The following is a 56,599-nucleotide window of genomic DNA, read 5'->3' on the forward strand; positions in this document are numbered from 1 at the left end:
TCATGGTTGGAACATCCGCCCCACCGGTTTTCAGCGCCGTACCGCCCATGATTAGCGGTGCCACGAAGTTAAAGCTGGTGCCCTGAATCGACAATAATCCCGACCCTACCGGACCCCAGGCTTTAATTTGAATAATAGAGGCGACGCCGGAGGCAAAAAGAGACATGCTGATAATGTGCTGCGTGTCCTGCGCCGGTAAACCGAGCGCCTGGCAAATCAGCAGCGCCGGGGTGATCACCGCAACAAACATCGCCAGAAGATGCTGGCAGGCGGCGAAAAGCGTCTGCGGCAGCGGCGGGCGGTCTTCAAGGCGGTAAATCAGTTCGCTATTTTGCTTCTGCGCAATCGGTTGCGCATCAGGCGACTCTATTGTGTTAACGGACATCGGCGGCAATCCCACGGTGGAAAAGCGGGCATTTTATCTGACCACCTGGTAAAAGCAAACGATTGCCAGCAAAAAAAGGGAAGAAATTCTGCCGCTGCGCGCAGGTTTTCTACTCCCCATCGGGAAAAAAAATTACACTTTTTGCGCCGGGAGCTCATGACGAGCGCAAACCGGCCCAGGATAACGCCGCGTGTGTATGGAACACGCGCAAAACAGGAGCCTTCTATGATTCATCTCGATACGTTGTCGACCCTTGTTGCCGCAACGCTGGTCTTACTGCTTGGCCGTAAGCTGGTACATAGCGTTTCCCTTCTGAAGAAATACACCATTCCTGAACCTGTCGCCGGTGGCCTGCTGGTGGCGCTGGCCCTGCTGATACTGAAAAAAAGCATGGGCTGGGAAATCGATTTTGATATGTCCCTGAAAGACCCGCTGATGCTGGCCTTCTTTGCCACCATCGGTCTGAACGCCAATCTGGCGAGCCTGCGCTCGGGCGGTAAAGTGCTCGGCGTATTCCTGATTGTGGTGGTGGGGCTGTTGCTGATGCAAAACGCCATTGGCATCGGCATGGCAACGCTGCTGGGGCTGGATCCGCTGATGGGGCTGCTGGCAGGGTCGATTACGCTGTCAGGCGGTCACGGTACCGGGGCGGCGTGGAGTAAATTGTTCGTCGAGCGCTACGGTTTTGAAAACGCGACGGAAGTGGCGATGGCCTGTGCGACCTTTGGTCTGGTGCTGGGTGGCCTGATTGGCGGTCCGGTGGCGCGATATCTGGTTAAGCACTCCACCACGCCGAACGGCAGACCTGACGATGAGTTGGTCCCGACCGCGTTCGAAAAACCGGACGTCGGGCGCAGCATTACCTCGCTGGTGCTGATTGAAACCATCGCGATGATCGCCATCTGCCTGACCGTGGGCAAAGTGGTTGCGCAATGGCTGGCGGGTTCCGCATTTGAACTGCCGACGTTTGTTTGCGTGCTGTTTATCGGGGTGATCCTGAGCAACGGTCTGGCGCTGATGGGCTTCTACCGCGTGTTTGAACGGGCGGTATCGGTGCTCGGCAACGTCTGCCTGTCGCTGTTCCTGGCGATGGCGCTGATGAGCCTCAAACTGTGGGAGCTGGCCTCGCTGGCGCTGCCGATGGTGGCGATACTGGCGGTGCAGGCGCTGTTTATGGCGCTGTACGCCATGTTCGTGACCTGGCGCATGATGGGTAAAAACTACGATGCGGCGGTGCTGGCGGCGGGTCACTGCGGGTTTGGTCTGGGGGCTACCCCAACGGCTATCGCCAACATGCAGGCGATCACTGAACGGTTCGGGCCATCGCACATGGCGTTTCTGGTAGTCCCGATGGTCGGGGCGTTCTTCATTGATATCGTCAACGCGCTGGTGATTAAGCTGTACCTGATGCTGCCGATGTTTGCCTGAAATCAGGCGTTGGAGTAGCGCTCGGTTTCCGGCATCCAGCGCTCAATTAACGCTGCCGCCTGTTCGGGGTAGCGTTCATGAATATGGCGAGCCAGGCGCTGAACTTCGGGGATCATCGCCTGATCGCGCAGCAAATCCGCCACTTTGAATTCGGCGTTCCCGGTCTGGCGCGTTCCCAGTAGTTCGCCCGGGCCGCGGATCTCCAGGTCTTTTTGCGCAATCACAAAACCGTCGTTGCTGTCGCGCAGCACCTGCAACCGCATCTGGGCGGTTTTCGAGAGCGGGGCTTTGTAGAGCAGTACGCAGTGGGACGCTACCGCGCCACGGCCAACGCGCCCGCGCAGCTGGTGGAGCTGGGCAAGGCCGAGACGTTCCGGGTTTTCGATGATCATCAGGCTGGAATTGGGGACGTCCACGCCGACTTCGATCACCGTGGTGGCGATCAGCAGATGTAAATCACCCTGTTTGAACGACTGCATCACCGCCTGTTTTTCGGCGGGCTTCATGCGTCCGTGAACCAGACCCACGTTCAGCTCCGGCAGCGCCAGCTTAAGCTCTTCCCACGTTGCTTCGGCAGCTTGCGCTTCCAGCAGTTCAGACTCTTCAATAAGCGTACAGACCCAGTAGGCCTGACGGCCTTCGTGGGTGCAGGCGTTGCGCACGCGGTCGATGATATCGCTGCGGCGCGTGTCAGGAATGGCGACCGTTGTGACCGGGGTACGGCCCGGCGGCAGTTCGTCGATGGTGGAGGTATCCAGATCGGCATAGGCGGTCATCGCCAGGGTGCGCGGAATCGGTGTAGCGGTCATGATCAGCTGATGCGGGTGGAAGCCCTGCTGCAGACCTTTTTCCCATAATGCCAGACGCTGATGCACGCCGAAGCGGTGCTGCTCGTCGATAATCACCAGCGCAAGACCGTTAAACTGCACCTGCTCCTGGAAGATAGCGTGCGTGCCGACAATCATCTGCACCTGCCCGCTGGCAATGGCTTCCTGTTGCGCAAGGCGCGCTTTGCCTTTTTGCTTCCCGGCAAGCCAGCCCACTTCAATGCCCAGCGGCGCGAACCAGGCGCGGAAATTGTTGGCGTGCTGTTCAGCCAGCAGTTCGGTCGGCGCCATCAGCGCCACCTGCTTGCCGTGGGCAATCGCGCGCAGGGCCGCCAGGGCGGCAACCAGCGTTTTGCCGGAACCCACGTCGCCCTGCACCAGGCGCATCATCGGCACGTCGAGTGCCATATCGCGTTCAATCTCGGCGGTGACGCGCGCCTGCGCGCCGGTGGGTTTAAACGGCAGCGAGGCCAGCAGCTTATCTTTGAGCTCATCACGCGGGCTTAATGGCTGGGCGTGGAAACGCTGTGCGCCAGCGCGAAGCGCCAGCATGCTCAGGTTATGCGCCAGTAATTCCTCAAGGATAAGACGCCGTTGGGCGGGGTGTTTGCCGCTGTCTAAATCGCTGAGCTGCAGCGTTGGCGGCGGGCGGTGCAGGGTGCGCAGCGCCTCGGGCAGGCTCATCATGCCCTGCGCCAGCTCGGGTGGCAGCAGCTCGGTGATAGCGCAGGTATCCAGCAGCTCCAGCGCCTGATCGGTGAGTTTACGCAGCGTCGCCTGCTTGATGCCTTCCGTCGTCGGGTAAACCGGGGTGAGCGTCTCCTGCAGCTCCGGCGTACTGAGATCGCCCTGTACGCGGTACTCCGGGTGGATCATCTCTGCGCCGTACTTCCCGCGTTTGGCCTCGCCATAGGCCAGCACCCTGCGGCCCGTCGCCAGGCTGTTTTTCATCGCCGCGTTGAAGTTGAAAAAACGCATGGTGAGAATACCGGTGCCGTCGCTTATCTGGCAGGTCATCATCCGGCGTCCGCCGAAGGTGATGTTGCAGTTCAGGACTTCGCCTTCAACGGTGGCGTAAATGGCGGGAAGGAGATCGCCAATCTTGTAGAGCTGGGTGCGGTCTTCGTAACGCAGGGGGAGGTGAAGCAGGAGATCCTGCACGGTGTGCAGGCCAATTTTTGCCAGCTTATTGCTTTGCGCCGCGCCCACGCCCGTCAGGCTGTTTAGCGGGATGGCATCCAGCAGGCGGCCTTTCATCGCTTACCCGGCGTACTGCATGGTGGCCCACCACTCGGCATCGGCTTCAATTTCGCCCTGCGCGTTGACGTGGGGGTAAGGCAATTTTTTCTGCTTCGCAACGCGAGCCAGAACCGGATAACCGCCTTCAAAAAGCAGGCGCTGCTGTTCCTCTTCCGGCAGCATGCTGTTGCTGCGCTCGTACATCCCGGCGTTCTGACGCTGGCGCTGCGCTTCATACAAAATGAGCGCAGACGCCACGGAGACGTTCAAAGACTGCACCATGCCGATCATCGGAATGATGATGTCCCGATCCGCCAGATCCAGCGCTTCCTGAGAGATCCCGGTTTTCTCCTGACCCATCAAAATGCAGGTCGGGCGGGTGTAGTCGATCTCGCGGAAATCTACGGCTTTAGCGGACAGGTTAGTGGCAAGGATCTGCATCCCGCGCCCTTTCAGGTGCGATACGGCTTCGCCAATGGTGTGATGATTTTTGACAGACACCCAGCTGTTGCTGCCTGCCGCCGCCGAGACCGTATTGCGCATGCGGCCGTCCGGCCAGACGGCGTGCACTTCATGCACGCCGACGGCATCTGCGGTACGAACGATAGCAGAGACGTTATGAGGTTTATGCACCTGCTCCATGCAGACCGTCAGGTCAGGCTGACGCCTGGCGAGCATTTCGCAGATACGTGCATAACGTTGTGAATTCATAAACCTAGTTTCGGTTTCGGGTGACTTTAATCACGTCCGGCATGACGCGGATCTTGCGCATAATATTCGCCAGATGCACCCGGTCGCGGGCGGTCAGACGAATAAAGGCGCTGTACACGCGGCCATCTTTTTCTTCCGTATTCAGACTCTGAATATTGGAAGAGGCCGTGTTGATCGCTGCCGTCAGGTTTGCCAGGGCACCCTGGTGGTTGAACATATCCACCTTAATTTCGGTGATAAATTCCTGCGCGGTCTCTTTATCCCACTCGACCGCCATAAACTTCTCGGCTTCTTTCTGGTAGCCGCGAATGTTACGACAGGACTCGTGGTGGATAACCAGCCCTTTACCCGGGCTGACGTGCGCAATAATCGGGTCGCCAGGAATTGGGCGGCAACATTTTGCGAAGGTGATCAGCACCCCGTCCGCGCCTTTAATCGGCAGGTGTCCGTGGCTTTGCGTCGTTGCAGGCACCGCTGTTGTGTCGCCTTGCTGCAGGTTCTTCGCCACCACCACGCTCATGGCGTTGCCGAGGCCAATCTCTGCCAGCAGATCGTCAAGCGAGGCGAGCTTCATGCGCTCCAGTTCACGCTGGACGTTCTCCTGTGGAATTTCAGCCAGCTTACGGCTGCCGCCCAACGCGTGGTTGAGCAGACGACGCCCCAGGCTGACGGAATCATCACGCTTGAGGTTTTTCAGCAGCTGGCGAATTTTGGCGCGTGCTTTAGAGCTCACAACAAAGTTCAGCCAGGCCGCGTTCGGACGTGCGCCCGGCGCGGTAATAATTTCTACCGTCTGACCGCTGGAGAGCGGCTGAGACAGCGGATAAGGTTGTCTGTCGACACGCGCGCCGACGCAGGCATGCCCGATGTCGGTATGCACGGCGTAAGCGAAGTCGACCGGCGTTGCGCCCGCAGGCAGTTCGACAATGCGACCTTCTGGGGTGAAAACGTAAATCTCATCCGGGAAGAGATCGGATTTAACGCTCTCAATAAATTCAAACGAGCTACCCGCACTCTGCTGAAGCTCCAGCAGGCTCTGCATCCAGCGCTGGGCGCGGATTTGTGCGGTCGTGCTGCTTTCGCCACCGTGCTCTTTATACGCCCAGTGTGCGGCAACACCCATCTCTGCCATCTGGTCCATGTCTTCGGTGCGAATTTGCACCTCAACAGGCACGCCGTGTGGCCCGATCATCGAGGTGTGCAAAGATTGATAGCCGTTCGCTTTTGGAATGGCGATGTAATCTTTCATGCGACCCGGACGCGGTTTGTAGAGGCTGTGCATCTGCCCCAGCACGCGATAGCAGGTGTCGGAGTCGTGGACGATCACGCGAAAGGCGTAGATATCCATGATCGAGTGAAAACGCTGCTCTTTGAGCACCATTTTGCAGTAGATGGAGTACAAATGTTTCTCGCGACCGCTGACGCGGCACGGGATCCCCGCTTCCTGCAAGCGCCCTTCGATTTCCGAGAGGATTTTTTGAATCATCTCTTTACGGTTACCGCGTGCGGCTTTCACCACCTCTTTAATCACGCGATAGCGGTTCGGGTACAACGCTTCAAAACCCAGCTCTTCCAGCTCGGTTTTAATGTGATGAATACCTAAACGGTGCGCCAGCGGGCTGTAGATTTCGAGGGTTTCACGGGCAATGCGGCGACGTTTATCCGGGCGAAGTGAGCCCAGCGTGCGCATATTGTGGGTACGGTCAGCGAGTTTGATGAGAATGACGCGGATATCCTGCACCATTGCCATAATCATCTTGCGGAAGTTTTCGGCTTGCGCCTCTTTCTTGTCGCGGAAATTCAGCTTATCAAGCTTAGAGACCCCTTCCACCAGTTCGGCAACGCTTTTGCCAAACAGCTGTTCCATGTCCTGATAAGTGGCAGGGGTATCTTCGATCACGTCGTGCAGCAGAGCGGCCATCAGCGTTTCGTAGTCGAGTTTCATCTCGGCCAGAATACAGGCCACCGCTACCGGGTGCGTGATATAGGGTTCACCGCTTGAACGTGTCTGGCCCTCGTGAGCGTCACGTGCAACGAGATACGCCTGCTGAAGACGCTTAATTTGGTCTTCAGGCAGGTAGGTTTGAATCAGTTGATTCAGGCTTTCAAACAGATACAAGGGCGACCCGCAGGTTTAATTAACGACGACCTTCAGCAATAGCGGTTACGGCCTGCAGTTCTGCGGCTTCCTGCTCTTGCTGCTCCTGGCGCTCACGCACGTCGAGGATCTGGTTGTTGATCAGACCTTCTTCGATTTCGCGAAGTGCAATAACGGTGGTTTTATCGTTTTCTTCCGGTACCAGCGGATCTTTACCGCCTACCTGCATCTGACGAGCGCGACGCGCGGCGACCAGCACCAGGTCAAAACGGTTACCAATTTTCTCTACAGCGTCCTGAACAGTTACGCGTGCCATACTTAAAATGCTCCACAGGTGAAGAAATGACTGGGCATGATACTGAAAGTGGGTTCAGTCTGCCAACAGTTTGGTGATTAATGCGTCATGTCGCTGCTTCTGGCGGCTCATACGCAGGCGTTCTGCACGAAGAATGGTTTTGAGATCGCTCAGCGCGGCATCAAAATCATCATTCACAATAAGGTAATCATATTCCGCGTAATGGCTCATTTCTGCAACAGCCTGTTCCATACGCTTTGCGATGACTTCTTCGCTGTCCTGACCGCGGCCACGCAGGCGGCGATCAAGTTCATCTTTCGATGGTGGTAAAATAAAGATACTGCGCGAGTCAGGCATTTTCTTGCGAATTTGCTGCGCGCCCTGCCAGTCGATATCCAGGAACACGTTTACACCGGTTGCCAGAACCTGCTCAATGGTTTCACGCGAGGTGCCGTAGTAGTTACCGAACACTTCAGCATGTTCAAGAAACGCGTCTCTGCCGATCATCGCTCTGAATTCGTCGTGATCTACAAAGAAATAGTGTTCACCGTGCACTTCACCCGGACGCGGCTGGCGCGTGGTGTGAGAAACAGAAACCTGTGTGTCGTACAACGGTTGGGTTTTTAACAGTGCCTGAATAAGGCTGGATTTACCCGCGCCACTTGGGGCAGAAACAATATAAAGCGTGCCTTGAGCCATGAGAGTCTTTTGTATGTGTTAACGAAGAAGTCCTACATACGGGCTTATTATACACGTCGGCGCACCGTGACGTAGCCTTTGTCACACTTTTTCCCCTGGATTATTGATTTTTGCGTGTCGTTTTCCGGTTTTACCTGCGGTTTGCAGAAATAAAAAGAAACCCTGGATAGCGCCTCGCAAAGCGAAAGGTTGCCGTTAGCGTTGTTTCGATCGTCAGGTTATACCTCCTGCAACGCAAAGGAGGAGTAGCAATGTGGCGATGGATAAGCGGATTACTGGTGTTGTGGTGTGGCTATGGCGCGGCGGTGTGTCCGGTATGGTCGCAGACAAAAGCAGAGAAAGAGATTGCGTCGTTAAGCGCGCAGATCAAACGCTGGGATGATGCCTACTGGAAGCAGGGGGTAAGCGATGTTAATGACGACGTGTACGACCAGCTTAACGCACGGTTAGCCCAGTGGCAGCGGTGTTTTGGCAGCGAGCCTTCAGAAGAGAGACTCCCCGCGCTGACGGGGAGCGTAAAACATCCTGTTGCCCATACGGGCGTGCATAAAGTGACCAGCAAAGAGGAACTGAGACAGTGGATGCGTGCCCGACAGCATCTGTGGCTGCAACCCAAAGTTGACGGTGTGGCGGTGACGCTGGTCTATCGTGACGGAAAGTTAATCCAGGCTATCAGTCGCGGTGATGGCCTGAAAGGGGAAGACTGGACCGGGAAGGTGCGTTTAATCCCGTCTCTGCCGCAAAAGCTCACCGGCACGCTGGCGAATAGCGTCTTACAGGGCGAACTTTTCTGGTTACACGACAACCACATTCAGAGCCAGATGGGCGGAATGAACGCTCGCGCAAAGGTGGCGGGTGCGATGATGCGGCAAAAGGATAACGCGCTCCTGAGCAAGATCGGCGTATTCATCTGGGCCTGGCCGGATGGGCCGAAAGATATGAAGACTTCGTTGGTTGAGCTGTCTAAAGCCGGTTTTTCGCTCTCAGCGCGGTATACGCTTCCCGCTGAATCTGTTGATGCCGTCGAAAAACAGCGCGCGGCCTGGCACGAGACCGGATTACCCTTTGCCACGGATGGCATTGTGGTGCGTTCGGAGGATGAACCTGCGGGCGAAAGCTGGTTGCCTGGTGAAGGAAACTGGGTTGTCGCGTGGAAATATTCTCCTGTTTCGCAGCTTGCTGAGGTAAAGAATATCCAGTTTTCTGTAGGACGAACGGGCAAGGTGTCCGTCGTTGCAGGGCTTGAGCCTGTGCGACTGGATGATAAACAGGTGCGACGAGTCAGTTTGGGGTCGGTTGGGCGTTGGCAGAGACTGGATATCGCCCAAGGCGATCAGGTGCTGATCAGTCTCGCCGGACAGGGTATTCCGCGCCTGGATAAGGTGGTCTGGCGAGGGGCGGACAGACAAAAACCGCAGCCTCCTGACTCGCAATACCATTCATTAAGCTGTTTTTATGCCTCGCCGGACTGCATGGAGCAGTTTTTTGCCCGGCTAACATGGCTCAGTTCTAAACAGGGGCTGGATATTGAAGGTTTAGGGGAGTCCGGCTGGCGTACGCTCTGGCAGGCTCATCATTTCGAACATATCTTTTCATGGCTGTTATTAACACAGGCGCAGCTTCAGGCCACGCCGGGGTTTTCTGCGGCGCGCGGGCTTGCGCTCTGGCATCGTTTTAATCAGATGCGGGAACAACCTTTTATCCGTTGGATTAGCGCGATGGGCGCTCCGCTATCCAAATCGACACTGAACGCTATCGATGGGCGATCGTGGCAGGCAATGAGCCAGAAAAGCTCTGCCGACTGGCAAACCTTGCCGGGAACTGGAGAGGAGAAAGCGCGGCAAATCATGAACTGGATGCACGTGCCTCAGGTTGACGTGCTGGCGAAGTGGCTCGCTGAGCAGCACATCAACGGATTTTGACATCAGTGCGCGCTGTGCTTGTAGTGAAAAACGGGCAGCCCGAGCTTCAGACGCAGCGCCAGCATGCGGGCCGTAAAGCCAAACAGCAGCGTCGAGATGACCACTACATCATGGTTCGAAACGTAATGCTGCAAGGCGATATAGAGTACCGCTGCGGCAAAGGAGATCCCGGCATAGAGCTCTTTTTGAAAGACCAGGGGAATACGTTTGCAGAACATGTCACGCAATACTCCGCCAAATACGCCCGTGACCACGGCGGCAATGGTGGCGATAACCGGCCCTTCACCCATATCAAGCGCGATTTGCGCACCGATGATTGAAAAGACGATCAGCCCCAGCGCATCAAGCACCAGGAACAGACGGCGCAGGTGGGGCATAACGGGTGCCACAATGGTGGTGAGCACGGCGGCCGTCGCCACGATAATCACGTACTCAGGGTGTTTAACCCAGCCGAGCGGGTAATGACCAAGCAGGATATCGCGCACGGAACCGCCGCCCAGCGCGGTCGCTGTGGCAATAATAATCACGCCGAAGGTGTCCATACGGCGACGTCCGGCTGCAAGCGCGCCGGTCATGGCTTCTGCGGTGATGCCAATGAGATAAAGAACGTGAAGCAGCATATACCCTCCGGTGTGAACGCGGGGGAGGTTAGCGATTTGTGCGTAAGATCACGATTGAGATTTTCTAAGGCGAGTCAGTTTGCCCTATAAATTTTTATCACATTTGTCTGAACAGGCTTGATGAAGGGCGGAGGGTGGGAAAATTGAGCGTCAGGATGGATTAGAAATAGTAATGGGTGGTGCGGCCGACACCACCCGAAAGGCATTACTCGATATTCTGGATCTGCTCGCGCATCTGCTCAATCAGCACCTTCAGCTCAATTGCTGAATTCGTCACGTCTGCATTGATCGACTTAGACGCCAGGGTGTTCGACTCGCGGTTGAACTCCTGCATCATAAAGTCCAGACGGCGACCTACAGCTTCTTTCTTCTTCAGAATGTTGTAGGTTTCTTTAACGTGCGCTTCCAGACGGTCCAGCTCTTCAGCGACGTCAACACGCTGCGCCATCAGCACCAGCTCTTGTTCCAGACGGGTGTTTTCCAGCTGAACTTCCGCTTCTTCCAGTTTGGAGACCAGGCGCTCGCGCTGCCACTGCAGCACTTCCGGCATATGGGTGCGGACTTTGGCTACTTCGGTGCTCACGCCTTCAAGGCGCTGCTCAATCATCGCTTTCAGCGCCTGACCTTCGGTTTCACGGGCCACGATAAAGTCGTCCAGCGTGCCGTCGAGGGCTGCCAGGATTTCAGCGGCGATGGCATCCAGATCCTGCTCACCGGCAGCCATGACGCCAGGCCAGCGCAGAATATCAACCGGGTTGATTTCGCCTTCATCGCTCTGCATTTTGACCCAGTTCGCCGCATTCACGAGCTGTTTCGCCAGCTTTTCGTTAAGAATCAACTCGCCTTGCGCGCTGGCATCAGGCTCAAAGCGCAGGTTGCATTCCACTTTGCCGCGCGTCAGACGCGTACGGATACGCTCGCGTACGACAGGCTCAAGGCTGCGGAACTGCTCCGGCATACGGAAATACGTTTCCAGGTAACGCTGGTTTACCGAGCGCATTTCCCATGTGGCGCTGCCCCAGCTACCCTTGATTTCACGCCGGGCGTAGGCGGTCATACTGCGGATCATAGACATTCCCGTTTTTAAAGGAGAGATGGGGGGATTATAGCTTTCAGGGCTTTGTCAGGATAGGAATAAGCGCGTTTAATCCGTATAATGCGCAGCCACATTCGTTTCAAGCCGGAGAATCCATCATGCGTCCATCAGGTCGTAGCGCCAACCAGGTGCGTCCCGTCACCCTGACCCGTAACTATACAAAACACGCTGAAGGCTCCGTGCTGGTTGAGTTTGGTGACACTAAAGTTTTGTGCACGGCCTCTATCGAAGAAGGCGTTCCGCGCTTCCTGAAAGGTCAGGGCCAGGGCTGGATCACCGCTGAGTACGGCATGCTGCCGCGTGCGACCCATACCCGTAATGCCCGCGAAGCGGCAAAGGGTAAGCAGGGCGGTCGTACCATGGAGATTCAGCGTCTGATCGCGCGTGCGCTGCGCGCCGCCGTTGACCTGAAAATCCTCGGTGAATTTACCATCACGCTGGACTGCGATGTCATTCAGGCAGACGGCGGTACGCGTACGGCGTCCATTACCGGTGCCTGCGTGGCGCTGGCGGATGCCCTGAACAAGCTGGTTGCGGCCGGTAAGCTGAAAACCAATCCAATGAAAGGCATGGTCGCGGCGGTTTCCGTGGGTATCGTTAACGGTGAAGCGCTTTGCGATCTGGAATACGTTGAGGATTCCGCTGCCGAAACCGACATGAACGTGGTGATGACTGAAGACGGTCGAATCATTGAAGTACAGGGCACGGCAGAAGGCGAGCCGTTCACCCACGAAGAGCTTCTCTCTCTGCTGGCGTTGGCCCGAGGGGGAATCGAATCCATTGTAACGACGCAGAAAGCGGCGTTAGAAAATTGATTTTAAAGGCGACCAATGAGTCGCCTTTTTTTTGCCTGTAAGACAGAAAAACCAAAGGAGCGAATCCATGAAATCGTATCAGCGCCAGTTTATTGAGTTTGCGCTTAACAAGCAGGTACTTAAGTTTGGCGAGTTTACGCTGAAATCCGGGCGTAAGAGCCCCTATTTCTTCAACGCCGGGCTGTTTAATACCGGGCGCGATCTGGCGCTGTTAGGCCGTTTCTATGCCGAAGCGCTGGTGGATTCCGGAATTGATTTCGACCTGCTGTTTGGTCCGGCCTACAAAGGTATTCCGATTGCGACCACCACCGCGGTGGCGCTGGCTGAACACCATGACCGCGATGTGCCGTACTGCTTTAACCGTAAAGAGGCCAAAACCCATGGTGAAGGCGGGAATCTGGTCGGCAGCGCGCTGCAGGGCCGCGTTATGCTGGTGGACGATGTGATCACCGCGGGCACGGCGATCCGCGAATCGATGGAGATTATCCAGGCCAACGGTGCGACGCTGGCTGGCGTGCTGATTTCTCTGGATCGTCAGGAGCGTGGTCGCGGTGAAATTTCCGCTATTCAGGAAGTTGAGCGCGATTACAGCTGCAAAGTGACGTCGATTATCACCCTGAAAGACCTGATTGCCTATCTGGAAGAGAAGCCGGAGATGGCGGATCATCTGGCGGCGGTACGTGCGTACCGGGAAGAGTTCGGCGTGTAATTGAATTGCCCGGTGGCGCGACGCTTACCGGGCCTGCGTATTTCGTAGGCCGGATAAGGCGAAGCCGCCATCCGGCAACGGTGTTACTGCAACTGAGCAGCCACTAACGGCCAGCGGGCGTCAAAATCGTCCGTTGGTCGGTATTTGAATTCGCTGCGCACAAAACGGGAGAGCATCCCTTCGCAAAACGCCAGGATCTGGCTCGCCAGCAGCGTCTCATCAATGGTGTACCCTTCGCCTTCACGCATTTTCTTTTCGCGCAGTACCTGGCGCAGCTGCGCTTCAATACGTTCGAAAAGCTGGTTAATGCGCCCCTGCAGCCTGTCCTGCTCGAACATCAGCGCGTGGCCGGTGAGGATACGGGTTAAGCCCGGATTGCGTTCACCAAAGCCCAGGATTAACAGCACAATCAGACGCAGACGCGCGGTGGTGTCTTTTTCGTCTTTCAGAATCAGGTTGATGCGCGTGATCAGGCTGTCTTCAATAAACTCGATCAGGCTGTCGAACATCCGGGTCTTGCTCGGAAAATGACGGTACAGCGCCGCCTCAGACACGCCTACAGAGGCGGCCAGTTTAGCGGTAGTGATGCGTTGACTGCCATCGCTGGATTCAAGCATCAGAGCCAGAGACTGAAGTATTTCTTCGCGACGATTCCTTTTCGCGGTTTGTTTTTCTACCATGTTACAAAATACCCCTGAAAATAAGCACTTGCCAGGCTGGCATCCACACAGCGACCGCAAACTGACGTTTGCGGTTTGTTATTGCATTATGGCGCTGTGAGATGCGTATCTATCGGACGGTTATTTACGCCCGGAATGGCCGAAGCCGCCTTCGCCACGGTCGGTGGCGTCGAAGTCTGCCACCAGGTTAAATTCTGCCTGCACAACCGGTACGAAGACCATCTGCGCAATACGCTCGCCCGGTTCAATAGTGAAGCTGTCCTGACCACGGTTCCAGACGGACACCATCAGCTGACCCTGATAGTCAGAGTCGATCAGGCCGACCAGGTTACCCAGTACGACGCCATGCTTATGGCCCAGACCAGAACGCGGCAGGATTACCGCCGCCAGAGACGGGTCAGCAATGTGAATTGCCAGGCCTGTCGGGATCAGGGTGGTTGCACCTGGAGCCAGTTCTACGGCGTCATCGAGACAGGCGCGCAGGTCAAGACCGGCAGAGCCGGAGGTGGCATAGGTCGGCAGCGGAAATTGCTCGCCAACACGCGGGTCCAGAATCTTAACGTCGATTTTTTTCATCATAACGGGTAACGATCTCGTCCAGTAATTGTTGGCCCAGGAGTTCCTTGCGCTCAAGCGGTAAGACTTTATCTCCATCCTGCCAGAAAAGGTGCAGTGCATTGCTGTCGCTGTTAAATCCTTGCGTGGCCAGCGATACGTCGTTCGCGCAAATCAAATCAAGGTTTTTGCGAGTACGTTTTTGCCGGGCATATTCTTCCACATTATTTGTTTCTGCGGCAAACCCAACAACGTAAGGACGATGGCTTTTCAGTGCGGCGACACCCGCAACGATATCCGGGTTTTTCACCATTTTTATCGTTAATTCATCACCTTGCTTTTTGATTTTGGCGTCTGCAATGGTCTCTGCACGGTAATCCGCTACGGCCGCACAGCCGATAAAAATCTGCTGGTTTTGCGCATGGGCCTGCACGGCGGCTTCCATTTCCAACGCGGTGGTGACGTCAATGCGCTGAACGAACGGCGGTGTCGGCAGTGAGACCGGGCCGCTCACCAGCGTGACGTTCGCGCCGCGTTTTGCAGCAGCAGCAGCAATGGCAAAGCCCATCTTGCCGGAGCTGTGGTTAGTGATGTAACGCACCGGGTCCAGCGGTTCGCGCGTGGGGCCCGCGGTAATCATGATGTTGAGATGTTGCAGATCGTTGACAGGCGAAAAATGGGCTGCAGCCATATCAACAATCGTCAGCGGGTCCAGCATACGACCCGGGCCAACATCGCCACACGCCTGGCTGCCGCTGTCCGGGCCCCAGATAAGCAGGCCGCGTGATGCCAGCGTCTCCAGATTGTGCTGGGTGGCTGCGTTACGGTACATCTGCTGGTTCATAGCGGGCACGACGGCGACTGGCGCAGGTGTCGCGAGGCAAATGGTCGAGACCAGATCGTTCGCCATGCCCGCCGCCACGCGGGCAATCAAATCGGCCGTGGCGGGGGCAAGAATCACCAGATCTGCCCATTTCCCAAGCTCAATGTGGCCCATCGCCGCTTCTGCAGCAGGGTCAAGCAGGCTGTCGGATACCGGGTACCCCGAGACAGCCTGCAGGCTCAGAGGCGTGATAAAGGCTTTGCCACCTTCGGTTATCGCGACCCGCACATTCGCTCCGCGCTCGCGCAGACGACGCACCAGGTCCGGCGCTTTATAGGCTGCAATACCGCCGCTCACGCCAAGAACGATTTTTTTACCGGCCAGGCTCATCATGATTCTTTCCTGTTGGGTTTCACCAGAGAGCGGGCATTTTATCACAATCACAAAAACGGGGTGATTTTGTCCTTCGTTCACTTTGCGAGGCGTTACGCAAGAACGAAAAGTCAGCGTCGAGCCCCGGATTGGCCTGTGGCAGCATGATGACAAACAGAAGGAGGCTGGGCATGGAAGAGACGGAACTGCTGTTACCGCGCGAAAAACTGCTGCGATATGGCGTCACCTTGTTAAAAGACGATGAGCTGCTGGCGCTCTTTTTGCGTACGGGTACGCAGGGGAAAACGGTATTTACGCTGGCAAAAGAGCTGATAGAACATTTCGGTTCACTGCATGGTTTGCTGACCGCCGATCTGGCAGCGTTTGCGCAGGTTGAGGGGATTGGCGTGGCGAAATATGCCCAGCTGAGGGGGATTGCTGAACTTGCCCGCCGTTTTTACAATGTCCGTATGGAGGAGGAAGATCCGATCCTTACCCCGGCGATGACCCGCGAATTCCTGCAAAGCCAGCTGTCAGATATGGAGCGGGAGATCTTCATGGTGATCTTTCTCGACAATAAGAACCGGGTGCTGAAACACACTCAACTTTTCTCTGGAACCTTGACCCACGTAGAGGTTTATCCGCGAGAAATTGTGCGGGAAGCGATAAAAGTGAATGCAGCCGGCGTGATCCTCGCGCATAATCACCCCTCTGGCTGTGCAGAACCGAGCAGAGCGGACAAAGAAATCACCGAACGCATTATCAAATGCTGTCAATTCATGGACATTCGTGTGCTGGACCATCTGATAATTGGCCGCGGAGAGTACATTTCTTTTGCGGAACGTGGTTGGATTTAGACCCTTTCTCGCGATCCATCGGGATCTTTGTCTGTTCGGGACTTGAGCACACCGCCGAGTCAGCGTATACTACGCCACCTTTGAGAATCTCGGGTTTGGCATTTGGGCCTGGCAATCGAGAGTTCACTTAGAACTATGCGATGACCGGGCTGTAAAGCCTGACGAGGCGCCGATACCCCATACGAAGCTCGAGCTAATTTGATTTTTGGAGAATAGACATGTCCCGAGTCTGCCAAGTTACTGGCAAGCGTCCGGTGACCGGTAACAACCGTTCCCACGCACTGAACGCGACTAAACGCCGTTTCCTGCCGAACCTGCACTCTCACCGTTTCTGGGTTGAGAGCGAGAAGCGTTTTGTCACCCTGCGTGTATCTGCTAAAGGTATGCGTGTTATTGATAAGAAAGGCATCGATACAGTTCTGTCCGAACTGCGTGCCCGTGGCGAAAAGTACTAAGTACTTAAAGAGGAAATAAATCATGGCTAAAGGTATTCGCGAGAAAATCAAGCTGGTTTCTTCTGCTGGTACAGGTCACTTCTACACCACCACGAAGAACAAACGTACTAAGCCGGAAAAACTGGAACTGAAAAAATTCGATCCAGTTGTACGCCAGCACGTACTGTACAAAGAAGCTAAAATCAAATAATTTTAGTCTCCTTGTATTGAAAAACCCCGCATCTGCGGGGTTTTTTGCATTCTGCATCTCAACGGAGGAACCATGCCTGAATTACCTGAGGTAGAGACCAGCCGTCGCGGCATTGAGCCCCATCTGGTCGGCGCAACCATTCTTCACGCAGTTGTCCGTAATGGGCGTCTGCGCTGGCCGGTGTCCGATGAGATCCACGCGTTAAGTGACAAACCCGTCCTTAGCGTGCAGCGTCGCGCCAAGTACCTGCTGCTGGAGCTGCCTGACGGCTGGATTATTATCCATCTGGGAATGTCCGGGAGCCTGCGCATCCTTACTGAAGAGCTGCCTGCGGAAAAGCACGATCACGTTGACCTGGTGATGAGCAACGGCAAAGTGCTGCGTTACACCGACCCGCGGCGTTTTGGCGCATGGCTGTGGACGAAGGAGCTGGAAGGGCACAACGTGCTGGCGCATCTCGGGCCTGAACCGCTGTCAGATGCGTTTAATGCGGAATACCTGAAAGAGAAGTGCGCAAAGAAAAAGACCCCGATTAAGCCCTGGCTGATGGATAACAAGCTGGTGGTCGGCGTGGGGAATATTTACGCTAGCGAATCGCTGTTTGCGGCCGGGATCCATCCCGATCGGCTGGCCTCTTCGCTGTCGTCGCAAGAGTGCGAACTGCTGGTCAGAGTGATTAAAGCGGTGCTGCTGCGCTCTATTGAGCAGGGCGGGACGACGCTGAAGGACTTCCTGCAAAGCGACGGGAAGCCGGGCTATTTTGCCCAGGAGCTGCAGGTATATGGCCGTAAGGGTGAACCGTGCAGAGCCTGCGGGACGCCAATTATTGCCACGAAGCACGCCCAGCGCGCCACGTTCTATTGCCGTCAGTGCCAGAAATAGCGTTACTTTAACTTTTCCATCAAGGCCTGGTGGACGTTAACCGGCAGGAAGTGGGTGACGTCGCCGTGATGACGCGCCACCTCTTTTACCAGCGTGGAAGAGATAAACGACCACTCTTTGGAGGGCATCAGGAACACGCTCTCCAGCTCTGGCATCAGATGGCGGTTCATGTGCGCCAGCTGCATTTCATACTCAAAGTCTGCTACCGCGCGTAAACCCCGGATCAGAATGTTTGCCTGCTGAGCGCGGGCGAAGTTAGCCATCAGGTCGCTAAACCCAACCACCTCAACGTTCGGCAGATGCGAAATGGCATCGGTGGCGAGCGTAACGCGCTCGTTCAGGTCAAACATCGGCTTCTTGCTGGGGCTGGCGGCAATCGCCAGGATCACCTTGTCGAACATGCATGCCGCACGGGTGATGATATCAACATGACCGTTGGTGATCGGATCGAAGGTACCCGGATAAATCGCTTTTGTGCTCATGGCTCACGTTTTCTCAGAGTAGCCGCGGCAGAGCGCCCACAGCTCGGTGTATTTGTTGAAAGTATACTGGGCATTGACCACTGCGAGTAACCAGCCCTGTTTACCGTCCAGCACGCCGCCGCGCAGCAGCAGCGTTTTCAGAAACGCGCCCAGTGTGTGGGTGAAGATACCCGTCAGCGAGGCCTTCTTGCCGCGCTGGTGACGCTCCTGCGCCCATGCGGTGGCATAGTTGAGCTGTTTACGCTGGAAGCTCGCGAAATCACGGCAGGTCAGGTGCAGCAAATCGCCCGTCAGGGGGATGACCTGCGCGCTATTGCAGCTCAGGGATTCATGGACCAGATTGTCGTTGTACTGATACCGCTCGCGCTCGTAGAGGCGCATCACGCGGTCAGGATACCACCCGCTGTGGCGCATAAAGCGACCAAGAAAGTAGTTGCGGCGGGCAATGCTGTATACCGCACCTGGCTGAGGCGAGGAAAGTACCGTTTGAATAGCCTGCTGCAGTTCTGGTGTGATGCGTTCGTCAGTGTCGAGCATTAACACATAATCGCCGGTGGCATATTCCTGCGCGCGCTGGCGCTGAATGCCATAACCTTGCCAGTCAGTATTGGTATAGATTTTTGCGCCCGCCGCGCGGGCGACATCTACCGTGTTGTCCGTGCTGCCGGAGTCCAGGATGACGATTTCATCAGCCCAGGCGACGGAGGCCAGGCAGTCCGGAAGTAGGTCGGCGGCGTTTTTGGCGATCATCACGACCGACAGACGCGTTGACATTAGTGGCTCCGCTGAGGCAGATAAGGTTGCAGAAGCTGCAGCAGACGGGTCAGTGCGCCCTGGTTCTGGTGCAGTACTTCGACGGCATGACGCCCGTACCACAGGCGATAATCTTCGTCAGTCAGAAGGGTAGATACCTCTTTGACCACCGAATCCGCGTCGGTCACGGTAATTAAACCATCGGCCTGCTGCAATTTCGCGCAGATATCTTTGAAGTTAAACGTGTGCGGTCCCATCAGTACCGGAATGGCGTGTGCTGCCGGTTCCAGTGGGTTATGACCGCCGCGCTCGACCAGGCTGCCGCCGACGAAAGCGAGGTCAGCAATGCCGTATAAAAGCATCAACTCGCCCATCGTATCGCCAATCACTACCTGAGTGCTGCCGGAAGGGATCTCACCGCTGCTGCGCAGGGTGTAGCTGAAACCCCCTTTTTGCACCATATCGCGGGCATCTTTGAAGCGCTCAGGATGGCGAGGCACGAGGATAAGCAGTAAATCAGGGAATGTTTCCAGCAACTTACGGTGCGCCTGGAGGATGATCTCTTCTTCGCCGTCGTGGGTGCTGGTCGCAATCCAGACCTGACGTCGCGGGGCCCACTGGCGACGCAGCGTGATCGCACGGGCGGCGAGTTCAGGCGTGACGGAAATATCGAATTTAAGGCTGCCCGTTACCGCAAGCTGGTTGCGTTTCAGGCCTAGCGCGATGAAGCGCGCCGCATCTTCTTCATTTTGCGCCGCAATCAAGGTGATTTTACTCAGAAGGCGACGCATAAATTTGCCCAGCTTGCCGTACCCTTTCGCCGAGCGCTCAGACAGACGGGCATTAGCGATAACCAACGGGATCTTACGGGCATGGAGGGCAGAAATCATATTCGGCCACAGCTCGGTTTCCATCACGATCACCAGTTTCGGGCGAACGGTATTCAGGAAACGGTTCATGGCGCAGGGCAGATCGTAAGGCAGATAGACGTGATGCACGTCTTTTCCGAAAGCGGATAACGCACGCTCAGAGCCGGTGGGCGTCATGGTCGTGACGGTGATCGGCAGTGACGGGTATCGGTGACGCAGGGCGCGAACCAGCGGGATAGCCGCCAGCGTTTCACCAACTGACACGGAATGGAGCAAAATACCGTCCGGGGCAACTTTATTACGGCAGTAGCCATAGCGTTCAGCCCAGCGTTTTCGATACGCGGGTGCTTTACGGCTACGAAGCAACAGTCGCAGCCACACCAGTGGCTGAATGAGATAGAGCAGGGCGGTATACAACAATTCCAATCGATTATCCGTTTTTTTAGTTTCGGCGGGCAAATTCTAAGCATTTAAGCCAGGTAAAGCTATCTCTTATGCCAGATACCGCTTTAAGCGGAAGTAACGGCGGCCCAGTCGCCAGCGCAAACGCGGACTTTTTGCACTTTTCCAGATGAGTTTCCAGATGCCCGTTTCGAAGAACTCTTTAATAATCATGGATTTCTTCTTCTCATCCTTCATGTTGTCGAAGGTGTGAATAATCCCCAGTCCCTCTTTGGCGATTTGCCAGTGGCAGGCCGGGATACCTTTCACTTTATCCGGGTAGCGCTGATTGATGGCATCAAGCATCTGCAGGATTTTCATGTAATGGCGCGCCGAGCGAATGAGCGTGTCGTCATTGTCCGGCATATGGGACACCGATGCGGAGTGAATGTAGTAGTCATAATAACGTTCACTGGTGTACTGAACCCGCTCTGCCGCGAGCAGCACTTCAGTCGTCCACGGGATATCCTGATGGCGCAGGCCGGGTTCGAAATGGAAACTGTGTTTACGGATAAAGTCGTGGCGATAGATATTCAACCAGGTGACGTGGAGGAACTTACGAGAATCCAGCGCCATCTTTAACCATGCCGCGCCAGTCATCACGCCTGTCGAGGCCAGTTTGTCCTCAGGGAAAATCGGGCGCGAGGGTTTTTTATTATTTTCCCAGACGTAGTTCCCGTTACAGGTGGCGACGTCCAGATCCTGCGTAACGGCCATTTCCAGCAGATGCTGATACATGCCGGGTTTAAAGACATCATCAATATCCGGGAAGGAAAGATATTGACCCGTCGCGATGGCCAGACCGCTATTCCGCGCGATGGAGACACCCTGGTTTTGCTGCTCAATGACCTGCAGCTGCGGCAGCTTTTCTCGCCAGTTGTCGACGATCTCCATCGAGCGGTCAGTGGAGCCGTCATTAACGATGATGACTTCCATACTGTCGATGCGTTGATTGACAAGGCAGGTAAAGAACTGATCCAGGAACGCTTCACCGTTATAAACGGCAACCACCACGCTTAATAATGGCGCTGAATTTTGCATAAGAAACCTGATTATTATGGATTGTCGACCAAAGCAATATATTGCTGGCAGATAGCATTGATGCCGAACGATGCGATCGTTGCGCGATCAACGACTGGCGGAGAGGCATAGATATCTGCCAGCGTTTTTGCCAGTGACTCATCATTTAATGCTGTCAGCCCGCGCGCTAAGTCGCCTGTGAGGATTTCAGCGGGTCCACCCGGGCAGTTTGTACTGACGGGCGGTGTCTGACAGATAATGGATTCGACCAATACATTACCAAAACCTTCACAGTCAGAGCTTAACACTAAGAGGCGTGCGCCTTTGATCCATGGATAGGGATTGGGCTGGAATGGACGGAAAACAATTTTGTTTTCAATGCCCAGCTCGGTAGCCAGCTGTTTTAGTTTTTGAATTTTAGCGTCGGCGCCATTTCCCATCATGACCAGTGTTGTCTCTATCTGGCTCAGCGCAAAGGCGCGTAAGAGACGATCGTGACGTTTATGCTCGTGGAAGCGACCGACGTGAATAAGGTAATCCTGTCCCTGCATCTCATAGGGTTCGTCCGCCAGACGCTGGATTTCTGGAATATCGAAAGGATTATGGATAACTGCCTGGCGACGAAGATCGATTGCCAGCGTTTCCGAGAGGTCTTTCAACACGGCGGCTGAGACGGCCACAACATTGCGGTTTTCGTAGGTATGACGAATCTTATAATGTTTAAACCAGCGCGAAAGACCGCTGCGATGGCGCAGATAGGAGAACGAGAACATGCCATGTACGCAGAACCAGACTTTATCGCGTTCCAGTGCGCGGCAGTGCGCCACGATGCGGTCAGTTTTATGCAGGTGGGAGAACACCACATCAAATTTTCCACTGCGTTCAGCCTGCTTAATCGCATTATCCAGCAGTCGGGCGCGGCGCGGGATCTCCGTCAGCTTCCGCCACGGCTTTTTACACGTATCCTGAATAACCTGAAAATCGATGCCTTCCGGGATGGCGTAGTCGCACACTTTCCGCAGGGAGAACAGGGAGACCTGATGCCCCATTTCGATCAATCCGCTGGAAAGTGTAAGAACTGTTTTTTCAGCTCCTCCACCGGGTAAACCATCAATAATCATTAGGATGCGCATTTTTAATCCAGTAATTTTTGATAAAGCGAAATAAGCTGACTTGATAGTTTTTCGGGGGTGGCCTCTTTTACACGTTCACGTGCCGCTAGCCCCATATTGTTATTCTTTTCCAGAGAAGGAATGGCGGCTACTGCCTCCTTCAACGTGTTGATATCAAGTGCGTCACAGTAAAATCCGTTGTTGCCTTGCTCAATAAATTCGGCTCCGCCGCAACTCTCTGAAGTAATGACAGGTAAACCGCAGGCCATCGCTTCAAGAATAACGTTAGGAAAGGGATCATACAGCGTTGGCAGCAGTAAACCATCGGATAGCTGGTAAAATGGCAACGTCTCTTTTTGCATCCCCAGGAAACGGATTTGCCCTTCACAGCCGAGTGAACGGGCGAGTTCACGATAACGATTTTCCGCTTTATCCTGCCCAACCACAATCAGCCACGCCGCGGTTCCCGCGATAGCGCGTATGGCGCTGGCTAACCCCTTTCGTTCAAATCCTGAGCCTACAAAGCAAAACACAACGGCGTGGGTTGGTAGACCAAACTGCTGACGCAGCGCGGCACGCTGTGCTTCCTCGGCCGGAACGAAGCGGCTGGAATCAATTGAATTATAAATCACATGTATCTTTTTTGCGTCAATATCAAAGTCTTCGACGATTTCGCGTTTGATCATCTCCGCATTACAGATAACGGCCTTCAACTCAGGAGCCTGGTACATTTCACGTTCGGCATTCATCACGTAGCGGTGGTAGCGATCGTGCATGAGCATTTGTGCGCGCCAGGCGGGCAGAATCCGCGCACGCTGCAGCAACCAGCGGCGATGAACGCCATCGCCTGCGCGGTAAATATCGCAGCCCGGGATGCGCTCGTGGCTTTGTACAATATCAAATTGCTGCTGCTGCCACAGTGCGCGGGCGGCATGCGCAAAACCGCGTTCGCGGCTGATGCGTCCCCACTTGCGCGGGTCACAAATGTGGATATGCCAGTCGTCCTGCTTTTCTCCCTGCCATTCGCGGGTGATAACGTTGAGCTCAAGGTTTTGATTGCTTAACGCCGTCAGCGCGCGGGAGACGAAACGTTCCGCTCCGCCATCAGGGCGATATTTTTGGCGAACAATCGCCAGGCGATGGTGTTTCATTACAGGTATCTCTTTGCAGCGGAGACGACAGCATCTACGGGAATGGCGTCGAGATAGCGTTCTTTGGTGTTTGTATCAATGGCGTCCGGATTGGGGAGCGGGCCGTAGTCACCGGCCCAGATAACCTCCCCGTTGACCTGCCACGGAGACCAGAACGTCAGCTTTGAGGGGCCAAACAGCGCCACGCAGGGTGTCTGAAGCGCCGCGGCCATATGCATCGGCACGGAATCCACGCCGATAAACAGACGCGCATGATCGATAAGGGATGCCAGTTGACGCAGCGTCAATTGACCTGCCAGCGAGACGACACCCGTTTTCGGTGAGGCAGCGAGAATGCGATCGATCATTGCCATCTCTTTTTTATCCGGGCCAGCCGTGAGAACGATGGTGTGGCCTTCCTGCTGCAGGGCGGTGATGGTTTGCGCCATCTTTCCTTCATCCCAGCATTTGAAGAACCAGCGCGACGTGGGTTGAATCACGATGTATCGCTCACCTACACCTTTTTGCGTTAAGAGGTGGTGTGCGTGTTGCCAGTCATCCGGGCGATAAGCCATGGTGACGGCGGGTTTTGGGTCAACCGGCAGCGCTGACAGGACGGAAAGGTTTTGCTCAACGGTGTGCAGGGACGGGTGATTCGCGACAGAGACCAAATTGGTATGACAAAACCGCCAGAATGCACTCTTGCGCTTATTAAAGGCAAACCCGAGGCGAACCGGGGCACCGGTGAAGCGCGTGACGATGGCGCTGCGCCACTGATCGGCAAGGTTAATCACCAGGTGATAATGCTGTCTTCTTAATGTGCTAAGCAGCTGCCACTCTTTCTGGAGATGCTTCAGCGTGCCCAACTGCTTCCATTTGCGATCGATACCATAAATTGTGCCGATCGCCGGGTGCGCGGCGAGCATATCGCGTGTCTCTTCATAAAGAAGCACGTCGATTTGCGCCTCAGGCCATTTTTGGCGTAACGAATCGATGACGGGAGTGGTGAGTAACATGTCACCATGATGGCGAAGTTTGATCAGTAAAATGCGCAAATCAGGCGTGTCAGGTAAGTTATTCATCATCATCTTATCGGCGTTGTACTGTTGGCAATTCTAATAGACCTGGTAGCGACTTGCACTCTTTCTCCACAATGTCAGGAATTTCCCTGGAAGGGTTTACTCCTGCTTTGAGGCGTGCGTAACATAGCGCTAACTACTTTGTCTCATGGACTCATTATGAAAAAACCAGCGTTTATCATCACGATCGATACCGAAGGCGATAATCTCTGGCAAAACCATCGGGCGATCAAAACGGAAAACGCACGCTACCTGGCGCGCTTTCAGGCGCTTTGCGAACGTTTTGGTTTTAAGCCCGTCTGGCTGACAAACTATGAGATGGCAATCGAGCCCGTTTTCATTGAATTCGCAAGGGACGTTATTGCTCGCGGTCAGGGGGAAGTGGGTATGCACCTGCATGCCTGGAATAGCCCGCCGGAGCACGATCTCACGGGTGATGACTGGCGCTGGCAGCCGTATCTGATTGAGTTTTCAGACGAGATGATGCGCGAAAAAGTGCTCTTCATGACCCGCCTGCTGGAAGAGACCTTCCAGACCAAAATGCTGAGCCATCGTGCCGGGCGCTGGGCCTTTGATAGCCGCTATGCCAAATTGCTTATTGAACTGGGCTATCAGGTTGATTGTTCCGTTACGCCGCGCGTGAACTGGCGCAACGCGAAAGGTGCCCCGCAGGGGAGTGGCGGAACGAATTATCAGCATTTCCCTGACCATGCCTACTTCATGGACACGGATGATATTTCCCGGGCGGGTAATAGCCCGCTACTCGAAGTCCCGATGAGTATTCAGTATAAACACCCGGCCTGGTTGAATGCCGTCAAGCAGGGCTACGATCGTATTCGCGGTAAATATCGCTCACCGTCCGTGAACTGGCTACGACCGTCTGGTGGGAACTCCGCGCAGATGATTCAGGTCGCGCAACAGTGCTTATCGCAGGGGAATGATTACGTGGAGTTTATGCTTCATTCATCTGAGTTTATGCCTGGCGGGAGCCCCACGTTTAAGGATGAAGCGGCGATTGAGGGCTTGTATCGCGATCTGGAAGCGCTGTTTGCGTGGTTGTCAGATAAAACCGTAGGGATGACGCTGGCGGAGTTTTATCAGTACAAAAAAAATTAATGCCCGCGCAGCGGGCATTATCATCAGCGTTGTCTGGTTTGCGAAAAGGGTGTACTCAAGGCAAACAGGGTAACAAAGAAGATCAAGGCTTCTGAGCTCAACAATATAACGTCGGTCAGGCCATACAGCAAAAGCAGGAGCATGGTTGTCAGCAGTAGGCCATTTTTATTTCTCATCGCATAAGCGATGACGGAAAAAAAGAAGAAACACAATATTACAACCCCTGGAATTCCCTGCAGCGAAAATCTCTCTATGAATTCATTATGTAAATGAATTTTAATGTAACCAAGCGCTGCTGCTACATGAGAATGACCATTTTTGACGTAATCCCGAGCCCACAACTCCCTACTTTCAATGGACTGTCCCAGTGGATGCGCAATGCCAGTCATAAGGCCAACATTCCACATTGAAAAACGAGCACCCAGGGAAGTTGCATCATGACCTTTCTGATAATTCTCTATTTCACTTACTGTTTGTTTTATTTTAGGGGAGATGAGCGGCTTGTAACTAACAATAATGATGCCTGCAACTATGCATAAAAAAATCATCAAGGAATTAAGATGTATTTTTCTGAACTGATAGAGGGTGAGAAAAATAGCCAGTATGAGATAAAGTCCCATGGCGGCGCGCGTGGCAGTCAATAGAATCAGGAAGAACGATATCAAGACGACGAAGCCCGCCAATACATAAAACGTCACATTTTTCTTAAGGTACAAGCAATATACAAGTGCTAATGATAGAACAGAGTAGATATAAGCTGCGATGGTTGGGCGATTTATAGCCATCTCTACACGAATAATCCCTTGTGTAGCCTGATAAATACCATAGCCTGTAGCCAGGATAAAACCGAACGCCGTTGTGACTAAAAAATATTTCTCAAAATCTTCTTTTTTTACATAACTTTTAAAACGGTCTAGATAAAAGATTAAGAGACTGGATAGAATTAATTTTTTACTGGCTCCAAGATAATCGCTGTAAGCATTAAGGCCCTCATTGTGTAGTTCATAAGTAAAATACCAAATTAGATTAAGTAACCCTACTAACATTACAGGATAAGCTATGCTAAAAGGACGCCAGAATATTTTTTTATATTCAAATGCTAAACCGACTATACTGATATAGATAGCAATATAGAAAAACTCTCTTTGCTTTCCAGAGTTAACAAGTACCAGAGCTAAAGAGATAAGGCTCAATACTAGTGTTAACTGATAAAGTCTTAACTTTACTTTTTCCATAATGCCTCAATAACCCTTTTTTTATAGCTGAAACGAACATCGCTGGATAAGAAAAATGATAGCGAATAAAGCGCATTTACCCGTGATTTAACGAATTTGAGCTGCTGATCGGTAAGGTGTTGCCGATGGTTACTGTAGATATCAAACCAGTGACAATTAATCAGATTTTTAAACGCTTGCGGAAACGTTTTTTCCATCTTTAATGTACATTCAACAAGTGTCGTAATTTTACTGGCGTCTAGACGACTCGACAAACTGTCGCTACGTTTGATGTAATAGTAATGGCCCTGGCGTTGATAGCTGATTTTTTCTGCCTGCATGAGCATGGCAGGAAATACCGCAAAGTCTTCGTAACAGACCATCGATGGAATGGGATTGCTCTCGTACAACTTCCGATGAATAAATTGACCGATGAGATGTGCCTGAAACTCTTTATGCTGCAAGAAACGCTTTATCGCCTCTTTCTGTGATAAAGCGATGGGTGTAAAGCCCTGCCAGAACGCGGTGATTTTCCTGATATCACGAATTTCCAGCAAGCGCGTCAGGAGCATATCTGGACGCTGTGCTTTCAAAAAAGCCACTGCGTCCCTGAGGCTGCAAGGCTTCAGTCGATCATCACTATCCAGCATCGTGATGTAATCGCCTGATGCCAGAGACACTGCACTGTTCCGAACATGACCGACGTTACGGTACTCAACGTACCGGGATTGCGCGTGCGGGAACGCAGGCAACCATTTCTCGATAATATCCTGGGTGGCATCATCGGAACTGTCATTAAAGATAATGACTTCAACAGCATCACCCGCATTATCAATCGCGGCATGCAGGCTTTCTAACGTAGCATGAAGCGTATCTTCGGCGTTATGCGCGGCAATAATGACGCTAAGAAAAGCCATAGAAATTAGTTTCCCTGAGCATCAAAAGCATAGGTGGTTGCGTTAACGGTAGGTAACTCGCAGATAAAATGTTTAAGCTCGCGTAGCGCGTCTTCTGTTACCGCGAATAACGCTTCGCGTTCTTGTGAAAAATAATAACGCGTTTCAAACACATAAGAACAAATATTGTCGTCATTACCAATCAACAACACATTGCCAAGCGGACGCTGTTCATAGTGACAGCATGGTCCAAACAGCAACACCACCGGCACACCTACCGCGTCGGCAATATAAACGTTCCCCGAATCCGATGCGATATAGCAATCCATCTTTGAAATCGCCCAGGGAAGCTCTTCAAGGGAGATTTGCCCGATGAGGTTGGTGAAATTAGGCATTTCACCATAAGCACGGGTGATATCATCCATCCACGGCTGCTCATTGGGCGCACCAAATACATAAAACTCGCAGGGCAGGTCAGCGAGATGCTCAACAATTCGCTTCCAGATAATGGGCGGAACGGTTTTCGCTTTATTCCCGGCAGCGATACTGATGCCGATGCGGATAACGCCGGGTTTATCAAGGATTTCCGGCCAGGTCTGCGGCTTAAAAAGTGGCCTGGTAGCGTGCTTTGGGGAGTCTTGCCACGTTAGCGAGCGGTCCGCCAGCTTTAGATAGTTTGTGACCGACAACGTTTGTTTACCATGCTCAACGGTACCGTCAGCCGTGGTATAGAAAATGCCGTGATACCATCTGCGCGTATAAGTGCTTAAAAATTGTTTGTTTTTTGCATTACAGACGGAAGCGAAAAAGAGGTTCACGCTGTTGGGTTGCAGGAGATACACGTTGTCATAGCGATTCATGATCCTGCAGGCAAAGCAGAGCTTACGCCACAGATTGCGCTTATGCTGCTCGATAAAATAAATCTGCTCGATAGTGTCATCATGCTTCGCCAGCGCACCCACGCTGCGACTGATAAGCACGTCGCTTTTTTGCAGGTACGCCAGGAGGGGCGTAGCATTAACAAAGTCACCGATTTTGGCTGTTTGAATGACAAGGTTTTTACCTGTGTCCTTACGAAACAGCTTCCGGATGAGCTTCACCGGAAAGAGTAAAATCAGCAGAAATACATAACTCATGGGTTAAATATCCCTGTTGGAAAGCCAGTGGCTACCCTGTAAAAATAAAAAAATCGCATCTGCGCTAATATCCTTTGTTTGCTGAGTCGGGCTGACCATCTGATGCTGGTTTTTACCGTAACCCCCAATCAAACCCGGATCGGTCGGGCCAAAAATCGTCAGATTTGGACGATCCAGCGCAGCGGTTAAATGGCTTAATCCCGTATCAACGGAAACGACAGCATTCGCACCCGCTAACTGCGCAGCAACCTGTGCCAGCGTGAGTTTAGGCAAAACCTCAACATGCGAAAATCCTGCGGCCAGACGCTCCGCACGCTGTCGTTCATGTTCAGCGCCCCACGGGAGTTTAATATGGATACCGCAAGGTTGCATTAGTTCAATCAGCCTTCGCCAGTGCGTTTCCGGCCAGTGCTTATCGTCGCGCGTTGTGGCATGCAGGAAGACAAGATAAGGCTGAGTGTAGGGGGCCGTATTACGCAAAAAATGCTGCGCAATGGCGTAATCGCCCTGAGTGTCGGGTTTCGCATAGCCGAGGCTTTTCGCGAACAGCTCCCGGGTGCGTTCGACGGCGTGCTGCTGTTTTGCAATGTGGTGGCGACGGTTATAGAACAGGCTTGCCAGCGGTTCGCGGGCGGTGTGCCAGTCCATACCGTGCTTTACGCCGTGCGCCAGACGCGTCACCAGCGCGGCGCTTTTGACCAGCCCCTGCGCGTCGATGATGGCATCGTAACGCTGAGCCTGCACCGCATCGCGAAAGGCTTTGCGCTCGGCTTTAATGGGGGCGGAGAACCACGCTTTGCGCCAGCGGCGAATCGCCACCGGGATCACGCGATCAACCGCTTCATGCCAGGTGGGGATCTGCGCGAAGCCTTCTTCCACCACCCAGTCGAAACGAATGCCGGGAATGGCCTGCATCGCATCCGTCAGCGACGGCAGCGTATGCAGAACATCACCCATTGAAGACGTTTTAACGATCAATACCCGCATTCGTTATCCTTCTTCGCTCAACAGCAGGGCGTTGAGCTCTTCAAGGACGCGCTCTGGCGTAATGTCGATCAGGCTCTGATGATAACCCTCAGCAGCATCACCTTTACGCACCTTGTGGTAGCCGGTGATGAGACGAATGACGCGCGCTTTATGCGACAGCGGCGGCGTGAAGTCCGGGCTGCTTGGGCCATATAGCGCCACCAGCGGGCGGTCCAGCGCGGCGGCCACGTGCATCAGGCCAGAGTCGTTGCTGACCACGGCCTTACAGGCGGCGATCAAAATAACCGCCTGCTCAAGCTGCGTTTCGCCAGCCAGATTGCGGCACCAGGCCTGCTGCTCGTTGCTCAGCGTGGCGAGAATTTCGTTACCCGCCTCGTGATCTTTCGCCGAGCCAAACAGCACAATCTGGTAGCCTTCGTCGATCAGCTGTTTCGCCAGTTCGGCGTAGTGATAGTGCGGCCAGCGTTTCGCCGGACCGAACTCTGCACCGGGGCAGAAGCCAATCATCGGGCGTTCGGATGAAAGTCCAAACGCATTGCAGGTGTGGGATTTCTCCCCGTCGTTAACCTGAAGCTGTGGCCAGAGCAGCGGCTGCGGCAGGTCTTTCGCGCTGCGCATCACCCCTTTGTCGTAGGCCAGCGCCACGTAGCGCTCCACCATCAGCGGCCAGGCCTCTTTATCCAGCACCCGCGCGTCGTTCAGCAGGCCATAGCGCATTTCACCGCGCCAGCCGGTACGGTGCGGAATGCCCGCAAAGAAAGGCACGAGGGCGGACTTAAAGGAGTTTGGCAGCACGTACGCGCGGTCATAGCGCTTCTCGCGAAGGCTGTGGCCGAGCTTGCGGCGTTCACCGATTTCCAGCGCCCCGTGGCCGAGCGGCATCGGGATCGCCTCGTTCACTTCCGGCATACGCGACAACAGCGGACGGCACCATGCGGGTGCCATCACGTCGATTATCGCCTGGGGATAGCGCGCCTTGAGCGTGCGATAGAGACTTTGCGACATCATCATGTCGCCCACCCATGACGGGCCGATCACCAGAATCTTCATACTTACGCGTCGCGGTTCAGCCAGGCCATATATTCCGCTACGCCTTCGGCAACGGTCTTGAACGGCTTGTCGTAGCCTGCGGCGCGCAGGTTGGTCAGATCGGCCTGCGTGAACGCCTGATAACGGCCTTTCAGCTTATCCGGGAACGGAATGTACTCAATGCTGCCTTTCTTGTGGTACGCCAGCGTCGCGTCTGCCACCGCCTGGAAGGATTCCGCGCGGCCGGTGCCCAGGTTGAAGATACCGGACACGCCGTTTTCCCAGAACCACAGGTTTACGGCTGCAACGTCGCCTACGTAGACGAAGTCACGCTTGAAGCCGTCGCTGCCTTCAAACAGTTTTGGACTTTCGCCGTTATTCAACTGGGTGTTCAGGTGGAACGCCACGCTTGCCATGCTGCCTTTGTGGCCTTCGCGCGGCCCGTAAACGTTGAAGTAGCGGAAGCCGACGATCTGCGAGTTCGCTTCTGGCAGAACCTGACGCACGTATTCGTCGAACAGGAACTTAGAGTAACCGTAGACGTTCAGCGGCTGCTCGTACTCGCGCGATTCGATGAAGTCAGAGGTGCGGCCGCCGTAGGTTGCCGCGGAAGAGGCATACAGGAACGGAATTTCACGCTCCAGGCAGTAGTGCAGGATCTCTTTGGAGTACTGATAGTTGTTGTCCATCATGTACTTGCCGTCCCACTCTGTGGTGGAGGAGCACGCACCTTCGTGGAAGATGGCTTCGATCTCGCCGAACTCTTCACCCGCCATAATCTGGATAAGGAAGTCTTCTTTATCCATGTAATCAGCGATGTTCAGATCCACCAGGTTAACGAACTTGGTGCCGTCTTTCAGGTTGTCAACCACCAGGATGTCGGTGATGCCTTTGTCATTGAGAGCCTTAACAATATTGCTGCCGATAAAGCCCGCGCCGCCGGTAACGATGATCATAACTGTAACCTTTGAAGTGTGGAGCCCGGGGACAATCCCGGACGCTAATATTCATATCATATCATTAGTATGGCGACCCTTCAGCCATTCACCGATATGCAGCAGGGTTACACGTGATTTATGCTGCAAAAACGAGAAGAGATACTGCGTCATCTCGTCATGAACTATAGGTTTGGGTAATATGTGCCGAAATTTGCCGAGTCTGGAGAATTGCAATGCGTGGTGATTTTTACAAACAGTTAAACAGCGACCTCGACACCGCACGTGCGGAAGGGTTGTTCAAGGAAGAGCGTATTATCACGTCTGCTCAGCAGGCGGACATCACCGTTGCCGACGGCAGCCATGTGATCAACTTTTGTGCGAATAACTACCTGGGTCTTGCGAATCACCCTGAGCTGATTGCCGCTGCAAAAAAAGGCATGGACACCCACGGTTTCGGCATGGCCTCCGTACGCTTTATCTGCGGTACGCAGGACAGCCACAAGCAGCTTGAGCAAAAGCTGGCGAGCTTCCTCGGAATGGAAGACGCGATTCTGTACTCCTCCTGCTTCGACGCTAACGGCGGTCTGTTTGAGACCCTGCTTGGCGCAGAAGATGCGATTATCTCCGACGCCCTGAACCACGCCTCCATCATCGACGGCGTACGCCTGTGTAAAGCGAAGCGTTTCCGCTACGCCAACAACGACATGGTTGAGCTGGAAGCGCGTCTGAAAGAGGCCCGCGAAGCGGGGGCTCGCCACGTGCTGATCGCCACAGACGGCGTGTTCTCCATGGACGGCGTGATCGCTAACCTGAAGGGCGTGTGCGACCTGGCAGACAAGTACGACGCGCTGGTGATGGTCGATGACTCTCACGCGGTCGGCTTTGTCGGCGAAAACGGCCGCGGTTCCCACGAATACTGCGACGTGATGGGCCGCGTGGACATCATCACCGGTACGCTGGGCAAAGCGCTCGGCGGCGCATCTGGCGGCTACACCGCCGCGCGCAAAGAGGTGGTTGAGTGGCTGCGTCAGCGCTCTCGCCCGTATCTGTTCTCCAACTCCCTGGCACCGGCGATTGTTTCTGCCTCCATCAAAGTGCTGGAGATGGTGGAGTCCGGCGCTGAGTTGCGCGACCGCCTGTGGTCCAACGCCCGTCTGTTCCGTGAAAAAATGAGCGCCGCAGGGTTTACCCTGGCCGGAGCTGACCACGCGATCATTCCGGTCATGCTGGGCGATGCGGTCGTTGCGCAGAAGTTTGCCCGCGAGCTGCAGAAAGAAGGGATTTACGTCACCGGGTTCTTCTTCCCGGTGGTGCCAAAAGGTCAGGCGCGTATCCGCACCCAGATGTCTGCGGCGCATTCGCCTGAACAAATTGAGCGTGCGGTGGAAGCCTTTACCCGCATCGGCAAACAGCTGGGCGTAATTGCCTGAGGACGTGTGATGAAAGCGTTATCCAAACTGAAAGCGGAAGAAGGGATTTGGATGACCGACGTGCCGGAGCCGGAAGTCGGTCATAACGATCTGCTGATCAAAATTCGTAAAACAGCCATCTGCGGCACTGACGTTCACATCTACAACTGGGACCAATGGTCGCAGAAAACCATTCCGGTACCGATGGTTGTCGGTCACGAATACGTCGGCGAAGTGGTCGGTATCGGCCAGGAAGTGAAAGGCTTCAAAATTGGCGATCGCGTTTCTGGCGAAGGCCATATTACCTGCGGCCACTGCCGTAACTGCCGCGGCGGACGTACGCACCTGTGCCGCAACACCGTCGGCGTGGGCGTAAACCGTCCGGGCTGCTTCGCGGAATACCTGGTGATCCCGGCGTTTAACGCGTTCAAAATTCCGGACAACATCTCTGACGATCTGGCCTCTATCTTCGACCCGTTCGGCAACGCGGTACACACGGTGCTCTCCTTCGACCTGGTGGGTGAAGACGTGCTGGTCTCCGGCGCAGGCCCCATCGGCATTATGGCGGCAGCCGTAGCGAAGCACGTAGGGGCGCGCAACGTGGTGATCACCGACGTGAACGAATACCGTCTGTCGCTGGCGCGTAAGATGGGCGTTACCCGCGCGGTGGATGTCTCGAAAGAGAGCCTGACCGACGTGATGGAAGAGTTGGGCATGACCGAAGGCTTTGATGTGGGTCTGGAGATGTCCGGCGCGCCACCGGCGTTCCGCACCATGCTCGACACCATGAACCACGGTGGCCGTATCGCGATGCTGGGTATTCCGCCGTCAGATATGTCCATCGACTGGAACAAAGTCATCTTTAAGGGGCTGTTCATCAAGGGTATCTATGGCCGCGAGATGTTCGAGACCTGGTACAAGATGGCGGCGCTGATCCAGTCCGGTCTGGATCTGTCCCCGATTATTACTCATCGTTTCTCCATTGATGAGTTCCAGCAGGGCTTTGACGCGATGCGTTCCGGCCAGTCAGGGAAAGTGATCCTGAGCTGGGATAAGTAATCAAAAAGGGGCCTGCGGCCCCTTTTTTCACTGATTCTTTTTCTCTTCGTCCGTCAGGTAACGCACCTTGCGGGTGTAGTCCTGACCTTTGAACAGCAGCGCGTTATCCGGCGATTCAAGATACTTCTGCCATTCGGAGAGAGGGAAACCGCCGTGCGCGCCAATCACCTCTTTCGGTACAACGGCTTCCTGACCGCCAATCTTCTTGGAGACCGGCCAGTTCATCCAGTCACCCAGGTTAACCGTTTTTAAATCCAGCATGTCCAGCAGCGCGGCGAGCGGCAGCTGATCGGTCGGCGGCTGCGTGTCGTCCATCAGCTCCCAGGTATCCTGGAACAGCGTCAGCCACAGCGGGCAGATGCGGCGCCAGGTTTTTTTGGTTGCCGCAAGAAACGCGCCGTTAACGTGATCGACCAGATACGGACGCACCGTCTCCTTGTAATAGGCTGGCACTTTCTCCGCTGGCGCGCCGTCCAGCTTGGCAATCATTTTGCCCTGACGGAAGCTGGAGTAGATGTGCATGTCGGCCATGTTGATCTCGGGCATCTTGAGCAGGTTGAGATCGGAGTCGATCATCAATACGCCTTCACCGCGCGCCTGCAGCGGGGCGTTAAGCTTCACCAGACGGCTGAGGTAGATCTGCTTATAGCGGTAACCTTCCTCACGAACCGGAAGATTCAGCGTCACTACGCGGGTTTTCGGCGGCAGTACCCCGAAGGCGGATTCAGGCTGATCGCTGACGATGACGATCTCGCTGACGGCAGTGGCGTAACGTTCTGCAAACGTCGCTGACAATAACGCTTCTTCGACGAAATCTGCGCCCGTACACGGGATCACGATGGAATCCACCGCAACGAGATCGCGCGTGACCGGAAGGGAAGCGTACGGAATGTTATGTCGCCCGGTGATGTGGCGGTAGCGAGCATTCAGGAATTTAAACATGTTCTTCTCGTTTGGTTAGTGCGCGCCAAGAACGGCTTCGACACCGCTGACATAGTTTTCGATAGCGTAGGTATGGCAGACGTTCTGGTATGCCGCCGCAGCCAGTCGAGCCCGCAGGTCTGCATCCGCCCAGATATTATTCAGATGCTGAGCAAGCTGTGAAACATCGCTCCAGGGGAAGAGCAGCCCCGTTGACTCATGATCAATCAATTCAGCCGTACCCGTCACCTGAGAGCCAATAACAGGGATTTTAAGCAGCATCGCTTCCAGCACTACCCGAGGCAACCCTTCGCTTTTTGAGGCGAGTATAAACGCGTCAAACGTGGCAAGGTAGTCAAATGGCGTATTCTGGAAGCCCGTGAAAATCACGTTGTTCTCAATGCCCAATTCTTTGGCTTGCGCGGTTAATGCGGCACGCTCTGCACCTTCACCCACCAGCACCATCTTCCATTTTGCGTCGGGTTCCCTGCGGCTGAACTGTGCCAGCGCCGCCAGCGTGTGGTGGCTGGCTTTGCGAGGAATTAACGATCCAATGCTGCCAAAGACAAACGTATCGTCATCAATGTTCAGGCGATGACGCATGGCGCGTCGATCCGGTAAAGGCTGGTGGATGTCGATGGCATTGTTGACCGTTGTGCACAGCTCAGGCCGGACGCCATGCTGAAGTAACACGCGCTCAACGCCGTGCGAGACGGCGATGATTTTTGTGGCATGGGCATTCACCAGCTTTACCAGCGGCGGCGCCAGCACCGGTTCAATGCGGCAGTGCTGGATGATCCGCGCACGCAGTTTAGCTCCCGCCAGGTAACCCTCTTCGTTAGAACCTGGCTGGTTGTTCATGTATAACGTATCGAAACCGCCTTCCCTGAAAATCGTCTCGATTTTGCTGACGTTGGGGCGAATACGCCAGAGCGTATCGATATGGCGCGTGACGGCCTTGCGGCCGCTGCGCGAGAAGAAAAGCAGGCTGCGACCCAGTTCTTTTGCAATCTTCGCCCACGCGGGCTGCTTATGCTGAGGGATGACAATTAACGGGATGCCAATGCCATTCAACACCTGACCGATGGTTTGCCCTTCGGCCCGGCTGTAGTCGGAGTAAAAACAACAGGTGATATCAAACTTCTCGCGATTAATGCGCTTCAGAAGTTCGAGCATGCTGTTGGTGCCTCCTCCCCATTCTTTACCGGTATCGAGGAGCAGGATTTTGTGTCGTTGCGGCATCTTTCTACCTTAGTCACCTGTCGCGGGGAAGGGCTTTTTACCCCAACCTTGCCACTGATGCTGGAAATATTGCACCAGCGTACTCTGGCTCACGCTTTCGCTAATTACTGTGAAGAAGCGGGTCGCATGCACCGGTTCAAGCGGCCGTTTTGGCTTGCAGTTTTTTACGCCGCTGAACGGATTACGCGGCTGCGTTTCTGGCGGCTGTGCGCTGCCAGGACGAGACGTATCCACCTGCGGTTCATTGAGCAGATCGCTCGGTCGCACCAGCGTGATATCAGCAGGTAAGGTCGGCAGCATCTGTTGCAGCACGCGCACCGTTGAAGGATGCGGATGGCCGATGGCAATGGCTGAGCCGTTGCGGCGGGCTAGCTGTACAGCACGATTAAACTGCACCCGAATATCCGCTTCATTTTGCGTGTCATCCAGGAACACCTTGCGCTTGATCACCTTCACGCCGGTTCCCTGAGAGGCTCGAAGGGCCTGGCTGTTGCCGATGGTCATGCTGTCGAGGAAATAGAGGTTGTAGCGCTCCAGCGACTGCATTACTTTCAGCATACCGTACAGGCTGGACGTCATCGCACTGCCCATGTGGTTATTCAGGCCGACGGCATACGGCACTTTATTGTAGGCGTCGCGGATGATGCGGTCGATCTCATCGCTGCTCATGTCCGGACGAAGCGTGTCTTTTTCCAGCGGCTGTTTGCTAAGCGGTGCCATTGGCAGGTGGATCAGGACCTGATGACCGCTGTTATGGGCCTTGGTCGCCATTTCCCGCGCGTGAGGTGCATTGGGGAGGACCGCAACGGAGATCGCTGACGGCATCGCCAGCACCTGATTTTCATAGTGCGGACGATAACCGAAGTCATCAATGACAATAGCGAGTTTGCCTGCGTATACCGGTGCAGCCAGCGCCAGTGCGCTGGCGACGGAGAGAATCATTCGACGAAATTGAAGCAAAACTTATCTTCCCAACCACGGCTGTGGATTGACCGCCTGACCCTGGCGACGAATTTCGAAATAGAGTGACGGGCGGCCCTGACCGCCACTGCTGCCCACAAGGGCGATAGGTTGACCTGCGCGCACCTGAGTGCCGACGCTGACCAGCGCGCTCTGGTTGTAGCCGTAAAGGCTCATGTCGCCTTTACCGTGTTCGACCACCACGACCAGCCCGTAACCCTGCAGCCAGTCGGCCAGGATCACGCGGCCATCGGCGATGGCTTTCACTTCGCTACCTTCAGACGCACCGATAACGATCCCTTTCCAACGTAGTTCACCCTGCAGCTGTTCGCCATAGCGATGCAGAATGGAACCGCGAACCGGCCAGTAAGCCTGGCCGCGAGGCGAGCCTAAACCGCCGGTGCGCGACATCAGAGAACGTTCGCTTTCGCTTGGTTTGTAGGTGGTACCTTTACGGGACGCTTCCTGCTGCTTGTTGCGAACGGCCTGCGCCTCGCGCGCCTCTTTTTCCGCGCGCGCTTTCGCCGCGGCTTCTGCTCGCGCAATGCTGTTACGCAGTTTCGATTCGTTGGCGCGCATTTCGCTCAGCTGGCTCTGACCTTGCTGAATGGAAGACTCAAGGCCGGACAGGGTTTTCTTACGCTCGTTGCGCGCCTGCTCCAGCTTCGCCTGCTGGGCCTGCTGATCGTAGAGCAACGTCTGCTGCTGGGTCTGCTTCTCTTCCAGCTCGGCTTTCTGGGTGGTGACCTCTTCGCGCGTCTGCTTCAGCTGCGCGATCGTCTCCTGACGCGCCTGGTTCAGGTAGCCAAAGTAGGCCTGCAGACGCTGGCCGCGCTGGCTCTCTTCCCCACTGAGGATCAGCTGGAGGCCGGTGTGTTCACCCTGACGAAACGCGGCGTCAAGCTGTGCGGCAAGATTGCGCTCCTGGGCATCACGCTGGCGTTCCAGTTTGGCTATCGACGCGTTCATCTCATCGATCTGTTTGTTCAACTGGGCGAGGGTGTTTTGCGTTTCACGGAGTTTGCGTGCGGCGGCGGAGATCGCCTCTTCCTGCTGCTTAAGCTGGGCAAGAAGTGAGGAACGCTGTTGCTGTTGCTGGCGTACCGCACGCTCTTTGGCGGCGATATCGGCCTGAATGGATTTCAGCTGGTCGCGGTCATCCGCGTGGGCGGATGCGGCGCACAGCAATACGCCAGCGCTGAGTGCGCTGGCGTAAAACAGAGGTCTGACTGATAACCTAAGCGGCTTCACGACCCATGTGATTGAAAAAATCGCCTTTCCCCTCATGGGGAGCGATTATTCCACGATGAACAGCGGCTTACCAGTCATCTCTTCAGGGATCGGCATGCCCATCAGCGTCAACATGGTTGGCGCGATGTCGGAAAGCTTGCCGCCTTCCACTGCTTTCAGTGATTTATCACCCACATAAATCAGCGGAACAGGCAGGTTAGTGTGCGCGGTGTGTGCCTGGCCGGTCGCCGGGTCGCGCATTTGCTCTGCGTTACCGTGGTCAGCGGTGATCAGCAGCTGGCCGCCCACAGACTCAACGGCTTTTGCTACCTGCTCGACACAGTTGTCCAGCGCTTCAACTGCTTTAACCGCTGCTTCCATCACGCCGGTGTGGCCCACCATGTCACCATTCGGGTAGTTACAGATGATGGTGTCGTACTTACCGCTTTCGATGGCCGCAACCAGTTTTTCAGTCAGCTCGGCAGAGCTCATCTCTGGCTGCAGGTCGTAGGTAGCAACTTTCGGCGAGTTGATCAGAATGCGGTCTTCACCTTTGAACGGCTCTTCAACGCCGCCGTTAAAGAAGAAGGTGACGTGCGCGTATTTTTCGGTTTCAGAGATACGCAGCTGCGTTTTGTCGTTCTTCGCCATCCACTCGCCGAAGGTGTTTGCCAGAGATGCTGGCGGATACGCGCAAGGCGCTTTGATGTCTGCGGCGTATTCAGTCAACTGGATGAAGTCCAGTTTCACCACCTTCTTGCGGGCGAAGCCGTCGAAGTCGCTGTTCACGAATGCGCGGGTGATTTCGCGCGCGCGGTCAGCGCGGAAGTTCATGAAGATCAGCGCGTCGCCATCTTCCATGGCGGCATCAGCCTGCCCTTCAGCACGAATGACCGATGCTTTCACGAATTCGTCGTTTTCATCGCGTGCGTAAGCGGCTTCCAGTGCTTCAACGGCGGTCGCGAACTGGAATTCACCTTTTGCCTGGGTCATCAGGTCATAGGCCTGTTCAACGCGATCCCAACGGTTATCGCGGTCCATCGCGTAGTAACGACCAATGATGGACGCCACGCGGCCTTTGCCCAGCGCGGCGAATTTCTCTTCCAAGGCGTGCAGAGAGCCTTTTGCGCTGCGTGGCGGCGTATCGCGGCCGTCCAGGAAAGCGTGCAGATAGATTTTTTCCGCACCGCGCTCGGCGGCCAGTTCAACCATCGCCATGATGTGATCTTCGTGGCTGTGCACGCCGCCCGCAGAGAGCAGGCCCATAATGTGCACGGCTTTACCTGCGGCAACGGCTTTATCTACGGCACCTGCGAGCGTTGGGTTGGAGAAGAAGGTGCGTTCTTTGATTTCAACGTCCAGACGCGTCAGGTCCTGATACACGATACGACCCGCGCCCAGGTTAACGTGACCGACTTCGGAGTTGCCCATCTGGCGGTCCGGCAGGCCCACTTCCAGGCCAGACGCGTCAATCAGGGTATGAGGGCGTTTCGCCCACAGTGCATCCATCACCGGCGTTTTGGCGTTGAAAATAGCGTTATCCTGGCTGTCTTCACGGTAGCCATAGCCATCCAGAATCACCAGTACCATAGGTTTTTTAGAAACCGACATTGCGACAACCTCATGCTCAAGAGACGAAAAATTTGCGTAATTTTACTACAGCTGAATCGATCAAATAGCCGCAGAAGATCAAAGAATGCGTAGGGGCAAGGCACTTCCCCGGACATTTTGAGGCTTTTTTTTCGTGGCATGCCGCAGAAAATCGATTAGCTTATTGTCGCTGGCTGTATTTGCCACAACGCACAGGTATACTCCTGTCCTGGTTTTTTTAATCACTTAGTCGGGAGTTGTTACCCCCCATGCAAGAAATTATGCAATTCGTTAGCCGCCACCCGGTTCTGAGCATCGCGTGGATTGGCCTGCTGGTCGCTGTGCTGTTCACCACCTTTAAGGGACTGACGTCTAAAATTAAGGTGATCACCCGCGGTGAAGCGACACGTCTGATCAACAAAGAAGACGCCGTCGTCGTCGATTTGCGTCAGCGCGACGATTTCCGCAAAGGTCACATTGCAGGCTCTATTAACCTGCTGCCTGCTGAAATCAAAGCGAACAACATTGGTGAGCTGGAAAAACATAAAGCCCAGCCGATCATCGTTGTTGACGGCACCGGCATGCAGGCGCAGGAATCTGCCAACGCACTGCATAAAGCAGGCTTCGAAAACGTAACGGTACTGAAAGAAGGTATTTCCGGCTGGAGCGGGGAAAATCTTCCTTTAGTTCGCGGTAAATAAGGAGTTCAGTGATGGCCAATATTGAGATCTACACCAAAGCAACTTGCCCGTTCTGCCACCGTGCGAAAGCACTGCTGAACAGCAAAGGCGTAACGTTCCAGGAACTGCCGATAGATGGTGACGCGATTAAACGCGAAGAGATGATCCAACGCAGTGGTCGCACGACGGTTCCGCAGATTTTCATTGATGCGCAGCACATTGGTGGCTGTGATGACTTGTATGCGCTCGACGCCCGTGGTGGACTCGATCCGCTGCTGAGCTAAGAGACTTTAGGACAATTAAAAAGGGTTTTTCCATGTCAGAACAAAACAACACTGAAATGACTTTCCAGATCCAGCGCATCTACACCAAAGATGTCTCTTTCGAAGCGCCAAATGCGCCACACGTTTTCCAGAAAGATTGGCAGCCAGAGGTTAAACTTGATCTTGATACCGCATCCACCCAACTGGCGGATGATGTGTATGAAGTTGTACTGCGTGTGACCGTAACCGCATCTCTGGGCGAAGAAACGGCGTTCCTGTGTGAAGTACAGCAGGGCGGCATCTTCTCCATTGGCGGTATCGAAGGCAACCAGATGGCACATTGCCTGGGTGCATACTGCCCGAACATCCTGTTCCCGTATGCTCGCGAATGCATCACCAGCCTGGTCTCTCGCGGTACATTCCCGCAACTGAACCTTGCGCCAGTTAACTTTGATGCGCTGTTCATGAACTATCTGCAGCAGCAGGCTGGCGAAGGTGCCGAACAACATCAGGATGCCTGATGAGCACTGTTAATGCGTCAATGATTGTGATCGGTGCCGGCTCTTACGGCACCGCTCTTGCCATCACGCTGGCAAGAAATGGTCACGACGTGGTCCTGTGGGGCCACGATCCCAAACATATTGCGACGTTGCAACGCGACCGCTGCAACGTGGCTTTTCTCCCGGACGTTCCGTTCCCTGACTCCCTGCACCTGGAAAGCGACCTCGCGACCGCGCTGGCGGCCAGCCGCAACATTCTGATTGTGGTGCCGAGCCATGTGTTTGGCGAAGTACTGCGTCAAATCAAGCCGCTGATGCGCCCGGATGCACGCATTGTCTGGGCGACAAAAGGGCTGGAAGCGGAAACCGGACGCCTGCTGCAGGACGTAGCCCGCGAAGCGCTGGGCGATGATATCCCGCTTGCGGTGATTTCCGGACCGACGTTTGCCAAAGAGCTTGCTGCTGGCCTGCCGACAGCGATTTCACTGGCATCCACTGACCAGGCCTTCTCTGACGATCTCCAGCAGCTGCTGCACTGCGGCAAGAGCTTCCGCGTCTACAGTAACCCCGATTTCATCGGTGTACAGCTGGGCGGTGCGGTGAAGAACGTGATTGCCATCGGTGCCGGGATGTCCGACGGTATCGGTTTTGGTGCGAACGCACGTACTGCGCTGATCACCCGAGGGCTGACGGAAATGTCTCGCCTGGGCGAAGCGCTGGGTGCCGATCCGGCCACCTTTATGGGCATGGCAGGCCTGGGTGACCTGGTGTTGACCTGTACCGATAACCAGTCTCGTAACCGCCGCTTCGGCATGATGCTCGGTCAGGGCAGCGATGTAAAAAGCGCGCAGGAGAAGATTGGTCAGGTGGTTGAAGGCTACCGCAATACCAAGGAAGTCCGCGAGTTGGCGCACCGTTTCGGTGTCGAAATGCCAATAACCGAGGAAATTTATCAGGTATTGTATTGCGGAAAAAATGCGCGCGAGGCAGCATTGACCTTATTAGGTCGTGCGCGCAAGGACGAGCGCAGCAGTAACTAGTCGGAACCGTTGTCACCTGAATGACCCAGCCAGCGCAGAACTGGCTGGTCATTAACTATCGTCTGGAGTAAGCAATGCCGTGTGAAGAACTGGATATCGTCTGGAACAATATAAAAGCCGAAGCCCGAGCTTTGGCCGACTGCGAGCCTATGCTGGCCAGTTTCTACCACGCGACGCTACTCAAGCACGAAGACCTCGGCAGCGCCCTGAGCTATATGCTCGCCAATAAACTGGCTTCCTCCATCATGCCTGCTATCGCTATTCGTGAAGTGGTGGAAGAGGCCTATGCCGCTGACCCGGAGATGATCGCCTCTGCCGCCTGTGATATCCAGGCCGTGCGCACGCGTGACCCGGCGGTCGATAAATACTCCACGCCGCTGCTGTATCTGAAGGGCTTCCACGCGCTTCAGGCTTATCGCATCGGCCACTGGTTATGGAATGAAGGCCGCCGCGCGCTGGCTATCTTCCTGCAAAATCAGGTTTCTGTGACCTTCCAGGTGGACATTCACCCTGCGGCGAAAATTGGTCGTGGCATCATGCTCGACCACGCCACTGGCATTGTTGTCGGCGAAACGGCGGTGATTGAAGATGATGTCTCTATCCTGCAGTCGGTTACCCTGGGCGGTACCGGTAAAACCAGCGGCGATCGCCATCCGAAGATCCGTGAAGGGGTGATGATTGGCGCGGGAGCGAAGATCCTCGGTAATATCGAAGTGGGACGTGGGGCCAAAATAGGGGCGGGCTCAGTTGTGCTGCAGCCTGTACCGCCGCACACCACCGCTGCTGGCGTACCGGCGCGCATTGTCGGTAAACCGGATAGCGATAAACCGTCGATGGATATGGATCAGCACTTCAACGGTATTCATCATACGTTCGAGTATGGCGACGGCATTTAGCCTGTCGGCAGCCATTGACAAAAAAGCCCGGTGCATTGACTCACCGGGCTTTTTGTTAGTTGCGGTATAACACTTTGATAATGTGGTATCCGAACTGCGTGTGCAGGGGACCGGTTGGCTCCAGTACCGGGCAAGAGAAGACCACTTTATCGAATGCCGGAACCATCTGGCCCTGGCGGAATTCACCCAGGTCACCGCCGCGTTTACCTGACGGACAGATAGAGTGCTTCTTCGCCAGCTTGCCGAAGTCGGCGCCGTTTTTAATCTGTTCCAGAAGATCCTGTGCCAGTTTCTCTTCTTTAACAAGGATATGCAGTGCTGCTGCTGTTTTTGCCATGATCGTGCCTTGAATGGGTTGAGATAAATCGGGGCGCAATATACCACGCGTTAGCGGCGATAGAGCACCTTAATGATATGGTAGCCGAATTTGGTTTTCACCGGACCGTAGGGCTTCAGCAGCGGGCAGCTAAATACCGCCTCATCGAATGGACCCACCATCGCACCCTGCTGAAATTCCCCAAGCTCGCCGCCATTTCGCCCGGAGGGGCACTTAGAATAGCGCTTTGCCAGATGATCAAAGCTGATGCCACGCTCCAGTTTTGCCAGGATCTCCTGGGCCAGTTTCTCTTCTTTTACCAGGATGTGCAGGGCTGCTGCGGACTTTTTCATGGTTCTGCTCTACGGGTTAATGGCCTTTTCGCCACTTTATCATTAGCCGGTAAATCTGCGCCCGGCTTTCTGCTACAATCCCCACCCCGTTCGAAGATTGAGCAATATTCCCATGCGTTTAAACCCTGGACAACAACAAGCGGTCGAATTCGTTACTGGACCATGCCTGGTGCTGGCAGGGGCGGGTTCGGGTAAAACCCGCGTGATCACCAATAAAATCGCCCACCTGATCCGCGAGTGCGGCTATCAGGCACGCCATATTGCGGCGGTAACGTTTACCAACAAAGCCGCGCGCGAGATGAAAGAGCGTGTGGGGCAGACGCTGGGCCGTAAAGAGGCGCGCGGGCTGATGATCTCCACCTTCCACACGCTGGGGCTGGATATTATTAAACGCGAATACGCGGCGCTGGGGATGAAGTCCAACTTCTCGCTTTTCGATGATACTGACCAGGTGGCGCTGCTTAAAGAGCTGACGGAAGGGCTGATTGAAGATGACAAAGTCCTACTGCAACAGCTGATCTCGACGATCTCCAACTGGAAAAACGATCTGATGACGCCAGCCCAGGCTGCAGCCAGCGCGAAAGGGGAACGGGATCGTATCTTCGCTCACTGCTATGGTCTGTACGATGCGCACATGAAAGCGTGTAACGTGCTGGATTTCGACGACCTGATCCTGCTGCCGACGTTGCTGTTGCAGCGTAATGAAGAGGTGCGCGAGCGCTGGCAGAACAAGATCCGCTACCTGCTGGTGGATGAATATCAGGACACCAACACCAGCCAGTACGAGCTGGTGAAATTGCTGGTAGGGCAACGCGCGCGTTTCACCGTGGTTGGCGACGACGATCAGTCGATCTACTCCTGGCGCGGCGCGCGTCCGCAAAACCTGGTGCTGCTGAGCAAAGATTTCCCGGCGTTGCAGGTGATTAAGCTGGAGCAGAACTACCGTTCGTCCGGTCGCATCCTGAAAGCGGCGAATATCCTGATCGCCAATAACCCACACGTGTTTGAGAAGCGTCTTTTCTCCGAGCTGGGCTACGGTACAGAGCTGAAAGTGCTCAGCGCCAACAATGAAGAACACGAAGCCGAACGCGTCACCGGTGAGCTGATTGCCCATCACTTTGTGAATAAAACGGAGTACAAGGATTACGCAATCCTTTATCGCGGTAATCACCAGTCGCGCGTGTTTGAAAAGATGCTGATGCAGAACCGTATTCCTTACAAAATTTCGGGTGGAACCTCATTCTTCTCGCGCCCGGAAATCAAAGATCTGCTGGCCTATCTGCGCGTGCTGACTAACCCGGATGATGACAGTGCCTTCCTGCGCATTGTGAATACGCCGAAACGCGAGATCGGCCCGGCGACGCTGCAAAAGCTGGGCGAGTGGGCGATGACCCGCAATAAAAGCCTGTTTACCGCCAGCTTTGACATGGGGCTAAGCCAGACGCTGACGGGACGCGGATATGACAACTTAACCCGCTTCACCCACTGGCTTGGTGAAGTACAGCGGCTGGCAGAGCGTGAGCCTGTGGCTGCCGTGCGGGACCTGATCCATGGTATCGACTACGAATCCTGGCTGTACGAAACCTCTGCCAGCCCGAAAGCGGCCGAGATGCGAATGAAAAACGTCAACCAGCTCTTTAGCTGGATGACCGAAATGCTGGAAGGCTCGGACATTGACGAGCCGATGACGCTGACCCAGGTCGTCACCCGCTTTACGCTGCGCGATATGATGGAGCGCGGTGAGAGTGAGGAAGAGGCCGACCAGGTGCAGTTGATGACCCTGCATGCGTCCAAAGGACTGGAATTCCCGTATGTCTATCTGGTCGGTATGGAAGAGGGCTTACTGCCGCATCAGAGCAGCATTGATGAAGATAACGTCGATGAAGAGCGTCGACTGGCCTACGTGGGGATCACCCGCGCGCAGAAAGAGCTGATTTTTACCCTGTGTAAAGAGCGCAGACAGTACGGTGAACTGGTGCGCCCTGAGCCGAGCCGTTTCCTGCTGGAGCTACCTCAGGACGATCTCATCTGGGAGCAGGAACGCAAAGTTATTACCGCGGAAGAGCGCATGCACAAGGGACAGGCTAACGTGGCGAATATTCGCGCCATGCTGGCAAAAGCCAAAGAGAAGGGATAATGATGAGTAGGCCGGGTAAGGCGAAGCCGCCACCCGGCATTGTTCAGCGACTTACTTTATCTCAAGCGCCCAGTGCACGTAGCTCTGCCACTGGCACTCTTGCTCGATCAGCTCTGCCCCAAGTGGGTGATTATCCAGCCAATTTTCCGGTAGCGTCAGCGTGAGCTTTTCATCGTCTGCCACCAGCCTAATTGCCGGGAGGAGATCGTCGCGGCGACGGCTGGCAAATAAAATCGCCAGACGAAGTAAACGGCACAGATGCTCGGCCACGCGCGGCGGCACCGCGTTTTGCTGGTGGAGTGAAGAGAGGTCCACGGCATTGGTCTGGTTTAGCAGCAGGGTAGCGAGCAATTTTTTCTGCGCAGGGGTATAGCCCGGCAAATCAAGATTACGCACCAGCCACGCGGCATGCAGCGGCGCTTGCTTGTACTCAACGCTCAGGCCAATTTCATGCAGCGCACATGCACTTAGCAGCAAATCGCGACTTAATGGTTCAATATCCCAACGCTGTTTGACCTGGTCCGCAAAGAGCGACGCCAGCTGTCCCACCCGTTGTGCCTGCTCGGTATCCACAATGAAGCGACGCTGGACGTTACGCAGCGTACGGCTGCGGATGTCCAGATCAACCGACAGATGCAGCATTCCGTAGACCAGACCTTCGCGCAGCGCGCCGCCTGCAAGGGTCATGCACTGGATGTTCAGTTCGGTGAAAATGGCGATCAGAATGGCCAGACCGCTTGGAAAAACCAATGCACGCTCAAGCGTCAGGCCTTCAATTTCCAGCTCTTCCAGCCGACCACACTGAATAGCGCGTTGCTTCAGTTGCTGGAGTTTGGCAAGCGTGATCCGCTCGTCCATCCCCTGCGCCATCATGATTTCCTGCAACGCCTGTACGGTTCCGGACGCGCCAACACACACTTTCCAGCCGTGGTAGCGCAATTCGTCCATGACCGGACGCAGCACCTCGCGCGCGGCGTTTTCCGCCTCGTCGAAGTTCTCTTGCGCGAGATTGCGGTCGGTAAAGTAGCGCTCAAGCCAGGTCACGCAGCCCATCGACAGGCTGAACAGCGACGTCGCCTGGGCGCCCGTGCCGGTGACCAGTTCGGTGCTCGCTCCGCCAATATCCACCACCAGACGGCGATCGTCACCCCCGGTGGTGTGCGCCACGCCCTGATAGATCAGACGAGCTTCTTCTTCACCGCTGATGACCTGCACCGGGCAACCGAGAATTTCCTGCGCTTTGGCAATAAAATCCACGGCATTAACCGCCAGGCGAAGCGTCGCGGTAGCGACAACGCGGATTTGGGTATGGGGTATGTCCTGCAGGCGCTCAGCAAAGAGGCGCAGACACTGCCAGCCACGTTCCATGGCTTCGGGGGAGAGGTGATTGTCGCTGCTCAGGCCCGCCGCCAGGCGGACCTTGCGCTTAATGCGCGTCAGCGTCTGTATGCTTCCCGCCACCTCGCGCACAACCAGCATATGAAAACTATTCGAACCGAGATCAATTGCCGCATATAGCGAGGTGGAACTGAGCATAATTTCTTAACCTGAACGACGACGATTACGCGGTGCGCCGCCAGAACGACGCGGACCATTGCCGGAACGTGGGCGAGTAAGACGCTTCGGCGGCGGCAGTTCGCTTAACAGCGCTTCCGGGTTGTATTTGCTCTGCGGAATAGAGTGACCGATGTAGGTCTCAATGGCTGGAAGATTCAGCGCATACTCTTCACACGCAAGGCTAATAGAGTGACCGCTCGCGCCCGCACGACCGGTACGACCGATACGGTGTACATAGTCTTCGCAGTCATCTGGCAGATCATAGTTAAAAACGTGCGTTACGGCTGGGATGTGCAGACCACGAGCGGCAACGTCGGTTGCGACCAGAATATCGAGATCGCCACGGGTAAATTCTTCAAGAATACGCAGGCGTTTTTTCTGTGCAACGTCGCCGGTCAGCAGACCAACACGGTGACCGTCTGCAGCCAGATGGCCCCAGATATCTTCACAGCGGTGTTTGGTGTTCGCAAAGATGATGGCGCGATCGGGCCATTCTTCTTCGATCAGCGTTTGCAGCAGACGCATTTTCTCTTCATTCGAAGGATAGAAGAGCTCTTCTTTAATGCGGTGACCTGTTTTCTGCTCTGGCTCCACTTCCACATACTCGGCGTTGTTCATTTGTTCGAACGCCAGTTCGCGAACGCGGTAAGAAAGGGTTGCAGAGAACAGCATGTTCAGACGCTGATTCGCAGCAGGCATGCGGCGGAACAGCCAGCGGATGTCTTTAATGAAGCCCAGATCGTACATACGGTCGGCTTCATCCAGCACGACAACCTGGATGGCACCGAGGTTGATATGGTTCTGTTTGGCGTAGTCGATAAGACGGCCAGTGGTACCGATCAGGATATCCACACCGCTTTCCAGCACTTTCAGCTGCTTATCGTAGCCATCGCCGCCATAGGCCAAGCCAAGCTTCAGGCCAGTAGCCTGCGCCAGGGGTTCAGCGTCTGCGTGGATCTGTACCGCCAGTTCTCGCGTCGGGGCCATAATAAGCGCGCGCGGCTGGTTAACTTTGCGGTCTGCAATCGCTGGATGAGACAGTAAATAATGAAACGTTGACGTTAAGAATGCCATCGTTTTGCCAGTACCGGTTTGCGCCTGCCCTGCAACATCGCGACCGGCCAGCGTAAGCGGCAGGGCGAGAGCCTGAATGGGCGTGCAGTTATGAAACCCTTTATTTTCAAGGGCTTCGATCACTTTTGGGTGCAGGGCGAAGTCGGAAAACTTCTGTTCTGTTAAATGTGTTTTGCTCATAGTGTGGTAGAATATCAGCTTACTATTGCTTTACGAAAGCGTATCCGGTGAAATAAAGTCAACCTTTAGTTGGTTAATGCGACATCAACACGTCGTTGGTGGAGACAAAACCAACGTACCAGGCTTATTCCTGTGGAGTTATATATGAGCGATAAAATTATTCACCTGACTGACGACAGTTTTGACACGGACGTGCTTAAGGCTGACGGGCTAACCCTCGTCGATTTCTGGGCTGAATGGTGTGGTCCTTGCAAAATGATCGCCCCGATTCTGGATGAAATCGCTGACGAATATCAGGGCAAACTGACCGTTGCCAAGCTGAACATCGACCAGAACCCGGGCACCGCGCCAAAATACGGTATCCGTGGCATCCCGACCCTGCTGCTGTTCAAAAACGGTGAAGTGGCAGCGACCAAAGTGGGCGCACTGTCCAAAGGTCAACTGAAAGAGTTCCTCGACGCTAATCTGGCGTAAGGTTTCTCGGCTGAGCGTCCTGAGCGCCTAAATTGTGTGGATCTCTGGACGCCCGGCTTTAGTCGTGCTAAGTTAGCTATGACTTCGTTTTAAACATATCTTGTTGTTTGAATCTTGTTTTACCCGATACTTCCCGTTGTTAACATGAACAGTGCGTGAAGTTGCTAGATTCCGGGCTTGTCACTCAATCCGTCTTGTCGTTTCAGTTCTGCGTTCTTTCCCTGTGACCAGACAGCGAACAGACATGAGTTGATGGCCGCTAAACAGGCATGGATGACCCTGCCATACCATTCACAACATTAAGTTCGAGAATCACCCCGAGTTTAAGAACCCACACCATTATGAATCTTACCGAATTAAAGAATACGCCGGTTTCTGAGCTGATCACTCTCGGCGAAAATATGGGGCTGGAAAACCAGGCTCGTATGCGCAAGCAGGACATCATTTTCGCCATCCTGAAGCAGCACGCTAAGAGTGGCGAAGATATCTTTGGCGACGGTGTGCTGGAGATATTGCAAGACGGATTTGGTTTCCTCCGCTCTGCAGACAGCTCCTACCTCGCCGGCCCTGACGACATCTACGTATCCCCTAGCCAAATCCGCCGTTTCAACCTCCGCACTGGTGACACCATTTCAGGTAAGATTCGTCCTCCAAAAGAGGGTGAACGCTACTTTGCGTTGTTGAAAGTTAACGAAGTTAACTACGACAAACCGGAAAACTCGCGCAATAAGATCCTCTTTGAGAACTTAACGCCGCTGCACGCGAACTCTCGCCTGCGCATGGAGCGTGGTAACGGTTCTACCGAAGACTTAACCGCTCGCGTTCTGGATCTGGCATCACCTATTGGTCGTGGTCAGCGTGGCCTGATTGTGGCACCGCCAAAAGCGGGTAAAACCATGCTGCTGCAGAACATCGCGCAGAGCATTGCCTACAACCACCCAGACTGCGTGCTGATGGTACTGTTGATTGACGAACGTCCGGAAGAAGTAACCGAGATGCAGCGTCTGGTTAAAGGTGAAGTGGTTGCTTCTACCTTCGACGAGCCAGCATCTCGCCACGTTCAGGTTGCGGAAATGGTCATCGAGAAGGCGAAACGCCTGGTTGAGCACAAGAAAGACGTGATCATCCTGCTCGACTCCATCACCCGTCTGGCGCGTGCGTACAACACCGTGGTGCCAGCTTCCGGTAAAGTATTGACCGGTGGTGTGGATGCCAACGCCCTGCATCGTCCGAAGCGCTTCTTCGGTGCGGCACGTAACGTGGAAGAGGGCGGCAGCCTGACCATCATTGCGACCGCGTTGATTGATACCGGCTCCAAAATGGACGAAGTTATCTACGAAGAGTTTAAAGGTACAGGCAACATGGAACTGCACCTCTCTCGTAAGATCGCTGAAAAACGCGTCTTCCCGGCTATCGACTACAACCGTTCCGGTACCCGTAAGGAAGAGCTGCTCACCACTCAGGAAGAGCTGCAGAAAATGTGGATCCTGCGCAAAATCATCCATCCAATGGGTGAAATCGACGCAATGGAGTTCCTCATCAACAAACTGGCGATGACCAAAACCAACGACGATTTCTTCGACATGATGAAACGCTCGTAACGTAAATTATCCCAGTGAACGCCACGTTTTTACGTGGCGTTTTTCTTTTACGGACTATACGCTATTATCACAGACTCCCAATTTTGACCGGTCAGTGCGACAATAAGATAATTCGCACAGTAAAAATATTAATAGCTTGAATAATAAACAAATGGGTCGCAAGAGGTTTGCTTTATGCCTTCTGGCTTGATGCCATCATAGTTATACTTCTTTGACTGACATTTGTTGAGAACATCCATTGTGAACCTATTCGATACGTTTGCTGAACTAACCAGTATTTTTTTATTTACTACTTGCTTTCTGTTTTTTGCGCGCAAGATAGCAAAATATCTGGGATTAGTGGATAAACCCAACTTCCGTAAACGCCATCAGGGTATGATCCCATTGGTGGGTGGCATCTCCGTATTTGCAGGTATCTGCTTCACTTTCGCTATCGCTGATTACTATATTCCTCATGCCCGGTTGTACCTGACATGTGCGGCGGTTCTGGTTGTTGTTGGTGCACTGGACGATCGCTACGATATCAGTGTAAAAATTCGCGCCTTTGTACAGGCTGCTGTTGGTATTGCCATGATGGTTGCGGCAAAACTTCACTTGAGCAGTCTTGGCTATATTTTTGGGGCCTGGGAGATGGTGCTCGGCCCATTTGGTTACTTCCTCACACTCTTTGCCGTATGGGTCGCAATCAATGCCTTCAATATGGTCGATGGGATCGATGGTTTACTGGGGGGATTGTCATGTGTTTCATTTGCTGCTATTGGCATCATCCTGTGGTTTGATGGTCAATACAGCCTGGCAATGTGGTGCTTCGCCATGATTGCGGCCATTCTACCTTACATCCTCTTGAATCTTGGCGCTCTGGGTCGTCGCTATAAAGTTTTTATGGGCGATGCGGGTAGCACATTGATCGGTTTTACTATTATTTGGATTTTGCTGGAAACCACGCAGGGTAAAACACACCCTATAAGCCCGGTTACTGCACTATGGATTATCGCCATCCCGCTGATGGACATGGTGGCGATTATGTATCGTCGTCTGCGTAAAGGAATGAGTCCTTTTACAGCCGACCGTCAACATATTCATCATCTTATCATGCGGGCGGGATTCACTTCCCGTCAGGCTTTTATGCTGATTACATTGGCTGCCGCTATCCTTGCGGGGATAGGAGTTGTAGCGGAATATGCCCACTTTATTCCTGAATGGGTAATGTTGGTACTGTTTTTGCTTGCGTTTTTATTGTATGGCTACTGCATTAAACGGGCCTGGAAGGTAGCTCGTTTCATTAAGCGTATCAAACGCAAGATGCGTCGAAATAGTGATAATAATCCAACCTTAACGAAATAAAATGGGATGATGATGACTCAACCGTTGGCGGGAGAAAAATCAGAAATGAATGAGAATGCGTTGGATATTCGTGGTCTGTTTCGTGTTTTATGGGCAGGGAAACTATGGATTGCTGGCGTTGCGATAGGTTTTGCGCTCATTGCGCTGGCCTACACATTCTTTGCAAAACAAGAGTGGAGCACCACGGCGATTACCGACAAACCAACGGTTAACATGCTTGGCGGCTTCTATTCCCAGCAGCAATTCCTGCGTAACCTGGATATCAAGGCGAATCTCGCTACGCCGGATCAGGTTTCCGTTATGGATGAGGCCTACAAAGAGTTCGTGATGCAGCTCGCCTCATGGGATACGCGTCGCGATTTCTGGTCGCAGACCGATTACTTCAAGCAGCGTCGGGTGGATAACACCAAAGCGGATGCCGCGCTGCTGGATGATCTGATTAACAATATCCAGTTTATGCCGGGCGATGCCCTGCGCAATGTCAGCGACAGCGTGAAGCTGATTGCCGAAACGGCACCGGATGCCAATAATCTGCTGCGTCAGTACGTCGCGTTTGCCAGCCAGCGTGCGGCGATCCATCTTAATGACGAGCTGAAAGGCGCCTGGGCTGCGCGAACGATTCAGATGAAAGCGCAGGTAAAACGCCAGGAAGAGGTGGCAAAAGCCATTTTCGACCGCCGCGTGCATAATATTCAGCAGGCGCTAAAAATTGCGGAGCAGCACAATATCTCCCGCAGCGAAACGGATGTCCCTGCTGATGAACTACCTGACTCTGAAATGTTCCTGCTAGGTCGTCCAATGCTCCAGGCTCGACTGGAAAATCTCCAGGCCGTTGGCCCTGATTTTGACCTCGATTACGACCAAAACCGCGCCATGCTTAACACCCTGAACGTTGGCCCAACGCTGGAACCGCGTTTTCAGACGTATCGTTATTTGAGAACGCCTGAAGAACCTGTAAAACGCGATAGCCCACGGCGTGCATTCCTGATGATCATGTGGGGGATTGTGGGCGCACTGACTGGCGCGGGCGTAGCGCTAATGCGTCGTCGCACAAATTAAGAACGCCATCTACGATGAAGGCTACGGCCTTCATCGCCTAATCGAAGAGAATCGATGTGAAAGTACTAACCGTATTTGGCACCAGGCCGGAGGCCATCAAGATGGCGCCTCTGGTTCATGCGCTGGCCAGAGATCCTGATATTGACGCGAAAGTCTGCGTGACTGCCCAGCACCGTGAGATGCTCGATCAGGTCTTAACTCTCTTTTCTATCGTCCCGGATTACGATCTCAACATTATGAAGCCGGGACAGGGGTTAACGGAGATTACCTGCCGTATTTTGCAAGAGTTAAAGCCTATTCTGGAATCCTTCAAACCTGATGTGGTGTTGGTGCATGGTGACACCACGACCACCGTGGCGACCAGCCTTGCCGCGTTCTATCAGCGTATTCCCGTTGGGCATATTGAAGCAGGCCTGCGTACAGGCAACCTTTACTCGCCCTGGCCGGAAGAGGCCAACCGCACGCTGACCGGACATCTGGCGATGTACCATTTTGCGCCAACCGAAAACGCGCGTCAGAACCTGCTGCGGGAAAATATTGCCGACAATAAGATCTTTGTCACCGGGAATACGGTTATCGATGCGCTGATCTGGGTACGTGACCGCGTGCTGGCAAACACCGATCTGCAGGCAGAACTCGCTGCGCGCTATCCTTTCCTGCATAACGGCAAGAAAACGATCCTGGTGACGGGCCACCGTCGCGAAAGTTTCGGTCGCGGCTTTGAGCAAATCTGCCACGCGCTGGCTGAGATTGCCGCGCAGAATGAAGATGTGCAGATTGTCTATCCGGTACACCTCAATCCTAACGTCAGCGAGCCGGTGAACCGTATTCTGGGTCATGTGGATAATGTCCTTCTGATCGAACCGCAGGACTACATGCCATTCGTCTGGCTGATGAATCACGCCTGGCTGATCCTCACCGATTCCGGCGGGATTCAGGAAGAAGCGCCGTCTCTCGGCAAACCGGTGCTGGTCATGCGTGAAACCACCGAGCGCCCGGAAGCGGTAAAAGCGGGCACGGTACGTCTGGTGGGCACGGATATGCGCCGCATCGTCGACGAGGTGACGCGCCTGCTGCACGATGAAGAAGAGTATCAGGCGATGAGCCGCGCCCATAACCCGTATGGTGATGGGCAGTCTTGTGGTCGTATTTTGCATGCACTTAAACACAATCGGGTAACGCTATGAGTTTTACTACCATCTCTGTCGTGGGTCTTGGCTACATTGGACTGCCTACTGCGGCGGCCTTTGCCTCTCGTCAAAAGCAGGTTGTAGGCGTCGACATCAATGCGCGCGCGGTGGACACCATTAACCGTGGCGAAATTCATATTGTGGAGCCCGATCTCGACCTCGTGGTGAAAAAGGCCGTCGACGGGGGATTCCTGCGCGCCAGCACCACGCCGGTCGACGCCGATGCCTTTCTGATTGCGGTTCCGACGCCATTTAAAGGCGATCATGAGCCCGACATGGTTTACGTTGAGGCGGCAGCAAAATCTATCGCGCCTGTGTTGAAAAAAGGGGCGCTGGTGATCCTCGAGTCCACGTCGCCGGTGGGCGCTACCGAGCAGATGGCCCAGTGGCTGGCAGAAGCCCGTCCAGATTTAACCTTCCCACAGCAGGCGGGTGAGCAGGCCGATATTAATATCGCCTACTGTCCGGAGCGTGTGCTGCCGGGTCAGGTCATGGTCGAGCTGATTAAAAACGACCGCGTGATTGGCGGCATGACGCCGGTATGTTCCGCGCGCGCCAGCGAGTTGTATAAGATTTTCCTTGAAGGCGAATGCGTGGTGACCAACTCCCGCACCGCCGAGATGTGCAAACTGACCGAAAACAGCTTCCGCGACGTTAACATCGCTTTTGCGAATGAACTGTCACTGATTTGTGCCGATCAGGGGATTAACGTCTGGGAGCTGATTAGCCTTGCGAATCGCCATCCACGCGTCAACATTCTCCAGCCGGGTCCGGGCGTGGGCGGTCACTGCATCGCCGTCGATCCCTGGTTTATCGTGGCGCAAAACCCCGATCAGGCGCGCCTGATCCGCACCGCGCGTGAAGTCAACGACAGCAAACCTCACTGGGTACTCAATCAGGTAAAAGCGACGGTGGCGGATTGTCTGGCTGAAAGCGGCAAGCGCGCCAGCGAGCTGAAAATTGCCTGCTTTGGCCTGGCCTTTAAACCGAACATTGACGATCTGCGCGAAAGCCCGGCGATGGAAATTGCTGAGATGATCGCAGGATGGCACAGCGGTGAGACGCTTGTGGTTGAGCCGAATATCCATGAGCTGCCAGCGAAGCTGGCGGGCCATTGTACGCTGACCGCGCTAAACGATGCGTTGGCGATGGCGGATGTGCTGGTACTGCTGGTGGATCACAACGCGTTCAAAGCGATCCCGGGTAAGACCGTGTCCCAGAAGTACGTGGTTGATACCAAAGGCGTGTGGCGTTGAGTCAACTCAACGGCGTGCTGGAATCCCTTGAGTGGGAAAGCACTTTTTTTGCCCGGCCTTCGGCGATTGTTCGTCTGCGTGACGATGCGCCTGCTTTGCAGGCGTCCGACTTCGCGGCCTGGCCGCGCGTGCAGGCGAAGATCCCGGCGGGCCGTGCCGATCTGCTGGATGCGCTGCAGCAACATGGTTTTCAGCTGGTCGAAGGCGAGGTTGATCTCTCCATAACGGTTTCCCGCCACCCGTCGGCAGGCGCAGAAATTGCAACAGAGCAGGACATTCCCGCGCTGCGCCAGATGGCGGCACAGGCCTTTGCCCAAAGCCGCTTTCGTGCTCCCTGGTATAAGCCTGAAGACAGCAGCCGTTTTTATGCTCAGTGGATTGAAAATGCGGTAAAAGGCACGTTCGACC

The 56,599-nt window shown here is 54.6% G+C and carries 57 protein-coding genes (2 of these 57 only partly in view); 24 read left to right on the forward strand and 33 right to left on the reverse strand.

All coding sequences use genetic code 11. The features are described from left to right. Positions 1-385, reverse strand: partial view of an NCS2 family protein gene (locus EXW94_RS13890; RefSeq protein ID WP_042714436.1) — the 5' end (the start) only. It extends 1,007 nt beyond the left edge of the window; 385 of the gene's 1,392 nt are visible here — the first part of the coding sequence; it begins with the start codon at positions 383-385; the stop codon falls past the left edge of the window. Positions 386-610: 225 nt separating this feature from the next. Between EXW94_RS13890 and gltS the strand changes: the two genes are divergently transcribed. Next, positions 611-1,813 (forward strand): sodium/glutamate symporter, encoded by a 1,203-nt coding sequence (gene gltS / locus EXW94_RS13895; protein ID WP_108417283.1) that lies wholly within the window; start codon positions 611-613, stop codon positions 1,811-1,813. Positions 1,814-1,815: 2 nt separating this feature from the next. On the opposite strand, the gene recG is transcribed toward gltS, so the two are convergent. Genes recG through gmk form a run of 5 tightly spaced genes read right to left on the reverse strand, consistent with a single transcriptional unit; the run spans position 1,816 to position 7,682 of the window. Next, entirely contained in the window at positions 1,816-3,897 is a 2,082-nt protein-coding gene (recG, locus tag EXW94_RS13900; RefSeq protein ID WP_174340344.1) for an ATP-dependent DNA helicase RecG, read from the reverse strand. Positions 3,898-3,900: 3 nt separating this feature from the next. Beyond that, positions 3,901-4,590 carry a tRNA (guanosine(18)-2'-O)-methyltransferase TrmH gene (gene trmH, locus EXW94_RS13905; RefSeq protein WP_042714440.1) on the reverse strand — a complete coding sequence of 230 codons (690 nt, stop codon included), beginning with the start codon at positions 4,588-4,590 and terminating at the stop codon, positions 3,901-3,903. A gap of 4 nt (positions 4,591-4,594) precedes the next feature. Further along, positions 4,595-6,709, reverse strand: coding sequence for a bifunctional GTP diphosphokinase/guanosine-3',5'-bis pyrophosphate 3'-pyrophosphohydrolase (gene spoT, locus EXW94_RS13910; RefSeq protein ID WP_023309883.1), 2,115 nt, complete (start codon positions 6,707-6,709; stop codon positions 4,595-4,597). 19 nt (positions 6,710-6,728) lie between these two features. Next, positions 6,729-7,004 (reverse strand): DNA-directed RNA polymerase subunit omega, encoded by a 276-nt coding sequence (gene rpoZ, locus EXW94_RS13915; protein ID WP_000135058.1) that lies wholly within the window; start codon positions 7,002-7,004, stop codon positions 6,729-6,731. A gap of 54 nt (positions 7,005-7,058) precedes the next feature. Further along, on the reverse strand, positions 7,059-7,682 hold the full coding sequence (gmk, locus tag EXW94_RS13920) for a guanylate kinase (RefSeq protein ID WP_008502674.1): 624 nt from the start codon (positions 7,680-7,682) through the stop codon (positions 7,059-7,061). Between the two features lie 251 nt (positions 7,683-7,933). Between gmk and ligB the strand changes: the two genes are divergently transcribed. Next, positions 7,934-9,604: an NAD-dependent DNA ligase LigB gene (gene ligB, locus EXW94_RS13925; RefSeq protein WP_174340345.1), complete on the forward strand. Its 1,671-nt coding sequence runs from the start codon at positions 7,934-7,936 to the stop codon at positions 9,602-9,604. 2 nt (positions 9,605-9,606) lie between these two features. On the opposite strand, the gene EXW94_RS13930 is transcribed toward ligB, so the two are convergent. Together EXW94_RS13930 and EXW94_RS13935 are read right to left on the reverse strand one after the other, a co-directional pair. Further along, positions 9,607-10,224, reverse strand: coding sequence for a trimeric intracellular cation channel family protein (locus EXW94_RS13930; RefSeq protein ID WP_010426435.1), 618 nt, complete (start codon positions 10,222-10,224; stop codon positions 9,607-9,609). A 205-nt stretch (positions 10,225-10,429) separates the two neighbouring features. Next, positions 10,430-11,293, reverse strand: coding sequence for a YicC/YloC family endoribonuclease (locus EXW94_RS13935; protein WP_010426433.1), 864 nt, complete (start codon positions 11,291-11,293; stop codon positions 10,430-10,432). Between the two features lie 125 nt (positions 11,294-11,418). Here EXW94_RS13935 and rph point away from each other — a divergent pair, with 125 nt between their 5' ends. Next, a complete protein-coding gene (gene rph, locus EXW94_RS13940; RefSeq protein WP_010426431.1) occupies positions 11,419-12,135 on the forward strand; it encodes a ribonuclease PH in 717 nt (238 codons plus the stop codon). A gap of 67 nt (positions 12,136-12,202) precedes the next feature. Then, a complete protein-coding gene (gene pyrE / locus EXW94_RS13945; RefSeq protein ID WP_010426430.1) occupies positions 12,203-12,844 on the forward strand; it encodes an orotate phosphoribosyltransferase in 642 nt (213 codons plus the stop codon). 83 nt (positions 12,845-12,927) lie between these two features. Here pyrE and slmA read toward each other — a convergent pair whose 3' ends face one another. The 3 genes from slmA to coaBC all read right to left on the reverse strand — a co-directional run bounded on the left by slmA (position 12,928) and on the right by coaBC (position 15,292). Then, on the reverse strand, positions 12,928-13,524 hold the full coding sequence (slmA, locus tag EXW94_RS13950) for a nucleoid occlusion factor SlmA (RefSeq protein WP_174340346.1): 597 nt from the start codon (positions 13,522-13,524) through the stop codon (positions 12,928-12,930). A gap of 120 nt (positions 13,525-13,644) precedes the next feature. Then, the gene (gene dut, locus EXW94_RS13955) at positions 13,645-14,103 is read right to left on the reverse strand and encodes a dUTP diphosphatase (protein WP_015570042.1); all 459 of its coding nucleotides are present in this window, start codon (positions 14,101-14,103) and stop codon (positions 13,645-13,647) included. Beyond that, positions 14,081-15,292: a bifunctional phosphopantothenoylcysteine decarboxylase/phosphopantothenate--cysteine ligase CoaBC gene (gene coaBC / locus EXW94_RS13960; RefSeq protein WP_174340421.1), complete on the reverse strand. Its 1,212-nt coding sequence runs from the start codon at positions 15,290-15,292 to the stop codon at positions 14,081-14,083. The genes dut and coaBC overlap by 23 nt, the downstream gene beginning before the upstream one ends. Positions 15,293-15,465: 173 nt before the next feature. Here coaBC and radC point away from each other — a divergent pair, with 173 nt between their 5' ends. The 4 genes from radC to mutM all read left to right on the forward strand — a co-directional run bounded on the left by radC (position 15,466) and on the right by mutM (position 17,658). Beyond that, the gene (gene radC, locus EXW94_RS13965) at positions 15,466-16,131 is read left to right on the forward strand and encodes a DNA repair protein RadC (RefSeq protein ID WP_174340347.1); all 666 of its coding nucleotides are present in this window, start codon (positions 15,466-15,468) and stop codon (positions 16,129-16,131) included. A 218-nt stretch (positions 16,132-16,349) separates the two neighbouring features. After that, positions 16,350-16,586, forward strand: coding sequence for a 50S ribosomal protein L28 (gene rpmB, locus EXW94_RS13970; RefSeq protein ID WP_002436699.1), 237 nt, complete (start codon positions 16,350-16,352; stop codon positions 16,584-16,586). A gap of 22 nt (positions 16,587-16,608) precedes the next feature. Further along, positions 16,609-16,776 carry a 50S ribosomal protein L33 gene (gene rpmG, locus EXW94_RS13975; RefSeq protein ID WP_003024094.1) on the forward strand — a complete coding sequence of 56 codons (168 nt, stop codon included), beginning with the start codon at positions 16,609-16,611 and terminating at the stop codon, positions 16,774-16,776. A gap of 72 nt (positions 16,777-16,848) precedes the next feature. Beyond that, a complete protein-coding gene (mutM, locus tag EXW94_RS13980; RefSeq protein ID WP_174340348.1) occupies positions 16,849-17,658 on the forward strand; it encodes a bifunctional DNA-formamidopyrimidine glycosylase/DNA-(apurinic or apyrimidinic site) lyase in 810 nt (269 codons plus the stop codon). A 2-nt stretch (positions 17,659-17,660) separates the two neighbouring features. Here the strand turns inward: mutM and coaD are convergent, their stop codons facing one another. From coaD to rfaQ, 7 genes are all read right to left on the reverse strand, one after another. Beyond that, on the reverse strand, positions 17,661-18,140 hold the full coding sequence (gene coaD / locus EXW94_RS13985) for a pantetheine-phosphate adenylyltransferase (RefSeq protein WP_042717767.1): 480 nt from the start codon (positions 18,138-18,140) through the stop codon (positions 17,661-17,663). A 3-nt stretch (positions 18,141-18,143) separates the two neighbouring features. Next, complete coding sequence (locus EXW94_RS13990; RefSeq protein WP_174340349.1) at positions 18,144-18,914, reverse strand: glycosyltransferase family 2 protein; 771 nt, start codon at positions 18,912-18,914, stop codon at positions 18,144-18,146. Beyond that, positions 18,914-20,188, reverse strand: coding sequence for a lipid IV(A) 3-deoxy-D-manno-octulosonic acid transferase (gene waaA, locus EXW94_RS13995; RefSeq protein ID WP_010426410.1), 1,275 nt, complete (start codon positions 20,186-20,188; stop codon positions 18,914-18,916). Before waaA ends, EXW94_RS13990 begins: the two co-directional genes overlap by 1 nt. A 66-nt stretch (positions 20,189-20,254) precedes the next feature. Next, positions 20,255-21,244, reverse strand: coding sequence for a glycosyltransferase (locus EXW94_RS14000; protein WP_120158951.1), 990 nt, complete (start codon positions 21,242-21,244; stop codon positions 20,255-20,257). Between the two features lie 14 nt (positions 21,245-21,258). Beyond that, positions 21,259-22,356, reverse strand: coding sequence for a glycosyltransferase (locus EXW94_RS14005; RefSeq protein ID WP_029484913.1), 1,098 nt, complete (start codon positions 22,354-22,356; stop codon positions 21,259-21,261). Between the two features lie 2 nt (positions 22,357-22,358). Further along, on the reverse strand, positions 22,359-23,486 hold the full coding sequence (locus EXW94_RS14010) for a glycosyltransferase family 4 protein (protein ID WP_089598276.1): 1,128 nt from the start codon (positions 23,484-23,486) through the stop codon (positions 22,359-22,361). Next, entirely contained in the window at positions 23,486-24,553 is a 1,068-nt protein-coding gene (rfaQ, locus tag EXW94_RS14015) for a putative lipopolysaccharide heptosyltransferase III (protein WP_174340350.1), read from the reverse strand. Before rfaQ ends, EXW94_RS14010 begins: the two co-directional genes overlap by 1 nt. A gap of 150 nt (positions 24,554-24,703) precedes the next feature. Between rfaQ and EXW94_RS14020 the strand changes: the two genes are divergently transcribed. Then, positions 24,704-25,660 (forward strand): polysaccharide deacetylase family protein, encoded by a 957-nt coding sequence (locus EXW94_RS14020; protein ID WP_174340351.1) that lies wholly within the window; start codon positions 24,704-24,706, stop codon positions 25,658-25,660. Positions 25,661-25,683: 23 nt separating this feature from the next. Here the strand turns inward: EXW94_RS14020 and EXW94_RS14025 are convergent, their stop codons facing one another. The 6 genes from EXW94_RS14025 to rfaD are packed head-to-tail and all read right to left on the reverse strand — an operon-like array spanning position 25,684 to position 31,878. After that, the gene (locus EXW94_RS14025) at positions 25,684-26,895 is read right to left on the reverse strand and encodes an O-antigen ligase (RefSeq protein ID WP_126815715.1); all 1,212 of its coding nucleotides are present in this window, start codon (positions 26,893-26,895) and stop codon (positions 25,684-25,686) included. Next, the gene (locus EXW94_RS14030) at positions 26,883-27,791 is read right to left on the reverse strand and encodes a glycosyltransferase family 2 protein (protein ID WP_148400197.1); all 909 of its coding nucleotides are present in this window, start codon (positions 27,789-27,791) and stop codon (positions 26,883-26,885) included. Before EXW94_RS14030 ends, EXW94_RS14025 begins: the two co-directional genes overlap by 13 nt. Before the next feature lie 5 nt (positions 27,792-27,796). Next, positions 27,797-28,906, reverse strand: a complete 1,110-nt coding sequence (locus EXW94_RS14035) for a glycosyltransferase family 9 protein (protein ID WP_174340352.1) — start codon at positions 28,904-28,906, stop codon at positions 27,797-27,799. A 3-nt stretch (positions 28,907-28,909) separates the two neighbouring features. Next, positions 28,910-29,893, reverse strand: a complete 984-nt coding sequence (gene rfaC, locus EXW94_RS14040; protein WP_174340353.1) for a lipopolysaccharide heptosyltransferase RfaC — start codon at positions 29,891-29,893, stop codon at positions 28,910-28,912. A gap of 3 nt (positions 29,894-29,896) precedes the next feature. Continuing rightward, positions 29,897-30,943 (reverse strand): ADP-heptose--LPS heptosyltransferase RfaF, encoded by a 1,047-nt coding sequence (rfaF, locus tag EXW94_RS14045; protein ID WP_108417300.1) that lies wholly within the window; start codon positions 30,941-30,943, stop codon positions 29,897-29,899. A gap of 2 nt (positions 30,944-30,945) precedes the next feature. After that, a complete protein-coding gene (rfaD, locus tag EXW94_RS14050) occupies positions 30,946-31,878 on the reverse strand; it encodes an ADP-glyceromanno-heptose 6-epimerase (RefSeq protein WP_174340354.1) in 933 nt (310 codons plus the stop codon). A 215-nt stretch (positions 31,879-32,093) separates the two neighbouring features. Between rfaD and kbl the strand changes: the two genes are divergently transcribed. Further along, complete coding sequence (gene kbl, locus EXW94_RS14055; RefSeq protein WP_042717746.1) at positions 32,094-33,290, forward strand: glycine C-acetyltransferase; 1,197 nt, start codon at positions 32,094-32,096, stop codon at positions 33,288-33,290. A 9-nt stretch (positions 33,291-33,299) separates the two neighbouring features. Then, positions 33,300-34,328, forward strand: coding sequence for an L-threonine 3-dehydrogenase (gene tdh / locus EXW94_RS14060; protein ID WP_174340355.1), 1,029 nt, complete (start codon positions 33,300-33,302; stop codon positions 34,326-34,328). A 27-nt stretch (positions 34,329-34,355) separates the two neighbouring features. Here the strand turns inward: tdh and EXW94_RS14065 are convergent, their stop codons facing one another. Genes EXW94_RS14065 through gpmM form a run of 5 tightly spaced genes read right to left on the reverse strand, consistent with a single transcriptional unit; the run spans position 34,356 to position 40,292 of the window. Continuing rightward, positions 34,356-35,270, reverse strand: a complete 915-nt coding sequence (locus EXW94_RS14065) for a hypothetical protein (protein ID WP_010426382.1) — start codon at positions 35,268-35,270, stop codon at positions 34,356-34,358. A 15-nt stretch (positions 35,271-35,285) separates the two neighbouring features. Next, on the reverse strand, positions 35,286-36,491 hold the full coding sequence (locus tag EXW94_RS14070) for a glycosyltransferase (protein ID WP_174340356.1): 1,206 nt from the start codon (positions 36,489-36,491) through the stop codon (positions 35,286-35,288). A gap of 9 nt (positions 36,492-36,500) precedes the next feature. Further along, the gene (locus tag EXW94_RS14075; RefSeq protein WP_174340357.1) at positions 36,501-37,451 is read right to left on the reverse strand and encodes a divergent polysaccharide deacetylase family protein; all 951 of its coding nucleotides are present in this window, start codon (positions 37,449-37,451) and stop codon (positions 36,501-36,503) included. Positions 37,452-37,454: 3 nt separating this feature from the next. Continuing rightward, positions 37,455-38,714, reverse strand: coding sequence for a murein hydrolase activator EnvC (gene envC, locus EXW94_RS14080; protein ID WP_228864679.1), 1,260 nt, complete (start codon positions 38,712-38,714; stop codon positions 37,455-37,457). Between the two features lie 33 nt (positions 38,715-38,747). After that, entirely contained in the window at positions 38,748-40,292 is a 1,545-nt protein-coding gene (gene gpmM / locus EXW94_RS14085) for a 2,3-bisphosphoglycerate-independent phosphoglycerate mutase (protein WP_174340358.1), read from the reverse strand. A 248-nt stretch (positions 40,293-40,540) separates the two neighbouring features. Here gpmM and EXW94_RS14090 point away from each other — a divergent pair, with 248 nt between their 5' ends. From EXW94_RS14090 to cysE, 5 genes are all read left to right on the forward strand, one after another. Further along, positions 40,541-40,972 (forward strand): rhodanese-like domain-containing protein, encoded by a 432-nt coding sequence (locus tag EXW94_RS14090; protein WP_010426372.1) that lies wholly within the window; start codon positions 40,541-40,543, stop codon positions 40,970-40,972. Positions 40,973-40,983: 11 nt separating this feature from the next. Then, positions 40,984-41,235: a glutaredoxin 3 gene (gene grxC / locus EXW94_RS14095; protein ID WP_010426371.1), complete on the forward strand. Its 252-nt coding sequence runs from the start codon at positions 40,984-40,986 to the stop codon at positions 41,233-41,235. A 32-nt stretch (positions 41,236-41,267) separates the two neighbouring features. Further along, positions 41,268-41,735 carry a protein-export chaperone SecB gene (secB, locus tag EXW94_RS14100; RefSeq protein WP_003860835.1) on the forward strand — a complete coding sequence of 156 codons (468 nt, stop codon included), beginning with the start codon at positions 41,268-41,270 and terminating at the stop codon, positions 41,733-41,735. After that, positions 41,735-42,754: an NAD(P)H-dependent glycerol-3-phosphate dehydrogenase gene (gene gpsA / locus EXW94_RS14105; protein WP_108417309.1), complete on the forward strand. Its 1,020-nt coding sequence runs from the start codon at positions 41,735-41,737 to the stop codon at positions 42,752-42,754. The genes secB and gpsA overlap by 1 nt, the downstream gene beginning before the upstream one ends. A 74-nt stretch (positions 42,755-42,828) precedes the next feature. Then, positions 42,829-43,650 (forward strand): serine O-acetyltransferase, encoded by an 822-nt coding sequence (cysE, locus tag EXW94_RS14110; RefSeq protein ID WP_010426365.1) that lies wholly within the window; start codon positions 42,829-42,831, stop codon positions 43,648-43,650. 55 nt (positions 43,651-43,705) lie between these two features. On the opposite strand, the gene ppiC (EXW94_RS14115) is transcribed toward cysE, so the two are convergent. Continuing rightward, positions 43,706-43,987: a peptidylprolyl isomerase PpiC gene (ppiC, locus tag EXW94_RS14115; RefSeq protein ID WP_006812396.1), complete on the reverse strand. Its 282-nt coding sequence runs from the start codon at positions 43,985-43,987 to the stop codon at positions 43,706-43,708. A gap of 50 nt (positions 43,988-44,037) precedes the next feature. Next, positions 44,038-44,319 (reverse strand): peptidylprolyl isomerase PpiC, encoded by a 282-nt coding sequence (gene ppiC / locus EXW94_RS14120; RefSeq protein ID WP_126815706.1) that lies wholly within the window; start codon positions 44,317-44,319, stop codon positions 44,038-44,040. 112 nt (positions 44,320-44,431) lie between these two features. Between ppiC (EXW94_RS14120) and rep the strand changes: the two genes are divergently transcribed. Continuing rightward, positions 44,432-46,456 (forward strand): DNA helicase Rep, encoded by a 2,025-nt coding sequence (gene rep / locus EXW94_RS14125; RefSeq protein WP_010426362.1) that lies wholly within the window; start codon positions 44,432-44,434, stop codon positions 46,454-46,456. 51 nt (positions 46,457-46,507) lie between these two features. Here the strand turns inward: rep and gppA are convergent, their stop codons facing one another. Both gppA and rhlB read right to left on the reverse strand, forming a co-directional pair. Beyond that, positions 46,508-47,992, reverse strand: a complete 1,485-nt coding sequence (gppA, locus tag EXW94_RS14130; RefSeq protein ID WP_174340359.1) for a guanosine-5'-triphosphate,3'-diphosphate diphosphatase — start codon at positions 47,990-47,992, stop codon at positions 46,508-46,510. Positions 47,993-47,998: 6 nt separating this feature from the next. Beyond that, complete coding sequence (gene rhlB / locus EXW94_RS14135; protein ID WP_010426359.1) at positions 47,999-49,267, reverse strand: ATP-dependent RNA helicase RhlB; 1,269 nt, start codon at positions 49,265-49,267, stop codon at positions 47,999-48,001. A gap of 144 nt (positions 49,268-49,411) precedes the next feature. Here rhlB and trxA point away from each other — a divergent pair, with 144 nt between their 5' ends. The 7 genes from trxA to rffC all read left to right on the forward strand — a co-directional run. Continuing rightward, positions 49,412-49,741 (forward strand): thioredoxin TrxA, encoded by a 330-nt coding sequence (gene trxA, locus EXW94_RS14140; protein ID WP_004386384.1) that lies wholly within the window; start codon positions 49,412-49,414, stop codon positions 49,739-49,741. Positions 49,742-50,082: 341 nt separating this feature from the next. Then, on the forward strand, positions 50,083-51,342 hold the full coding sequence (rho, locus tag EXW94_RS14145; RefSeq protein ID WP_001054528.1) for a transcription termination factor Rho: 1,260 nt from the start codon (positions 50,083-50,085) through the stop codon (positions 51,340-51,342). A 240-nt stretch (positions 51,343-51,582) separates the two neighbouring features. Continuing rightward, entirely contained in the window at positions 51,583-52,686 is a 1,104-nt protein-coding gene (gene wecA / locus EXW94_RS14150; RefSeq protein WP_174340360.1) for a UDP-N-acetylglucosamine--undecaprenyl-phosphate N-acetylglucosaminephosphotransferase, read from the forward strand. Between the two features lie 12 nt (positions 52,687-52,698). After that, positions 52,699-53,745, forward strand: a complete 1,047-nt coding sequence (gene wzzE, locus EXW94_RS14155; RefSeq protein WP_126815769.1) for an ECA polysaccharide chain length modulation protein — start codon at positions 52,699-52,701, stop codon at positions 53,743-53,745. A gap of 56 nt (positions 53,746-53,801) precedes the next feature. Next, on the forward strand, positions 53,802-54,932 hold the full coding sequence (wecB, locus tag EXW94_RS14160; RefSeq protein WP_174340361.1) for a non-hydrolyzing UDP-N-acetylglucosamine 2-epimerase: 1,131 nt from the start codon (positions 53,802-53,804) through the stop codon (positions 54,930-54,932). Beyond that, on the forward strand, positions 54,929-56,191 hold the full coding sequence (gene wecC / locus EXW94_RS14165) for a UDP-N-acetyl-D-mannosamine dehydrogenase (protein ID WP_174340362.1): 1,263 nt from the start codon (positions 54,929-54,931) through the stop codon (positions 56,189-56,191). Before wecB ends, wecC begins: the two co-directional genes overlap by 4 nt. After that, on the forward strand, positions 56,188-56,599 hold the 5' portion of the coding sequence (rffC, locus tag EXW94_RS14170) for a dTDP-4-amino-4,6-dideoxy-D-galactose acyltransferase (protein WP_120158936.1). 266 nt of this gene lie beyond the right edge of the window; only the first 412 of its 678 coding nucleotides appear in the window; it begins with the start codon at positions 56,188-56,190; its stop codon lies beyond the right edge, outside the window. Before wecC ends, rffC begins: the two co-directional genes overlap by 4 nt.

The sequence above is a fragment of the Enterobacter sp. JMULE2 genome (assembly GCF_013337145.1).
Lineage (GTDB): Bacteria > Pseudomonadota > Gammaproteobacteria > Enterobacterales > Enterobacteriaceae > Enterobacter > Enterobacter mori.

Coding starts and splice junctions, on each gene's coding strand:
- gltS (WP_108417283.1), top strand. CDS start 611: ATGATTCATCTCGATACGTTGTCGACCCTTGTTGCCGCAACGCTGGTC.
- recG (WP_174340344.1), bottom strand. CDS start 3,897: ATGAAAGGCCGCCTGCTGGATGCCATCCCGCTAAACAGCCTGACGGGC.
- trmH (WP_042714440.1), bottom strand. CDS start 4,590: ATGAATTCACAACGTTATGCACGTATCTGCGAAATGCTCGCCAGGCGT.
- rpoZ (WP_000135058.1), bottom strand. CDS start 7,004: ATGGCACGCGTAACTGTTCAGGACGCTGTAGAGAAAATTGGTAACCGT.
- gmk (WP_008502674.1), bottom strand. CDS start 7,682: ATGGCTCAAGGCACGCTTTATATTGTTTCTGCCCCAAGTGGCGCGGGT.
- ligB (WP_174340345.1), top strand. CDS start 7,934: ATGTGGCGATGGATAAGCGGATTACTGGTGTTGTGGTGTGGCTATGGC.
- EXW94_RS13930 (WP_010426435.1), bottom strand. CDS start 10,224: ATGCTGCTTCACGTTCTTTATCTCATTGGCATCACCGCAGAAGCCATG.
- EXW94_RS13935 (WP_010426433.1), bottom strand. CDS start 11,293: ATGATCCGCAGTATGACCGCCTACGCCCGGCGTGAAATCAAGGGTAGC.
- rph (WP_010426431.1), top strand. CDS start 11,419: ATGCGTCCATCAGGTCGTAGCGCCAACCAGGTGCGTCCCGTCACCCTG.
- pyrE (WP_010426430.1), top strand. CDS start 12,203: ATGAAATCGTATCAGCGCCAGTTTATTGAGTTTGCGCTTAACAAGCAG.
- slmA (WP_174340346.1), bottom strand. CDS start 13,524: ATGGTAGAAAAACAAACCGCGAAAAGGAATCGTCGCGAAGAAATACTT.
- dut (WP_015570042.1), bottom strand. CDS start 14,103: ATGATGAAAAAAATCGACGTTAAGATTCTGGACCCGCGTGTTGGCGAG.
- coaBC (WP_174340421.1), bottom strand. CDS start 15,292: ATGAGCCTGGCCGGTAAAAAAATCGTTCTTGGCGTGAGCGGCGGTATT.
- radC (WP_174340347.1), top strand. CDS start 15,466: ATGGAAGAGACGGAACTGCTGTTACCGCGCGAAAAACTGCTGCGATAT.
- rpmB (WP_002436699.1), top strand. CDS start 16,350: ATGTCCCGAGTCTGCCAAGTTACTGGCAAGCGTCCGGTGACCGGTAAC.
- rpmG (WP_003024094.1), top strand. CDS start 16,609: ATGGCTAAAGGTATTCGCGAGAAAATCAAGCTGGTTTCTTCTGCTGGT.
- mutM (WP_174340348.1), top strand. CDS start 16,849: ATGCCTGAATTACCTGAGGTAGAGACCAGCCGTCGCGGCATTGAGCCC.
- coaD (WP_042717767.1), bottom strand. CDS start 18,140: ATGAGCACAAAAGCGATTTATCCGGGTACCTTCGATCCGATCACCAAC.
- EXW94_RS13990 (WP_174340349.1), bottom strand. CDS start 18,914: ATGTCAACGCGTCTGTCGGTCGTGATGATCGCCAAAAACGCCGCCGAC.
- EXW94_RS14000 (WP_120158951.1), bottom strand. CDS start 21,244: ATGCAAAATTCAGCGCCATTATTAAGCGTGGTGGTTGCCGTTTATAAC.
- EXW94_RS14005 (WP_029484913.1), bottom strand. CDS start 22,356: ATGCGCATCCTAATGATTATTGATGGTTTACCCGGTGGAGGAGCTGAA.
- EXW94_RS14010 (WP_089598276.1), bottom strand. CDS start 23,486: ATGAAACACCATCGCCTGGCGATTGTTCGCCAAAAATATCGCCCTGAT.
- rfaQ (WP_174340350.1), bottom strand. CDS start 24,553: ATGATGATGAATAACTTACCTGACACGCCTGATTTGCGCATTTTACTG.
- EXW94_RS14020 (WP_174340351.1), top strand. CDS start 24,704: ATGAAAAAACCAGCGTTTATCATCACGATCGATACCGAAGGCGATAAT.
- EXW94_RS14025 (WP_126815715.1), bottom strand. CDS start 26,895: ATGGAAAAAGTAAAGTTAAGACTTTATCAGTTAACACTAGTATTGAGC.
- EXW94_RS14030 (WP_148400197.1), bottom strand. CDS start 27,791: ATGGCTTTTCTTAGCGTCATTATTGCCGCGCATAACGCCGAAGATACG.
- EXW94_RS14035 (WP_174340352.1), bottom strand. CDS start 28,906: ATGAGTTATGTATTTCTGCTGATTTTACTCTTTCCGGTGAAGCTCATC.
- rfaC (WP_174340353.1), bottom strand. CDS start 29,893: ATGCGGGTATTGATCGTTAAAACGTCTTCAATGGGTGATGTTCTGCAT.
- rfaF (WP_108417300.1), bottom strand. CDS start 30,943: ATGAAGATTCTGGTGATCGGCCCGTCATGGGTGGGCGACATGATGATG.
- rfaD (WP_174340354.1), bottom strand. CDS start 31,878: ATGATCATCGTTACCGGCGGCGCGGGCTTTATCGGCAGCAATATTGTT.
- kbl (WP_042717746.1), top strand. CDS start 32,094: ATGCGTGGTGATTTTTACAAACAGTTAAACAGCGACCTCGACACCGCA.
- tdh (WP_174340355.1), top strand. CDS start 33,300: ATGAAAGCGTTATCCAAACTGAAAGCGGAAGAAGGGATTTGGATGACC.
- EXW94_RS14065 (WP_010426382.1), bottom strand. CDS start 35,270: ATGTTTAAATTCCTGAATGCTCGCTACCGCCACATCACCGGGCGACAT.
- EXW94_RS14070 (WP_174340356.1), bottom strand. CDS start 36,491: ATGCCGCAACGACACAAAATCCTGCTCCTCGATACCGGTAAAGAATGG.
- gpmM (WP_174340358.1), bottom strand. CDS start 40,292: ATGTCGGTTTCTAAAAAACCTATGGTACTGGTGATTCTGGATGGCTAT.
- EXW94_RS14090 (WP_010426372.1), top strand. CDS start 40,541: ATGCAAGAAATTATGCAATTCGTTAGCCGCCACCCGGTTCTGAGCATC.
- grxC (WP_010426371.1), top strand. CDS start 40,984: ATGGCCAATATTGAGATCTACACCAAAGCAACTTGCCCGTTCTGCCAC.
- secB (WP_003860835.1), top strand. CDS start 41,268: ATGTCAGAACAAAACAACACTGAAATGACTTTCCAGATCCAGCGCATC.
- gpsA (WP_108417309.1), top strand. CDS start 41,735: ATGAGCACTGTTAATGCGTCAATGATTGTGATCGGTGCCGGCTCTTAC.
- cysE (WP_010426365.1), top strand. CDS start 42,829: ATGCCGTGTGAAGAACTGGATATCGTCTGGAACAATATAAAAGCCGAA.
- ppiC (WP_006812396.1), bottom strand. CDS start 43,987: ATGGCAAAAACAGCAGCAGCACTGCATATCCTTGTTAAAGAAGAGAAA.
- ppiC (WP_126815706.1), bottom strand. CDS start 44,319: ATGAAAAAGTCCGCAGCAGCCCTGCACATCCTGGTAAAAGAAGAGAAA.
- rep (WP_010426362.1), top strand. CDS start 44,432: ATGCGTTTAAACCCTGGACAACAACAAGCGGTCGAATTCGTTACTGGA.
- gppA (WP_174340359.1), bottom strand. CDS start 47,992: ATGCTCAGTTCCACCTCGCTATATGCGGCAATTGATCTCGGTTCGAAT.
- rhlB (WP_010426359.1), bottom strand. CDS start 49,267: ATGAGCAAAACACATTTAACAGAACAGAAGTTTTCCGACTTCGCCCTG.
- trxA (WP_004386384.1), top strand. CDS start 49,412: ATGAGCGATAAAATTATTCACCTGACTGACGACAGTTTTGACACGGAC.
- rho (WP_001054528.1), top strand. CDS start 50,083: ATGAATCTTACCGAATTAAAGAATACGCCGGTTTCTGAGCTGATCACT.
- wzzE (WP_126815769.1), top strand. CDS start 52,699: ATGACTCAACCGTTGGCGGGAGAAAAATCAGAAATGAATGAGAATGCG.
- wecC (WP_174340362.1), top strand. CDS start 54,929: ATGAGTTTTACTACCATCTCTGTCGTGGGTCTTGGCTACATTGGACTG.